This window comes from Aurantimonas litoralis, assembly GCF_026153195.1.
GTDB classification, from domain to species: Bacteria; Pseudomonadota; Alphaproteobacteria; order Rhizobiales; family Rhizobiaceae; genus Aurantimonas; species Aurantimonas coralicida.
This window is the reverse complement of the sequence record NZ_JAPFBM010000009.1, coordinates 1-57,074: the sequence shown is the minus strand read 5'-3', so window position 1 is coordinate 57,074 and position 57,074 is coordinate 1. Positions and strand designations below refer to the sequence as shown.

49 protein-coding genes (1 of these 49 running past the window's edge) are annotated in these 57,074 nt (G+C 67.5%); 31 read left to right on the top strand and 18 right to left on the bottom strand.

What is annotated here, in order from left to right; all coding sequences use genetic code 11:
• The 5 genes from mnmE to N7I30_RS17080 all read left to right on the top strand — a co-directional run.
• Nucleotides 1–1,162: the 3' portion of a tRNA uridine-5-carboxymethylaminomethyl(34) synthesis GTPase MnmE gene (mnmE, locus tag N7I30_RS17100; RefSeq protein WP_498640407.1), read on the top strand. The gene continues 260 nt to the left of window position 1, outside the view; the window shows 1,162 of its 1,422 coding nt (coding positions 261–1,422); its start codon lies beyond the left edge, outside the window; the stop codon is at nucleotides 1,160–1,162.
• 111 nt (nucleotides 1,163–1,273) lie between these two features.
• Nucleotides 1,274–3,142: a tRNA uridine-5-carboxymethylaminomethyl(34) synthesis enzyme MnmG gene (mnmG, locus tag N7I30_RS17095; protein ID WP_498640405.1), complete on the top strand. Its 1,869-nt coding sequence runs from the start codon at nucleotides 1,274–1,276 to the stop codon at nucleotides 3,140–3,142.
• The gene (rsmG, locus tag N7I30_RS17090; protein WP_498640403.1) at nucleotides 3,132–3,854 is read left to right on the top strand and encodes a 16S rRNA (guanine(527)-N(7))-methyltransferase RsmG; all 723 of its coding nucleotides are present in this window, start codon (nucleotides 3,132–3,134) and stop codon (nucleotides 3,852–3,854) included. The genes mnmG and rsmG overlap by 11 nt, the downstream gene beginning before the upstream one ends.
• A 107-nt stretch (nucleotides 3,855–3,961) precedes the next feature.
• Entirely contained in the window at nucleotides 3,962–4,747 is a 786-nt protein-coding gene (locus N7I30_RS17085; RefSeq protein WP_373279299.1) for a ParA family protein, read from the top strand.
• Between the two features lie 95 nt (nucleotides 4,748–4,842).
• The gene (locus tag N7I30_RS17080) at nucleotides 4,843–5,823 is read left to right on the top strand and encodes a ParB/RepB/Spo0J family partition protein (RefSeq protein WP_498640401.1); all 981 of its coding nucleotides are present in this window, start codon (nucleotides 4,843–4,845) and stop codon (nucleotides 5,821–5,823) included.
• Nucleotides 5,824–5,928: 105 nt separating this feature from the next.
• Here the strand turns inward: N7I30_RS17080 and holA are convergent, their stop codons facing one another.
• The 3 genes from holA to leuS form a co-directional block, all read right to left on the bottom strand.
• Nucleotides 5,929–6,969 carry a DNA polymerase III subunit delta gene (gene holA / locus N7I30_RS17075; protein ID WP_498640399.1) on the bottom strand — a complete coding sequence of 347 codons (1,041 nt, stop codon included), beginning with the start codon at nucleotides 6,967–6,969 and terminating at the stop codon, nucleotides 5,929–5,931.
• A gap of 75 nt (nucleotides 6,970–7,044) precedes the next feature.
• Nucleotides 7,045–7,593: a hypothetical protein gene (locus tag N7I30_RS17070; protein ID WP_024352208.1), complete on the bottom strand. Its 549-nt coding sequence runs from the start codon at nucleotides 7,591–7,593 to the stop codon at nucleotides 7,045–7,047.
• A complete protein-coding gene (gene leuS, locus N7I30_RS17065) occupies nucleotides 7,580–10,198 on the bottom strand; it encodes a leucine--tRNA ligase (protein ID WP_498640397.1) in 2,619 nt (872 codons plus the stop codon). The genes N7I30_RS17070 and leuS overlap by 14 nt, the downstream gene beginning before the upstream one ends.
• Before the next feature lie 172 nt (nucleotides 10,199–10,370).
• On the opposite strand from leuS, the gene N7I30_RS17060 reads away from it, so the two are divergent.
• From N7I30_RS17060 to N7I30_RS17045, 4 genes are all read left to right on the top strand, one after another.
• Entirely contained in the window at nucleotides 10,371–11,045 is a 675-nt protein-coding gene (locus tag N7I30_RS17060; protein WP_498640395.1) for a YggS family pyridoxal phosphate-dependent enzyme, read from the top strand.
• 139 nt (nucleotides 11,046–11,184) lie between these two features.
• Complete coding sequence (locus tag N7I30_RS17055; protein ID WP_370194497.1) at nucleotides 11,185–11,580, top strand: DUF1761 domain-containing protein; 396 nt, start codon at nucleotides 11,185–11,187, stop codon at nucleotides 11,578–11,580.
• Between the two features lie 126 nt (nucleotides 11,581–11,706).
• Complete coding sequence (gene acs / locus N7I30_RS17050; protein ID WP_498640392.1) at nucleotides 11,707–13,656, top strand: acetate--CoA ligase; 1,950 nt, start codon at nucleotides 11,707–11,709, stop codon at nucleotides 13,654–13,656.
• Between the two features lie 255 nt (nucleotides 13,657–13,911).
• Entirely contained in the window at nucleotides 13,912–15,465 is a 1,554-nt protein-coding gene (locus N7I30_RS17045) for a peroxidase family protein (RefSeq protein ID WP_498640390.1), read from the top strand.
• A gap of 428 nt (nucleotides 15,466–15,893) precedes the next feature.
• Here N7I30_RS17045 and N7I30_RS17040 read toward each other — a convergent pair whose 3' ends face one another.
• The 4 genes from N7I30_RS17040 to N7I30_RS17025 all read right to left on the bottom strand — a co-directional run bounded on the left by N7I30_RS17040 (nucleotide 15,894) and on the right by N7I30_RS17025 (nucleotide 19,672).
• Nucleotides 15,894–16,814: a PRC-barrel domain-containing protein gene (locus tag N7I30_RS17040; protein ID WP_498640388.1), complete on the bottom strand. Its 921-nt coding sequence runs from the start codon at nucleotides 16,812–16,814 to the stop codon at nucleotides 15,894–15,896.
• Nucleotides 16,815–17,271: 457 nt separating this feature from the next.
• Entirely contained in the window at nucleotides 17,272–18,552 is a 1,281-nt protein-coding gene (locus tag N7I30_RS17035) for a class I SAM-dependent methyltransferase (RefSeq protein WP_370194494.1), read from the bottom strand.
• A 140-nt stretch (nucleotides 18,553–18,692) separates the two neighbouring features.
• Nucleotides 18,693–19,169, bottom strand: a complete 477-nt coding sequence (locus tag N7I30_RS17030; RefSeq protein ID WP_498640386.1) for a thermonuclease family protein — start codon at nucleotides 19,167–19,169, stop codon at nucleotides 18,693–18,695.
• 269 nt (nucleotides 19,170–19,438) lie between these two features.
• Nucleotides 19,439–19,672: a DUF1674 domain-containing protein gene (locus N7I30_RS17025; RefSeq protein WP_498640384.1), complete on the bottom strand. Its 234-nt coding sequence runs from the start codon at nucleotides 19,670–19,672 to the stop codon at nucleotides 19,439–19,441.
• 223 nt (nucleotides 19,673–19,895) lie between these two features.
• Between N7I30_RS17025 and htpX the strand changes: the two genes are divergently transcribed.
• The 5 genes from htpX (at nucleotide 19,896) to purH (ending at nucleotide 26,243) form a co-directional block, all read left to right on the top strand.
• Complete coding sequence (gene htpX / locus N7I30_RS17020; RefSeq protein ID WP_491373598.1) at nucleotides 19,896–20,864, top strand: zinc metalloprotease HtpX; 969 nt, start codon at nucleotides 19,896–19,898, stop codon at nucleotides 20,862–20,864.
• A 77-nt stretch (nucleotides 20,865–20,941) separates the two neighbouring features.
• The gene (locus tag N7I30_RS17015; RefSeq protein ID WP_498640603.1) at nucleotides 20,942–22,360 is read left to right on the top strand and encodes an RsmB/NOP family class I SAM-dependent RNA methyltransferase; all 1,419 of its coding nucleotides are present in this window, start codon (nucleotides 20,942–20,944) and stop codon (nucleotides 22,358–22,360) included.
• A gap of 201 nt (nucleotides 22,361–22,561) precedes the next feature.
• Complete coding sequence (locus tag N7I30_RS17010) at nucleotides 22,562–24,235, top strand: heparinase II/III family protein (protein WP_498640382.1); 1,674 nt, start codon at nucleotides 22,562–22,564, stop codon at nucleotides 24,233–24,235.
• A gap of 116 nt (nucleotides 24,236–24,351) precedes the next feature.
• The gene (locus N7I30_RS17005; RefSeq protein WP_148233902.1) at nucleotides 24,352–24,537 is read left to right on the top strand and encodes a hypothetical protein; all 186 of its coding nucleotides are present in this window, start codon (nucleotides 24,352–24,354) and stop codon (nucleotides 24,535–24,537) included.
• 89 nt (nucleotides 24,538–24,626) lie between these two features.
• Nucleotides 24,627–26,243: a bifunctional phosphoribosylaminoimidazolecarboxamide formyltransferase/IMP cyclohydrolase gene (purH, locus tag N7I30_RS17000; RefSeq protein ID WP_498640379.1), complete on the top strand. Its 1,617-nt coding sequence runs from the start codon at nucleotides 24,627–24,629 to the stop codon at nucleotides 26,241–26,243.
• Between the two features lie 16 nt (nucleotides 26,244–26,259).
• Here the strand turns inward: purH and N7I30_RS16995 are convergent, their stop codons facing one another.
• Together N7I30_RS16995 and N7I30_RS16990 are read right to left on the bottom strand one after the other, a co-directional pair.
• Nucleotides 26,260–27,714 carry an MFS transporter gene (locus N7I30_RS16995; RefSeq protein WP_498640377.1) on the bottom strand — a complete coding sequence of 485 codons (1,455 nt, stop codon included), beginning with the start codon at nucleotides 27,712–27,714 and terminating at the stop codon, nucleotides 26,260–26,262.
• Nucleotides 27,711–28,592 carry an MOSC domain-containing protein gene (locus N7I30_RS16990; protein WP_498640375.1) on the bottom strand — a complete coding sequence of 294 codons (882 nt, stop codon included), beginning with the start codon at nucleotides 28,590–28,592 and terminating at the stop codon, nucleotides 27,711–27,713. The genes N7I30_RS16995 and N7I30_RS16990 overlap by 4 nt, the downstream gene beginning before the upstream one ends.
• A gap of 110 nt (nucleotides 28,593–28,702) precedes the next feature.
• On the opposite strand from N7I30_RS16990, the gene N7I30_RS16985 reads away from it, so the two are divergent.
• Complete coding sequence (locus tag N7I30_RS16985; RefSeq protein WP_277022717.1) at nucleotides 28,703–28,831, top strand: hypothetical protein; 129 nt, start codon at nucleotides 28,703–28,705, stop codon at nucleotides 28,829–28,831.
• Between the two features lie 80 nt (nucleotides 28,832–28,911).
• On the opposite strand, the gene N7I30_RS16980 is transcribed toward N7I30_RS16985, so the two are convergent.
• Complete coding sequence (locus tag N7I30_RS16980) at nucleotides 28,912–33,816, bottom strand: NAD-glutamate dehydrogenase (RefSeq protein WP_498640373.1); 4,905 nt, start codon at nucleotides 33,814–33,816, stop codon at nucleotides 28,912–28,914.
• A 113-nt stretch (nucleotides 33,817–33,929) separates the two neighbouring features.
• On the opposite strand from N7I30_RS16980, the gene N7I30_RS16975 reads away from it, so the two are divergent.
• A complete protein-coding gene (locus tag N7I30_RS16975; RefSeq protein WP_498640371.1) occupies nucleotides 33,930–34,508 on the top strand; it encodes a peroxidase-related enzyme in 579 nt (192 codons plus the stop codon).
• A 360-nt stretch (nucleotides 34,509–34,868) separates the two neighbouring features.
• Here the strand turns inward: N7I30_RS16975 and N7I30_RS16970 are convergent, their stop codons facing one another.
• The 3 genes from N7I30_RS16970 to N7I30_RS16960 form a co-directional block, all read right to left on the bottom strand.
• On the bottom strand, nucleotides 34,869–35,507 hold the full coding sequence (locus N7I30_RS16970) for a TPM domain-containing protein (protein ID WP_498640369.1): 639 nt from the start codon (nucleotides 35,505–35,507) through the stop codon (nucleotides 34,869–34,871).
• A 2-nt stretch (nucleotides 35,508–35,509) separates the two neighbouring features.
• Nucleotides 35,510–36,346 (bottom strand): TPM domain-containing protein, encoded by an 837-nt coding sequence (locus N7I30_RS16965; RefSeq protein WP_498640367.1) that lies wholly within the window; start codon nucleotides 36,344–36,346, stop codon nucleotides 35,510–35,512.
• A gap of 61 nt (nucleotides 36,347–36,407) precedes the next feature.
• A complete protein-coding gene (locus N7I30_RS16960) occupies nucleotides 36,408–37,037 on the bottom strand; it encodes a LemA family protein (RefSeq protein WP_498640365.1) in 630 nt (209 codons plus the stop codon).
• Between the two features lie 118 nt (nucleotides 37,038–37,155).
• Here N7I30_RS16960 and N7I30_RS16955 point away from each other — a divergent pair, with 118 nt between their 5' ends.
• From N7I30_RS16955 to lpdA, 14 genes are all read left to right on the top strand, one after another.
• The gene (locus N7I30_RS16955) at nucleotides 37,156–37,413 is read left to right on the top strand and encodes a hypothetical protein (protein WP_024352185.1); all 258 of its coding nucleotides are present in this window, start codon (nucleotides 37,156–37,158) and stop codon (nucleotides 37,411–37,413) included.
• A 9-nt stretch (nucleotides 37,414–37,422) separates the two neighbouring features.
• On the top strand, nucleotides 37,423–38,316 hold the full coding sequence (gene pdxY, locus N7I30_RS16950; RefSeq protein ID WP_187392743.1) for a pyridoxal kinase PdxY: 894 nt from the start codon (nucleotides 37,423–37,425) through the stop codon (nucleotides 38,314–38,316).
• A 145-nt stretch (nucleotides 38,317–38,461) separates the two neighbouring features.
• Nucleotides 38,462–39,112, top strand: a complete 651-nt coding sequence (locus tag N7I30_RS16945; protein WP_024352183.1) for a carbonic anhydrase — start codon at nucleotides 38,462–38,464, stop codon at nucleotides 39,110–39,112.
• Between the two features lie 182 nt (nucleotides 39,113–39,294).
• Nucleotides 39,295–39,855: an AprI/Inh family metalloprotease inhibitor gene (locus tag N7I30_RS16940; RefSeq protein ID WP_498640362.1), complete on the top strand. Its 561-nt coding sequence runs from the start codon at nucleotides 39,295–39,297 to the stop codon at nucleotides 39,853–39,855.
• A 93-nt stretch (nucleotides 39,856–39,948) separates the two neighbouring features.
• On the top strand, nucleotides 39,949–41,109 hold the full coding sequence (zapE, locus tag N7I30_RS16935) for a cell division protein ZapE (protein WP_498640360.1): 1,161 nt from the start codon (nucleotides 39,949–39,951) through the stop codon (nucleotides 41,107–41,109).
• Between the two features lie 502 nt (nucleotides 41,110–41,611).
• Complete coding sequence (mdh, locus tag N7I30_RS16930) at nucleotides 41,612–42,574, top strand: malate dehydrogenase (protein ID WP_024352180.1); 963 nt, start codon at nucleotides 41,612–41,614, stop codon at nucleotides 42,572–42,574.
• 16 nt (nucleotides 42,575–42,590) lie between these two features.
• Nucleotides 42,591–43,154 carry a hypothetical protein gene (locus N7I30_RS16925; protein ID WP_498640358.1) on the top strand — a complete coding sequence of 188 codons (564 nt, stop codon included), beginning with the start codon at nucleotides 42,591–42,593 and terminating at the stop codon, nucleotides 43,152–43,154.
• Nucleotides 43,155–43,215: 61 nt separating this feature from the next.
• Nucleotides 43,216–44,406: an ADP-forming succinate--CoA ligase subunit beta gene (gene sucC / locus N7I30_RS16920; protein WP_187392747.1), complete on the top strand. Its 1,191-nt coding sequence runs from the start codon at nucleotides 43,216–43,218 to the stop codon at nucleotides 44,404–44,406.
• A gap of 75 nt (nucleotides 44,407–44,481) precedes the next feature.
• A complete protein-coding gene (gene sucD / locus N7I30_RS16915; RefSeq protein WP_024352177.1) occupies nucleotides 44,482–45,393 on the top strand; it encodes a succinate--CoA ligase subunit alpha in 912 nt (303 codons plus the stop codon).
• 194 nt (nucleotides 45,394–45,587) lie between these two features.
• Nucleotides 45,588–48,572, top strand: coding sequence for a 2-oxoglutarate dehydrogenase E1 component (locus N7I30_RS16910; RefSeq protein ID WP_024352176.1), 2,985 nt, complete (start codon nucleotides 45,588–45,590; stop codon nucleotides 48,570–48,572).
• 68 nt (nucleotides 48,573–48,640) lie between these two features.
• Nucleotides 48,641–49,927: a 2-oxoglutarate dehydrogenase complex dihydrolipoyllysine-residue succinyltransferase gene (odhB, locus tag N7I30_RS16905; RefSeq protein WP_498640355.1), complete on the top strand. Its 1,287-nt coding sequence runs from the start codon at nucleotides 48,641–48,643 to the stop codon at nucleotides 49,925–49,927.
• A gap of 77 nt (nucleotides 49,928–50,004) precedes the next feature.
• On the top strand, nucleotides 50,005–50,763 hold the full coding sequence (locus N7I30_RS16900) for an SDR family oxidoreductase (protein WP_228241380.1): 759 nt from the start codon (nucleotides 50,005–50,007) through the stop codon (nucleotides 50,761–50,763).
• Between the two features lie 95 nt (nucleotides 50,764–50,858).
• A complete protein-coding gene (locus tag N7I30_RS16895; RefSeq protein ID WP_230786887.1) occupies nucleotides 50,859–51,284 on the top strand; it encodes an MAPEG family protein in 426 nt (141 codons plus the stop codon).
• A 69-nt stretch (nucleotides 51,285–51,353) separates the two neighbouring features.
• Nucleotides 51,354–52,763 carry a dihydrolipoyl dehydrogenase gene (lpdA, locus tag N7I30_RS16890; protein ID WP_498640352.1) on the top strand — a complete coding sequence of 470 codons (1,410 nt, stop codon included), beginning with the start codon at nucleotides 51,354–51,356 and terminating at the stop codon, nucleotides 52,761–52,763.
• A gap of 112 nt (nucleotides 52,764–52,875) precedes the next feature.
• On the opposite strand, the gene N7I30_RS16885 is transcribed toward lpdA, so the two are convergent.
• From N7I30_RS16885 to N7I30_RS16875, 3 genes are all read right to left on the bottom strand, one after another.
• Nucleotides 52,876–53,052, bottom strand: a complete 177-nt coding sequence (locus tag N7I30_RS16885; protein WP_277022753.1) for a hypothetical protein — start codon at nucleotides 53,050–53,052, stop codon at nucleotides 52,876–52,878.
• A 144-nt stretch (nucleotides 53,053–53,196) separates the two neighbouring features.
• Nucleotides 53,197–54,285 carry a TraB/GumN family protein gene (locus N7I30_RS16880; protein WP_498640350.1) on the bottom strand — a complete coding sequence of 363 codons (1,089 nt, stop codon included), beginning with the start codon at nucleotides 54,283–54,285 and terminating at the stop codon, nucleotides 53,197–53,199.
• Nucleotides 54,286–54,338: 53 nt separating this feature from the next.
• Nucleotides 54,339–55,298, bottom strand: a complete 960-nt coding sequence (locus N7I30_RS16875; RefSeq protein WP_498640348.1) for a tyrosine recombinase XerC — start codon at nucleotides 55,296–55,298, stop codon at nucleotides 54,339–54,341.
• A 196-nt stretch (nucleotides 55,299–55,494) separates the two neighbouring features.
• Here N7I30_RS16875 and N7I30_RS16870 point away from each other — a divergent pair, with 196 nt between their 5' ends.
• Nucleotides 55,495–55,929, top strand: a complete 435-nt coding sequence (locus N7I30_RS16870) for an OsmC family protein (protein WP_187392755.1) — start codon at nucleotides 55,495–55,497, stop codon at nucleotides 55,927–55,929.
• Nucleotides 55,930–56,027: 98 nt separating this feature from the next.
• On the opposite strand, the gene N7I30_RS16865 is transcribed toward N7I30_RS16870, so the two are convergent.
• Nucleotides 56,028–56,465, bottom strand: a complete 438-nt coding sequence (locus N7I30_RS16865; RefSeq protein ID WP_188075485.1) for a Fur family transcriptional regulator — start codon at nucleotides 56,463–56,465, stop codon at nucleotides 56,028–56,030.
• A gap of 364 nt (nucleotides 56,466–56,829) precedes the next feature.
• A partial coding sequence (locus tag N7I30_RS16860) for a hypothetical protein (protein WP_498640345.1) occupies nucleotides 56,830–57,074 on the bottom strand: 245 nt, incomplete at its 5' end.

The following is a 57,074-nucleotide window of genomic DNA, read 5'->3' as shown; positions in this document are numbered from 1 at the left end:
CGCCGTCGTGGCGGCCTTCCTGGATGCGGCGACAAGCATTCCCGGCGTGCGTCTGGCAGCGGCAGGCGAGTTCACCCGGCGCGGCTTCGAGAATGGTAAGATCGACCTGACCGAAGCCGAGGGCCTCGCCGACCTCCTGGCAGCCAGCACGGAGGCCCAGCGCCGCATGGCCGTCGCCCAGGCCGGCGGCGCCCTGCGCGCCCTCTACGAGGGCTGGATGCGCGATCTCACCAATGCCCGGGCGATGATCGAGGCGTCCTTCGACTTTGCCGATGAAGGCGATGTGGATGACGACGTTGCCAGCGGTGTGGAGCGGCAGGTGGCCGTGATCGCCGAGGCCATGCGGACGCATCTCGCCAAGGCCGACCGCGGCGAGATCCTGCGCGAAGGCTTCAAGGTGGCGATCGTCGGCGCGCCCAATGCCGGCAAGTCGAGCCTTCTGAATGCGCTCGCCGACCGGGAGGTCGCCATCGTCACGGAAATCCCCGGCACCACGCGAGACGTCATTGAGGCGACCCTCGATCTCGGCGGCATCCCCGTGCGCTTCTCGGACACCGCCGGCATCCGCGAAACCGCCGACCGGATCGAGGCGATGGGCATCGAGCGGGCGCGCGCGGCGATGGATGAGGCCGATCTCGTCCTGGCGCTGGTGGATCCGCATGCCGGCCCGACGACGCTGGAATGGCTGAGCGGGCTGATGACTCACGTGAAACACCCGCTGATGCTTGCCGGTCAGGAACCAGCACCGGACGAGACGCCCGAAGATCAGCCCGCATCCACCCGGCCGATCCTGACCATCCGCACCAAGATCGATCAGGACGAATTGACCGGCGGCGCTCCACTCCACGACCCCGGCTGCGATCTTGCGATCTCCACCCGCACCGGCGAAGGGCTCGCCGACCTGGTCGACCGGATCGCGAATATCGCCGCGGCGGCCGTGGGCGATCCCGACGATGTTGTTCCTGCCCGCACGCGCCACCGGGAACTGATCGGCGATGCATTGCGGCTTCTGACCGAATTCCAGGCCGCGGCCGACATGCCGGCGGAGGTGCGCGCCGAGATCCTGCGCCGGACCAGCCATCGGCTTGGCGCGCTCACCGGGCAGGTCGGGGTCGAGGATTTGCTGGAAGTCATCTTTTCCGAGTTCTGTATCGGCAAATGATTCACGTGGAACACCGGGCCAGTGCCCACAGGGCGCACTGAACCCGGTTTCGTTACGTCGCAACGTTGCCCGGATTGACAGATCCGCACGGCGCAGTCTTTACCCATCGCCATGGAACACTCTTTCGATGTCGTCGTCATCGGCGGCGGTCATGCGGGCTGCGAAGCGGCCAGCGCGGCCGCGCGCGCCGGTGCCCGCACTGCTCTCGTCACCCACCGCTTCGACACAATCGGGGCGATGAGCTGCAATCCCGCCATTGGCGGGATCGGCAAGGGCCACCTCGTCCGCGAGATCGATGCGCTCGGCGGATTGATGGGCCAGGTCGCCGATGCTGCCGGCATCCAGTTTCGCCTGCTCAACCGCCGCAAGGGACCCGCCGTGCGCGGCCCGCGCACCCAGGCCGATCGCCGCCTCTATCGCGAGGCGATGCAGGCCGCCATTCGTGCCCAGTCGGGCCTTGAGGTGATCGAGGGCGATGTTGCCGATCTGACCCTCGACGACGCGAACCGGGTCACCGGGATCGTTCTCGGTGACGGCCGGACGATGAGCTGCCGCGCCGTGGTCCTGACGACCGGGACATTTCTCTCCGGCCTGATCCATATCGGCGACCAGAAGATCCCCGCCGGTCGGATGGGCGAAGACCCCTCGACCGGCCTGTCAGGAACGCTCAGCCGCCTGGGACTGACGCTTGGCCGTTTGAAGACCGGCACGCCGGCGCGGCTCGACGGCCGCACCATCGACTGGGCCGGTCTCGACCGTCAGGCGCCGGACGACGTCACGGTGCCCTTCTCCTATCTGACGACGACCATCGCCAATCGCCAGATCGATTGCGGGATCACCCGGACGACGCCGGAGACCCACGCGATCATCCGCGACAATCTCGGACGTTCGGCGCTGTACTCCGGACAGATCGCCGGCAACGGTCCGCGCTACTGCCCGTCGATCGAGGACAAGATCGTCAAGTTCGGCGATCGCGACGGTCACCAGATCTTCCTGGAGCCGGAGGGCCTCGACGACGACACCATCTATCCGAATGGCCTGTCGACCTCGTTGCCGGAGGACGTTCAGACACTCTTCCTGCGGTCGATCCCCGGCCTTGAGCGGGTCGAACTGCGCAAGCCCGGCTATGCCATCGAATACGACCATGTCGATCCGCGTGAACTCGACCGTCGGCTGGCCGTGCGCCGCGCCGAAGGATTGTTCCTGGCCGGCCAGATCAATGGCACGACCGGCTATGAGGAAGCTGCCGCACAGGGGCTGATCGCCGGCCTGAACGCGGCCATGCTGGCCGCCGGCAGTGTGGCCGTCACCATCGGCCGGGCCGACGCCTATATCGGCGTGATGATCGACGATCTCACCCGGACTGGGGTCTCGGAGCCCTATCGCATGTTCACGTCGCGGGCCGAGTTCCGGTTGTCGCTGCGTGCCGACAATGCCGACCGGCGGCTGACCCCGCTTGGCCTGTCGCTGGGCATCATCGATGACGAGCGCCGCACGGTGTTCGAGACGAGCGAAGCCGCGCTGGAAGCAGCGCGCACGCGGTTGGAAGCATCGACCCTGACGCCGTCGGAAGCCCAGCGTCATGGCCTGCCGGTCAATCTCGACGGCCGTCGCCGGTCGGCCTGGCAGCTCCTGTCCCAGACCGATGTCGATCTGGATCGGCTCGCCATTGTCTGGCCGGAGCTTGCCGAATTTTCCGGTCAGATCCGGGAGCGGATCGAGATCGAAGCGGCTTACGACGTCTATCTCGACCGTCAGCGCAAGGACCAGGAGCGGCTGCGCCGGGACGAGAAGCGGGCCCTCCCCGCGGATCTCAACTATATGGCGATGGTCGGCCTTTCCAACGAACTGCGTCAGAAGCTGACGGACCGGCGCCCGGGGTCGATTGCTGAGGCCGAGGCCATCGACGGGATGACCCCCGCCGCCCTGGCGATCATTCTGGTCGCGTTGCGCCGGGTGGAGATCTCCCATGCGGCGTGACCGTGATTCGGAAAAGCCGGCGAGGCCTTACGTACGCCCGGTGAACAAGCCGCGGTCGGCCCCGAAGCCGCGTCCGGCCGATGTGGCAGCCGCGCAGGAGCGCGGACGGGCGGAGTTCCTGTCCACACATAATGTTTCACGTGAAACGCTCGAGCGACTTGACCGCTACGTTGCGTTGCTGACCGAATGGCAGACCCGCATGAACCTCGTCGCTCCAGCGACGATCGGTGATGTCTGGTCCCGCCACATCGCTGATTCGCTGGCCCTCGAGCGGCTTCTGCCCGAAGCCCGCTTCTGCGTGGATCTGGGCTCGGGGGCGGGCCTGCCCGGACTGGTGATCGCCGCCGTGCGTCCCGGCCTCAGCGCCGATCTCGTCGAGGCGAACAGCAAGAAGATCGCCTTCCTGCGGGCGGTTCAGCGCGATCTGGGCCTCACCGGAACGGCCCATGCGGCGCGGATCGAGGATTGCGGCGCCGTGCTCGCCAAGGCCGATATCGTGACCGCCAGGGCGCTGGCATCGTTGACGGAGCTTTTCGCCCTTGTGGCGCCGCATATCCGCGTCGATACGCGCTGCTTCTTCCAGAAGGGGCGCAACCATGAACAGGAAATTAATGCGGCGACTGCCCATTGGCGATTCAGCATGATAAAGCATGAATCGAGCCTCGATGACGGATCTGTCGTCCTCGAGATCGACGAGATCGCGCCGCGCTGAGCGGCGGCAGCCCAGGCGGAGACGGGACCGGTCCTCTCCGGTCGGCAGCCGACACCGCTCGATGGCGGAGCGGGAGCGGATCGATGGATGCGATGAGCGGACAGCCGATGCGGATCATCACGATTGCAAATCAGAAGGGCGGGGTCGGCAAGACGACCACCGCCATCAACCTTGCGACGGCGCTGGCCGCGATCGGCAAGCGTGCGCTGCTGATCGACCTCGATCCCCAGGGCAACGCCTCGACCGGGCTGGGCGTCGATCGCGACAATCGCGAAGTGTCGTCCTACGACGTCCTGACCGAGGCATCCTCGATCACCGAGGCCGCCATGCCGACGGCCGTGCCCAATCTCAGCCTGATCCCGTCGACGCTGGACCTTCTCGGCCTCGAGATGGAGATCGCCGGTGCGACTGGGCGCGCCTACCGGCTGCGCGACGCGCTGCATTTCCACCAGGTCGAGACGCCGCAATTCGACTTCGTGCTGATCGACTGCCCGCCGTCGCTGAACCTCCTGACCATCAACGCCATGGCCGCGGCCGATTCCATCCTCGTGCCGCTGCAGTGCGAGTTCTTCGCACTCGAAGGCCTCAGCCAGCTCCTGCAGACGGTCGAGCAGGTCCGGGATTCGCTGAACCCGACGCTCGACCTGCATGGCATTGTGCTGACCATGTATGACGGTCGCAACAATCTGGCCGCGCAGGTGGTGCGGGACGTGCGATCCTATATGGGCGACCATGTCTACGAGACGATCATCCCGCGCAATGTGCGGGTTTCCGAAGCGCCGTCCTTCGGCAAGCCGGCGATCCTCTACGACATGAAATGTCCGGGCAGCCAGGCCTATATCCGGCTGGCCTCGGAAATCATCCAGCGCGAACGCGGGCTGCAGGCAGCATGAACAACTTCCGATATGGCGATCACGGAAGGGCGGGCGGAAACCCCGATGCAACGGACGGGGATGGCGCGGGCGCGCCGAGGAACGGGGAGACCAAGATGAACGAAGACAAGTCGCGCCAGCGTCTCGGGCGTGGACTCGCCTCGCTGATCGGGGCCGGTGCATCCGCCCCTGCCCGTCCCGGCCAGGGTTTCGGTGCCCAGGCCGAGCAGCCGGCACCGCCGGCCATCCCGGCCGAGCGCCATATTCCGATCGACGCGATTTCGCCGAATCCGAACAATCCGCGGCGCACCTTCCATGAGGCCGATCTCGACGATCTGACGGCGTCTGTGCGCAATCACGGCGTCGTGCAGCCGCTGCTGGTGCGGCCGCGGCCCGGCGTGCCGGACGGTTTCGAGATCGTCGCCGGCGAGCGCCGCTGGCGGGCCGCGCGCGCCGCGGGGCTCACCGAAGTTCCGGTTGTCATGCGCGAGATCGGCGACCGCCAGTCGCTGGAAATCGCCATCATCGAGAACGTTCAGCGCGCTGACCTCAACGCGGTCGAGGAAGCGCTGGGCTACGAGATGCTGATCAACGAGCATGGCTATACCCAGGCCGATCTCGCCGATGTGCTGGGCAAGAGCCGCAGCCATGTGGCGAATACGCTGCGGCTTCTGAAGCTTCCCGAGGAAGTCCGCACAATGGTGGCCAGCGGGACGCTGTCGCCGGGCGCGGCGCGCACGGTCGTCACGGCCGAGGACCCGGTGTCCGTGGCCAAGCAGATCGTTTCGCGCGGCCTCAGCGTGCGCGAGGCCGAGGAGCTGGCGCGCCAGCCTGCGGCGGGTGAGACCGCGAAGCCCAAGAAGGCGTCCGGCGGCAAGAGCCCGCCGAAGCCCGCGCCCGAGAAGGATTCTGACGCACTGGCGCTGGAGCGGCTGCTGGCCGAGCTTCTGGGCATGCCGGTCGAGATCGACGTCAAGGGCGAAGGCGGGTCGATCCGGATCGAATATGCCGATCTGGAGCAGCTCGACGAAATTTGCGGTCTCCTCCAGACGCGGGTCCAGCGCGGCTCCGAGACGGCGCGTACGCGCGATCTGTAGCAAGGTGCGGACGCCACGTTTCACGTGAAACATCCCGCGTATGGCTGCTGCGTACGCGGGTAAGGTGCTGTCTTGGCTGGCTATTCCGCCGCGATGATCCGTGAATCAGTGGCGCGTGCGGAGACGGGCCGCTTCGACGGCGACGTCGAGCAGGGTCTGGCGGGTGATCGTCAGCGCCAGCCCGCCTTCCTTGCGGCTGGCCAGGATATCGGCGTCGATTCGCTGCAGGATGATTGTGATCGCGTCGAGCGGCCAGGCCGAAAGGGCGACCTCCATGGCGTGCTTGCGTCGGAAGTGGGGGCGGCGCCGCTCGACCACGCGGCCGACGGGCTCGCCGCCCTTCTCGACCATCTCCCGCATGGTCTGCAATTGCTGGAAATAGCGCAAGAGCTGCTGGTGAAGCTGGAAGGTGGCGGTGCCGGCCGAGACCAGCCGGTCGATCAAATGCGGCAACCGCCGCACCTCGCCGCTGGCCGCGGCATCAATGGTCTCTTCCAGCGTATCGGCCGAGACGTCACCGACAATGGCGCGCACGTCTTCCTCGGTCACCGATGACGTTCCCAGCGCGTAGAGGCAGAGCTTGCGGATCTCGCCCCGTGAGGCGATGCGGTTGGCGCCGAGGCGCGCGCGCAATTCGTCCCGCGCCTCGCGGCCGATGGTCAGACCGCTCTCGCGCATCTCCTCGTCGATCATCTTGTCGATCGCCCGCCCCTCGTCCTGGTAGCAGGGCAAGGCGATGGCGAACTTGCCGCGCTCGGCATTGGCCCGCAGGGCCGAGCTCTTCTTGAGATCGCCGGCTTCCAGAATGACGATGGCGCCGTCGAGCTTCTTTGCCGAGAGCTCCGCCACGGCTTCGGCCAGGGACTTGCCATTGCCCGCGCCGCGCACGCGGATGAGGCGGGTGCCGCCGAACATCGAGACGGTCTGCGCCTCGTCATAGAGGCGGCCGATGTCCTTCTCCAGCTCGTCGGCGGCCAGCGTTACGGCGGCGAAGGGATCGCTGCGGTCGACGCCGGAGAGCTCGGCGACCTTCTCGGAACGCTCGGAGACGAGGCCGGGATCGGGGCCGTAGAGGAGGATGACCGGATAGGAGAAGTCGGGCCGCGACAGGAACGCCTCGACCTCGCCGGGTTTCTTCTGCGCCATGAAAAGGTCCCTGTTGCGCCGGCAGGGGGCCGCCTTGGACCGCCTGCCCTGCCGGCGTTTCGCCTGGGGACGTGTCTACACGCCGGCCTTGGTCAGCGCACGGGCAATTTCCAGTTCGATCTGTCCGGCGACGGCCTTGCCGGCCCGGTCGCGCGCGTCGATCACCGCCCGCTGGCTCTGATAGAGCTGGCCGGTGCGGTCGAAGGGCACCGTCTCGGTGCGCGTGCCGGTGGCCAGTACGGTGCCGTCGGAGTTCCGGGTCAGGGTGTAGCTGGCGCTCATGTAGTAGAGCGACGCCGCCGCCTGCCCGCCCGGCTCGACCGCGATGCCGATCTCGCTGCCGCTGCCGCTGAGGGCGACGGTATAGAGCGGCTCACTCACCCGCGTGCCCTGGTTCAACCGGAACAACAGGGCGTTGCGGACGATCTGGATGGTGCGATTGCCGGCTTCGGAGACGGCGATCCGCCCGCGCAGGGAGACGAGCTGCCCGTCCGGCGCCATGACATCGGTGGTCAGGCCGCCGGCATAAAGCGGCCGCCCGGTGCAGCCCGACAGGGCAAGGCCACCGGCGAGGAGACAGAGCGCCGCGAGAGCGCGAGGCCGGCCCGCATCAAAGAACGACATTGACGATTCTCCCGGGGACGACCACGACGCGCTTCGGCGAATTGCCGGCCAGCGCTGCCTGCACGACGTCGAGCGCCAGCGCCGCCTGTTCGATATCAGGTTTGCCGGCCGAAGCCGGTACGGTCAAGTCGCCGCGCTTCTTGCCGTTGATCTGGACCGGCATGGTGATGCTGTCGTCCTTCAGGAGCGCCGGGTCGACGTCGGGCCAAGGGGCCGCTGCGGCGAGACCCATCATGCCCAGGGTCGTCCAGCATTCCTCGGCCAGATGCGGCATCATCGGGGCGATCAGGCGCACCAGGATGGTCAGCGCTTCGCGGGCCGCGGCCTTCAACGCCGGGTCGCTGTCGGCCGCGACACCGGAGACCGACGCGGCCAGCGTGTTGACCAGTTCGTAGATGCGGGCGACGGCCTTGTTGAAGCCGAGGCGCTCGATGTCGTCGGCGACGCCGGCCGCGGCGCGGTGGGCGGCGCGGCGGATGGTCAGCACCGCCTCGTCCTCGCTCTGCGGGCTGGCGTCGGCACCGGCAATACGCGGCGCGGTCTCGGAGACGAGGCGCCACAGGCGCTGGACGAAGCGGTGGGCGCCCTCGACGCCGGCCTCGGTCCAGATCACGTCGCGGTCCGGCGGCGAATCCGACAGCATGAACCAGCGGGCCGTGTCGGCGCCGTAAGAGGCAATAATGTCGTCCGGGTCGACGACGTTCTTCTTCGACTTCGACATCTTCTCGATGCCGCCGATCTCGATCGGGCTGCCGGTCGACAGGCGCGTCGCGGTGCGGGTCCCCTCGCCTTCGGCGATCGCCACGTCCACCGGAGCGACCCATTCGCGGCCGTCGCGATAGGTCTCGTGGACCACCATGCCCTGCGTGAACAGGCCCTTGAAGGGCTCGTCGAGAGCGACATGGCCGCATTCGCGCATCGCCCGCACGAAGAAACGCGAATAGAGCAAATGCAGGATCGCGTGCTCGATGCCGCCGATATACTGGTCGACCGGCAGCCAGGCATTGGCGGCCTGCGGATCGGTCGGCTCATGCGCCTGCGGCGCCGTGAAACGGGCGAAATACCACGAGGAATCGACGAAGGTGTCCATCGTGTCGGTCTCGCGCTTCGCCTTGCCGCCGCATTGCGGGCAGGTGGCGTCGCGCCAGGTCGGATGGCGGTCCAGCGGATTGCCGGGCTTTTCGAAATCGATGTCGTCCGGCAGCTTCACCGGCAGGTTCTCGCGGGCTTCCGGCACGACACCGCAGGCCTCGCAATGCAGGACCGGGATCGGGCAGCCCCAATAGCGCTGGCGCGAGATGCCCCAGTCGCGCAGGCGGAAATTGATTTGGCGCTCGGCCTGGGGCCGGCCGTTCAGCGTGGTGGCCTCCAGCCGCTCGGCGACGGCGTCGAAGGCGGCGTCCGGCGACAGGCCGTCGAGGAAGTCCGAGCGGCAGATCGTACCGTCGCCGACATAGGCCTCGGTGCCGACATCGAAGGTCTCGGCATCGGCGCCCTGGGGCAAGACGACGGCGCGTACCGGCAAATCGTATTTGCGGGCGAAGTCGAGATCGCGCTGGTCATGGGCCGGGCAGCCGAAGACCGCGCCGGTGCCGTAATCCATCAGCACGAAATTCGCGACATAGACCGGCAGCTTCCATTCCGGGTCGAAGGGATGGGTGACGGAAATCCCCGTCGGCATGCCCTTCTTCTCGGCCGTCTCCAGCGCCGCGGCGGAGGTGCCCTGACGCCGGCATTCGGCAATGAAGCCCTGCAGCTCGGGATTGGTCTCGGCGGCCCTGGCGGCCAGCGGATGGTCGGCGGCGACGGCCACGAAGGAGGCGCCGAACAGCGTGTCGGGCCGCGTCGTGAACACGGTGACGTCGTCGAAGCCCTCGGGCTTCGTTGCGGCGTCCAGCGCCCAGCGCACCAGCAGGCCCTCGGACTTGCCGATCCAGTTCTTCTGCATCAGCCGGACCTTCTCCGGCCAGCCCGGCAGATGGTCGAGGGCCGAGAGCAGGTCGTCGGCGAAATCGGTGATGCGGAAGAACCACTGGGTCAGTTCGCGCTGCTCGACATCGGCGCCCGAACGCCAGCCCTTGCCGTCGATCACCTGCTCGTTGGCGAGCACGGTCATGTCGACCGGATCCCAATTGACCTTGGACTTCTTGCGATAGGCCAGGCCCTTGGCCAGGAAGTCGAGGAACAGCATCTGCTGGCGATGGTAGTATTCTACGTCGCAGGTCGCGAATTCACGCGACCAGTCCAGCGACAGACCCATCGACTTCAACTGGCCGCGCATGGTCGCAATGTTCTGGTAGGTCCATTCGCGCGGATGCACCTTGTTCTGCATCGCGGCGTTCTCGGCCGGCATGCCGAAGGCGTCCCAGCCCATCGGATGCAGCACGTTGAAACCCTTGGCCCGGCGGTAGCGCGCGACCACGTCGCCCATGGCATAATTGCGCACATGGCCCATATGGATGCGGCCCGAGGGATAGGGAAACATCTCGAGGACGTAGTACTTTTCGCCCGGCGCGTCGGTCTGGGTCTCGAACAGCTTCGCCTCGTTCCAGGCGGTCTGCCAGCGAGGTTCGGATGCGCGGGGATTGTAGCGTTCTGTGGTCATGCGGCCGATCGGGATGCTGGTCCCGCCGGATCTCGACCGGCAGGCGAATGGGGGATGCGGCTTGACTTACTCTGTTGTCACGCCTGCGTTCAACATGACGGGGCGGAAATTCCGCCGATTGCGGCGATAGTGATGCAGGTGCGGCGCTGACGGCCCACCGGAAGGAGACGGCATGAACGAAGCGCTGCTGGAGCGGCTGGAGACGGTGCGACAGGCGATTGCGCGGGCCGCGCGGGAGGCAGGGCGCGCGGACGACGCGGTGGCCCTCGTGGCGGTGTCCAAGACCCATGACGCCGAGACGATCCTGCCGGTGCTGGAAGCCGGCCAGCGGATCTTCGGCGAGAACAAGGTGCAGGAGGCCAAGGCCAAATGGCCGGCGCTGCGCGAACGCTTCCCGGACATCGAATTGCGGCTGATCGGGCCGCTGCAGTCGAACAAGGCCGGCGAGGCGGTGGCGCTGTTCGACGTGATCGAGAGCGTTGACCGCGAGAAGATCGCAAAAGAACTCGCCAAGGAGATGGCCAAGCAGGACCGCCATCCCCGCCTCTATGTGCAGGTCAACACCGGCGAGGAAGACCAGAAGGCCGGCATCGCGCCGACGGAGGCCGTGACGTTCGTCGAGCGTTGCCGCAGCGAGCATGGCCTGACGATCGAGGGGCTGATGTGCATTCCGCCGGCCGACGAGAAGCCGGGGCCGCATTTCGCGCTGCTGGAGAAGATCGCCGCCGAGGCCGGGGTGGAGAAGCTGTCGATGGGCATGTCGGGCGACTACGAGATCGCCATCGGCTTCGGCGCCACCTCCGTGCGCGTCGGCTCGGCGATCTTTGGCGCCCGTGACTATGGCTGAGGTTCCAGGCTCCCCTGCCCTCACCGGCTGGGGTCCGCCAGGCAAACCGTCGAGCGGCGTTGTCTTCGCCACCGCATGAAACCGCCGGCGGCTTCGCTCGTTACGGGCAGGATTGCCAAGGCCAGCGAAGGATCACGCCATGGGATTTTCCAACTTCAGCCCGCTCGGCGTGCTGATCGCCGCCCTCCTCGCATTTGCCTTCGGTTTCGGCTGGCACCGCGCTCTCGAGAAATCCTGGATGACGGCGAGCGGCTATGAGGGCCGACCGGCGCTGAAACCCGGTCCGCTGGCGATCGTCTTCATCGCCGAACTGGTGATGGCCGGCGTCCTGGCGGGGCTGGTCGGTCATATCGGTCCGGTCACCGTCGGCAACGCGCTGATCACCGGTATTCTCGCCTGGGCTGGTTTCGTTCTCACCGCGATGGTCGTCGATCACTCCTACGAAGCCCGGCCGCGCCGGCTAACCTATCTGAATGCCGGGCACTGGCTCGGTGTCCTGGTCATCATGAGTGTGACCATCGGCCTGTTCGGCTAGGCGGTGCGCCGCGTGCCCTTGCCCCGCGAAAGTATGACAGCGGCGAACTGGACCCTTCCGGCGCTTTCACCCTAGATTGCCTCCAAATGCCGGACCTGTTCCGGCGATACTGCGGGAGGCGAAAGCATGAGCACGATCCACGTCAAGGACGAGTGGAAGGCGCGGGCGAAGCTGACGGACGATCAGTACCAGGACTGGTACCGTCGCAGCGTCGAGGACCCGGACGGCTTCTGGGGCGAGCACGGCAAGCGCCTCGACTGGATCAAGCCCTATGAGCGGGTGAAGAACACCTCCTTCGCACCCGGCAATATCGACATCCGCTGGTTCGAGGACGGCACGCTCAACGTCGCCGCCAATTGCATCGACCGGCATCTGGAAACCCGCGGCGACCAGACGGCCATCCTCTGGGAGGGGGACGACCCGGCCGATTCCAAGGTGATCACCTACCGGCAGCTCCACGAGGAGGTGTCGCGCATGGCCAATGTCCTGAAGGATCGCGGCGTCCGGAAAGGCGACCGGGTCACCATCTACATGCCGATGGTGCCCGAGGCGGCCTATGCCATGCTGGCCTGTGCCCGGATCGGGGCGATCCATTCGGTGGTGTTCGGCGGGTTCTCGCCGGACGCGCTGGGCGGCCGGATCGAGGGCGCGCAATCGGATGTGCTGATCACTGCCGACGAGGGTCTGCGCGGGGGCCGCAAGGTGCCGCTGAAGAAGAATGCCGACCGGGCCTGCGAGATCGCCGAGAAGGCCGGCCAGACGGTCAAGACCATGCTGGTGATCCAGCGCACCGGCGGCGAGGTGGCCTGGCAGGACGGGCGCGACGTGTGGTGGCACGAGGCGCGCGAGGCGGTCTCCGCCGATTGCCCGCCGGCCGAGATGCAGGCCGAGGACCCGCTGTTCATCCTCTACACGTCGGGCTCGACCGGCAAGCCGAAGGGCGTGCTGCACACCTCGGGCGGCTATCTCGTCTACGCCTCGATGACCCACGAATACGTCTTCGACTACCATGACGGCGACGTCTACTGGTGCACGGCGGATGTCGGCTGGGTGACCGGCCACAGCTACATCGTCTACGGGCCGCTCGCCAACGGCGCGACGACGCTGATGTTCGAGGGCGTGCCCAACTATCCGGACGCGTCGCGCTTCTGGCAGGTGATCGACAAGCACAAGGTCAACATCTTCTACACCGCGCCGACGGCGATCCGCTCGCTGATGGGGGCTGGCGACGAGATGGTGACCAAGACCTCGCGCGCCAGCCTGAAGGTGCTGGGCACGGTTGGCGAGCCGATCAATCCGGAGGTCTGGAGCTGGTACTACCGGGTCGTGGGCGACGAGCGCTCGCCGGTGGTCGATACCTGGTGGCAGACCGAGACCGGCGGCATCCTGATCACGCCTCTGCCCGGCGCCACGGACCTCAAGCCCGGCTCGGCGACACGGCCGTTCTTCGGCGTGCAGCCGCAGCTCGTCGACAATGTCGGCACGGTGTTGGACGGCGCCAATGACGGCAATCTGTGCATCACCGATTCCTGGCCGGGCCAGATGCGCACGGTCTATGGCGACCACGAGCGCTTCGAGCAGACCTATTTCTCGACCTATCCGAACAAGTACTTCACCGGCGACGGGGCACGGCGCGACGCCGACGGCTATTGGTGGATCACCGGCCGCGTCGACGACGTCATCAACGTCTCGGGCCATCGCATGGGCACCGCCGAGGTGGAATCGGCGCTGGTCTCCCATGCCAAGGTCTCGGAAGCGGCGGTCGTCGGCTATCCGCACGACATCAAGGGGCAGGGCATCTACTGCTATGTCACGCTGATGGAGGGCGAGGAGCCGTCCGAGGCGCTGCAGAAGGAACTCGTCGCCCATGTGCGCAACGAGATCGGCCCGATTGCCTCGCCGGACAAGATCCAGTTCGCGCCGGGCCTGCCGAAGACCCGCTCGGGCAAAATCATGCGCCGCATCCTGCGCAAGATCGCCGAGGACGATTTCGGCGCCCTCGGCGACACCTCGACCCTCGCCGATCCGGGCGTCGTCGACGACCTCGTCGAGCACCGCCAGAACCGCAAGGGGTGACTGCCAGGCCGGCCGGCAGCGATGCCGGCCGGCGCGACCTGCGCTGTTTTGACTTAGCGTAAGGTCGTGGTATGTTTCGTCAGGACAGAAGAACTGACTGCATCGATCGCGTATTCAATGAATTCATTCGTCGCGGGCGAACACTTATTCAGTGATTGTTTTGTCTGGCAGCCACAGATATCGGCATCATCGGCGTTCTGCGCAATCGATCCGTTGACCTTCTGATCCGAGGCCATTTGCTCGGAGACGACGGACATGACCCATATCATCAAGATGTTGCATGGTCGCGGAACGCGCGAGATGAGCGCCCGTTCGCTCCAAGCGCTGGACGGGCATGCCGATCCCGGCAAGTTCGGCCGGATGTTTCCCAAGCTCGAGCCGCTGATCATCGACGACGATCCGCTGTTCGATCTCGGAACGGCCATGAAGGACGCCGCGCCGACCGACACGGCCGGCGACAATCCTGACATTCCCGGCGGCTTCACCTATCTCGGGCAATTCGTCGATCACGACATCACCCTCGATCTGACACCGCTGGACCAGCAGACTGCGGACCCGCTGGCCACTCAGAATTTCCGCACGCCGGCGCTCGATCTCGATTCTCTCTATGGGCCGGGACCGGCGCTTGCGCCCTTCATGTATCAGCGCGACCTGCGCGGCCGGCAGACCCCGAAGCTGCTGATCGGCAAGGCAACCGAGTCCTTCGATCCCGATGGCGGCAACATAGGGGAACTGCCGAACGACCTGCCCCGCAACACGGTCGGTCGGGCGTTGATCGGCGACGAGCGCAACGACGAGAACCTGCTGGTCGCCCAGACCCATCTGGCCTTCCTGAAATTCCACAATGCGATCGTCGACTGGCTCGGGCAGACACGGCCGGGTCTCGATGGCGGCGAGACCTTCGAGGAGGCGCGGCGTCTGGCGCAATGGCACTACCAGTGGATCGTTCTCTACGATCTGGTGGAGCGCCTCACCGAGAAGGGACTGATCGACAAGATCCGCGAGAGGGGGCGGCGCTTCTACCGCTTCAAGACCCGGCCCTACATCCCGGCCGAGTTCGGAGCCGCCGCCTATCGTCTCGGGCACTCGATGGTGCGCGAGACCTACGACCACAATCGCGTCTTCCGCGACGGTGGCGTGGCGCCGGGAAGCCTCGGATTGCTGTTCACCTTCACCGGCAAATCCGGCGCGATCATCGGCGATCTCGCCGCCCAGGCCGATCCGGCCGATTTTCCCAACGCGCCGGGCGGTGCACAGGCCCATCTGCCGTCCAACTGGGTCATCGACTGGCGGCGGTTCTACGACTTCGGGACGGCGCCGGAGCCGAACTTCAAGGTCAACCAGACCCGCAGGCTCGACCCGTTCATCGTTCCGGCCCTGCATTCCCTGCCGGGGGAGCAAGGCCGGCATGCGCAACTGGCGTTCCGCAACCTCAAGCGCGGGGTGCAGGTGCTGCTGCCGAGCGGTCAGGACATTGCCCGCGCGATGGGGGCCGACCTGCTGTCTCCGTCCGACATCGCGAACAGCGGGGACGATGGTGCGGCCGCCGCCGCACACGGCATGCACAAGGCATCGCCGCTCTGGTACTACATCCTGAAGGAGGCAAGCGTCATGCATGACGGGCGTCGCCTCGGCCCCGTCGGCAGTACGATCATCGCCGAGACCTTCCTCGGCCTTGTCCATGGCGACCACGAATCCTTCATGTGGCTACGGTCGAACTGGAAGCCGGTACTGCCGTCCGCCAATCCGGGCGAGTTCACGATGGTGGATCTCCTGAACTTCGTGGGAGACGTGAACCCGGTCGGCTGAGCTCAGGCTTGCGCGAACCATGCCGGGGGGAGGCGGGGGCGAAAAACCCTCTTGCGCCCAAGGCGTTGGGTTCCCATACTTCTCATGTGTTCAACGAAGTGGAAGGAGGTGATCCAATGTCGAGTGATAATCTGAAGCCGGTTGGGTCTATGATTCTCGGTGGTTCGACGGAGCAGCCTCCTCGCTTCGCCTGAGAATTGCGGATGCCGTGATACGGTCTTCGACGACCGCCGGCTGACGTTCATCACGGGGCCGCTTCCGAAAGGGAGCGGCCTTTTGATTGTCTGCTGTCCGGTTGCGGCGAGTAGCGGCGACATCCGGCTTTGAAACCCGACGTCGCAACGCAAAAGGCCCGCACCAATCGGTACGGGCCTTCTGTCTATCTGCGGCTATGCCGGACGACCCGGCACAGCTTTATCCCTGGCGGATTACTGGGCCGCCGGAGCGTCGCCGGCCGGCGCCATCGTGCCATCGGCAGCTGCGCCGCCATCGGCTTCCGCCATGCCGTCATCGGCCTCTTCCGGCTCGTTGTAGGCCGGAGCCTGCTCGAGCTGCTCACGCGAGACATTGAGGACGATACGGTCCGGCAGATTGTCCTCGCCGACGACCGGGGTCACCGGTTCAGCCGACGCGTCGGTGCTGGCGGTCGACATGTTGGCGTCGCCCGTGCCCATGCCCGTGCCGCCGGCAGCCGGATCGGCCGCCATGCCGGTGCCACCCGTGGCCGGCGCCGCAGCGCTCGCCTGGGCATTGGCCTCTTCCTCGGTCGGCAGACCCTCGGTCTTGCCCGGGCCGAATTCCAGCGCGCTCATCGACACGGCGACATCCTTTTCGCCGATGCCAAGGAAGCCGCCGACGCCGACCAGAACGGCCATCACGTCGCCTTCCTCGGAGACCAGCACGTCGGTGATCGAGCCGATGCTCTCGCCGGCCGTATCATAGACGTCCTTGCCGTCGAGATCGGTGACGCGCCAGGCGCCGGACGGCGGGACGGTCACAAAGGGACCATCGGCACCCGCGCTGGCAGTGGCCATGTCGCCAGCGTCAGCCGGCTCTTCGGCGGCCATGTCGGCAGGCTCCTCGGTGGTGCCGGCCGGGCTTTCCGCAGTGTCGGTCGGTGCGTCGGTGGCCGACGGTGCGGTGTCGGTCTGGGCCGAGGCGCCGCCGGTCGGAGCAGCCGGGTCCATCGTGCTGCTCGGTGCCGCGGCGTCGGAGCTGTCCGACGGCATGGCGCTGTCGGTGGCGGCCGGCGGGGTGTCCGTCGGAGCCGCGGGCTGGGCGTCCTGCGCGAAAGCCGCGAAGGGCATGACGGCGCCGGCGAGAAGGGCGGTATAGAAGGACTTTTTCATCGTGCTTACTCCCGATTACAGATAGCCGCACAATGACCGGCTCCGACAGGTGGTTCCGCCAAAGACGCAAATAACCGCGCTTTTTAGACTTGCGGCTTTTCTGTGGCGAAAAGCTCACGGGCTGTTACAGGCGGTAACGGCAGGGAGTTTGCTGCACCGCATGCAAGTGGGCATGAGGCGTCTGCTTGCAGCTAACCCATTGATCCCTGAACCTTACGGACCATAAGGCCGCACCGGGGAGTAGCGTTGCGGGGTGACAGCGAAGGGGGGAGTGTGGCGGTGGCGAAGGGATTTGGCCGGTGTGTTTCTGCCCTGGTTCCAGACCGCCCATTAGACGGAACCCATGGGTCGTGCCGCGCAGTGGAGATCCGGCCGGAGCAATGGAAACCCCCGCGGAAGGCGCAACCTCTCGGCCGGAAGGCAGAGCTTTGCGGAAGCAAGCGCTGCGGGTGCCGGCCTAGTCGTAGAGATCGCGACGGGTGGGCGGCAGTTCGGCCGGACCCTTGGCCCGCCTGGAGGCCAGCGTCTGGTAGATCAGAAGACCGCCGCGCTGGAAGCCGAGGGATACGCCGGCGAGATACAAAAGCCACAGCCGGGCGCGGGGTTCGCCGGCGATGCGGCTGGCCTCCGGCATCGCGGCGAGCAGGCGATCGTGCCACAGGCGGCAGGTACGGCCATAGTGCTCGCGCCAGTTCTCCACGTCGTGGACCTCGAAGCGGTGCGCTTCCAGAAGCTGCGCCGAATGGCCGACATGGTCGAGTTCGGCGCCGGGGAAGATGTAGCGGATGATCGCCGCATATTCCCGCGTCCCCTTGCGAAACTTGGCATCGCTGGTCTTGGCCGGCCGGGTGATCGCATGGTGCAGATAGAGCCCGTTCGGGCGCAGCAGCTTGCGCACCGCGGTCAGGTAGGTCGCATGGTTGTCCCAGCCGACATGCTCGAACATGCCGATCGAGGCGATCTTGTCGAAGCGCCCGTCGAGCTCCTCGAAAGGCTTCAGTTCGATCGTCACGCGGTCTTCGAGCCCCTTGGCGGCGATCCGCTCGCGGGCGAGGTCGTATTGGGCCTGGCTCAGGGTCACGCCATGGCCGGTAACGCCATAATGCTCGGCGGCATGGATCAGCAAGGCGCCCCAGCCGCAGCCGATGTCGAGGAAGCGCTCGCCCTCCTTGAGGCGCAGCTTGCGGCAGATCATGTCCAGCTTGTCGTGCTGCGCCTTGTCGATGTCGTCGTGCCAGCCATCGAAATAGGCGCAGGAATACAGCATCCGCTCGTCGAGGAAGAGGCGGTAGAAATCGTTGGAGATGTCGTAGTGGAACTGGATCGCGGCCTTGGACGAGCCGCTGGCGCCGGCGCCCGTGCCGCTCTGGGGCGCCGACCGCGCCGCCTTCCGGCCGCGCCGCGCCAGCGTATAGAGGGCGGGCAGGGCGGTGGCGATCGCCAGCCGGTCGATCTTCTTCATCGCGTCCCGCGTCCGGATGTCGGAGCGCGCCGTCGCCACGTCGAAGATCGTGCCGTCCTCGACATCGATCGCCTTGGACATCCAGAGTTCGACCGCCGTCACGATCCGCGGGCTGAGGGCGAGGCGGGCGATCGCCGCCGGATCGTTCAGCGCCAGGACAGGACCGTCGGCGGGGCCGATGCGTTCACCCGTCCACAGCCGCACAGCGATCTTTGGCTGGAATGCGGCGATCGCCTGACGGACGATAGCCTCGAGTCGCGCTTCCCCGGCTGTCATGGAGCATCCTGTTTCACGTGAAACGGTATCGTCGGCTGTACGGCACGCTGCTGCCGGGTGTCTGGTTCAGGAGTATCGGACGCCAGGTCTGCGATGGGCAAGGGGCATTGGGAGATGCCGCAGTCGGCGTCTGCGCGCGGTCAGCCCTTACGCCGGCCGCCGGTGTCCACGGCGCTCAGATCGGCGGGGAGGGTGCCGTCGCACCAGTCGCGGCGCTTGCCGCCTTCGTAGCGGACCACGAGGCCCTCGCGCAGAAGGACGCGGCCGAGATCGGGCTGCCCGGGCACCGACAGCGTCGCCAGCACGCGCCCGAAATATTTGTCGCCGGAAATGCCGGTGAGGGTGACGTTGCCCGATCCGATCAGGGCGACCAGACGGTCTCTCGCGATTTCGGCGGCGGCCTTTTCGGCTTCGCAGCGTCCGCGTTTCTCCGGCGCGTCGATCCCCTTCAGTCGCACCGCGACCTGAACTGCCTGCATCGGCCAGACGAAGGCCTCGACCTCTATCGTGTCGCCGTCGCGGACCTTCAGGACGCGCGCCTCGACCGGGCCGGAGATTGCCTGCGGGTAGTCGTCGTCATCCGCGTGCGCGGCGCCGGCCGGGATGGCGAGCGACAACGCGAAGATACAACTGCAGATGGTTCGACGGGAATGCGTCACGACAACGGCCAACGAATCGGAGACGGTCTCCGGACAATATTCCTATGCAGGTAAGAGATCAAGCGGAGACCCGAAGGAGCCCGCCATATTGCGCATTCCTGACGTTGGGGAAGATTAAGCGCGGGCTCGCGGTGCGGGTGTCTAGGACGATGGGCCCACAATCATCGCGGGAAGCCGTTGCGCGCCGCAGGCCCGGGCAGAATGACGGGCTGCAACGGGAACCGGCTTCAGAAGTCCGAGATCAGGCCGTTCTTCTCCCAGTCGCCATAGCGGATCGGTTCGGGTCCCTTGGGTCCGTTGATCTCCTTGGCCTGGGATGCTGCGGCCTCCGCATCCGCCTGACGGCGGCGTTCCTCGGCTTCGGCGAGGGCACGGCGGGCGGCGGTCGGCAGCTCGCGCTCGGCCGGCGCGCCATCGCCCGGCGCTGCCGGTGCCGGATCCCTTGCCTCGCTATCGCTCATCGCTCGTCTGCCCTCTTGCTGCGGTCGGTGCCATGTTGCGGTTCGTCGCCATCAGATAAGGGCAGGGACGAAGGCTTGAAACCCTTGCCGGTGTCGCAGCCTGCCCGGGCCGCTGCGGTCGCGCTGGTTTCCCCGCAATATTGAAGCGGTACCCCGCAATCCCCATTTTCCCGGGCGATTGGCGCGGGTGGACCGCGCAGACTCCTTGGTGGTGGAACCTGCGATGAACATGATCAAGACGGCGATGCTCATCGCCTTCATGACTGCCCTCTTCATGGGGCTCGGCTTCATGATCGGCGGCCGCGCCGGCATGATGATCGCCTTCGTCTTCGCGGCCGGTATGAACCTGTTTTCCTACTGGAACTCCGACAAGATGGTGCTGAAGATGCACCATGCGCAGGAGGTCGATGCGCGCAGCGCGCCGGAATACTACCGCATCGTGGAAGGTCTGGCCGGACGGGCCGGCCTGCCGATGCCGAAGGTCTATGTCATCAACAACGCCCAGCCGAACGCCTTCGCCACCGGGCGCAATCCCGAGAACGCGGCGGTGGCTGCGACGACCGGGCTCCTGGAACGCCTGACACCGGAAGAGGTCGCCGCCGTCATGGCGCATGAGCTCGCCCATGTGCAGAACCGCGACACGCTGATCATGACGATCACCGCGACGCTGGCCGGTGCGATCTCGATGCTGGGCAATTTCGCCTTCTTCTTCGGCGGCAACCGCGACAACAACAATCCCCTCGGCTTCATCGGCGTGATCGCGGCGATCATCGTCGCGCCGCTGGCCGCGATGATCGTGCAGATGGCGATCAGCCGGACGCGGGAATATGCCGCCGACCGGCGGGGCGCGGAAATCTGTGGTAATCCGGGCTGGCTCGCCTCGGCGCTCGGCAAGATCGCCAGCGCAGCCGGGCGTACGGTGAACCAGGACGCCGAGCGCAATCCGGCGACGGCCCACATGTTCATCATCAATCCCCTGTCAGGCCAGCGCATGGACAATCTCTTCTCCACCCATCCGGACACCGCCAACCGGATCGCGGCACTGAAACAGATGGCGCTGGAAATGGGCGGTGGCGACGGCGGCTTCGTTGCAGCCGCACCGCAGGCCGGGATCGACCGGACCCGTTCGGGCCCATGGGGCAGGGGCGATGGCCCCTCCGGCGGTGGCCGCAAGCGGGGACCGTGGGGTTGAGCGCTGGATCGGACGGCCGCAAGACCCGCCGCGGCGGCAATTTCGATGCCTCCCGCTCGGCGCCGCGCAAGCGGCCTTTGCCGGGCAAGGCGCCCCGGCACAATGACGGCGTGGGCAACGGCCCGCGGATTTCGGACGGTGCCGACGGCTTCGTGCCCGATGGCTACTCGGCGAATGATCGCCCCGGCCTCGGCGCCCGGCTGGTGGCAACGAAGCTCCTGTCGGCGATCGTCGATGCCCGCACCTCGGCGGACGGTCTTCTCGACGCGGCCGGCGGACATCCCGGGTTCCGTGCGCTGGAAGGCCGCGACCAGGGACTGGTCAAGGCGATCATTCTCTCGGCACTCAGGTTCCGCGGCACCATCAGCCGCGCCCTCGATGCCTGTCTCGACCGGCCGCTGCCGCCGAATGCAGCGGCGCTGAAGCACATCCTGCATGTCGGCGCGACGCAGATCCTGTTCCTCGACGTGCCGGATTCGGCCGCCGTCGACCTTGCCGTCGCGGCGGCGAATGTGGATTCGCGCAGCCGTCGCTTCGCCGGCATGATCAACGCCGTGCTGCGCCGCCTGTCGCGGGAGAAGGACGCCTTGCGCGAGGTCGCCACGGCGACGGAGAACATGCCGGACTGGCTGGCCGCGCGCATGGTGGCGGCCTATGGGCCCGAGCGGACCGAGGCGATCGCGCGGGCGCATCTGACGCCGGCCCCGCTCGACCTCACCGTCAAGAGCGACCCTGCGGGCTGGGCCGGGAAGCTGGGCGGCGTCGCCCTGCCGAACGGGACCGTGCGGCTTGGCAGCTTCGACGGGCCGGTGACGGCGCTCGAGGGCTTTGCCGAGGGCGAATGGTGGGTGCAGGACGCCGCCGCGGCGCTGCCGGCGCAATTGTTCGGGGATCTGACGGGCAAGCGTGTTGCCGATCTCTGCGCCGCGCCGGGTGGCAAGACGGCGCAGCTGATCGCCGCCGGCGGCGCGGTGACCGCTCTCGACATCAACGCCAACCGGATGAAGCGGCTGAAGGCCAATCTGGCGCGCCTGTCGCTGGAGGCCGAAACCGTGGTGGGCGACATCGCCGCCTTCGAGCCGGCCGAACCCTTCGACGCCATTCTCCTCGACGCGCCGTGCTCGTCCACCGGCACGATCCGCCGGCATCCGGACGTGCCCTACACCAAGGACGCGGAGGAAATCGCCAAGCTGGCCGGCGTGCAGGCACGCCTGCTCGGCGAGGCGGTGCGGCTTCTGGCGCCGGGCGGCCTGCTGGTCTTCTCCAATTGCTCGCTGGACCCGGCCGAGGGCGAGGCGATCGTCGCGGCTCTCCTCGCCGACCGTTCGGACATCGTGCGCGATCCGGTGCAGCCGGACGAGCTGCCGGGCATGGAGTTCGCGCTCACCCCGGAGGGCGATCTGCGCACCACGCCGGACATGATGGGCGGTGGCGCGGACGCACCCGCGACCGGCGGGCTCGACGGCTTCTACGCCGCGCGGCTGAAGCGGATCTGAGCGGGCCGCGCCGGGCCAAAGGGCGCGGTCCCGCTTTCGCCGCAAGTCTTAGCGAAGTTTTTACCACATTCGGAGAAAGTGATGGCTGTTGCGCTGACCCGCTGATCCTGCCCCAATGGGGTCGGAGACGGGTTTCGCGAAGGATATCAACCAGTCGAACGGGCGCGTTGCCCGCAGTGGGGTCCGGGAGTGACGACGAGCTTGGCAGGTCAACCGCTCCTCGCTGTCCTGACGCTACGTGAAGTGTGGCGGCGGGCGAGACGGCGGCTGCGGACCGGTCCGCTGCACCGCTGGCGTTTCGCCGGTGGCCGCGCCGGCAAGCTTCTGGTCGTGCCGCCCTCGCTGCGCCATGGCGACCCGATGATCGCCGAGGCGATCTATGCCGGCCGTTTCTTCTTTGCCGGGCAATTGCTCGAACCGGGCCGCACCTCGATCTTCCAGGCGACGCTGCCGTCGGAAGCCTATGCGGCCGAACTCCACGGTTTCGACTGGCTGCGCCATCACGCCGAGGCCGGCGATGCCCTGGCCGTGCAGAACGCCCGCACCCTCGTCGACGACTGGATCCGCCAGAAGGGCGGCACGCTGGCCGATCCCGCCTTCGAGCCCGCGGTGGCCGCGCGCCGGATGATCGCCTGGCTGAGCCATGCCGACATGCTGCTGGCCGAGGCCGATGCCGGCTTCCACAAGCGCTTTCTGCGCAGCCTGTCGTCGCAGGCCCGCTATCTGCGCTCCGTCGCCCAAGAAGCGCCCGAGGGCACGCCCCGCCTGCAGGTGCGCACGGCGCTCGCCTTCGTCTCGCTCTGCCTGCCGGCCGCCAGCGGTCGCATCAAGATCGCGGCGCAGCATCTGGCCGAGGAACTCGACCGCCAGGTGTTTCCCGATGGCGGCCACATCTCGCGCGATCCGGCTGCGCCGGTGGCGATCCTCGCAGATCTGATCCCGCTGCGGCAGACCTATCTGCGCCAGGGCCAGGCGCTGCCGCGGGGGCTCTATTCGGCGATCGACCGGATGCTGCCGGCGGTGCGCTTCTTCCGCCATTCCGACGGCTCGCTGGCGCTGTTCAACGGTTCGGGCGCCTCCGACATCCATCTGATGACGGTACTCTTGCGCTACGACGAGACGCTGGGCGAGCCGATCACCCATGCACGGCAGTCCGGCTACCACCGGCTGGCCGCCGGCTCGAGCGTCATCGTCGCCGATACCGGCTGCCCGCCGCCGGCGCTGGTCTCGCGCAATGCCCATGCCGGCACGCTCGGCTTCGAGCTCTCCTGCGAGGCGAACCGCATCGTGGTCAATTGCGGCCGCCCGCTGACCGCCGACGCCGAATGGCGCCGCCTGTCCCGCTCGACCGCCGCCCATTCGACGGTGACGCTCGACGATCGCTCGTCGTCGCATTTCGCCCGGTCCGAAAGCCTCGACCGGTTTCTCGGCACGCCGCTGGTGCCGGGGCCGACGGAGGTCCTGTCGGGCGAACTCGGCGATCCGGTGCGCGGTTTCGAGGCGACCCACAACGGCTATGAGCGCCAGTCCGGCCTGCTGCATCGCCGTCAGGTGAGCCTGGCCGAGGATGGCTGGACGGTGGACGGCCACGACAGCTTCCAGCGCAGCGCCACGGTTCGCACCGGCAGCGACGCCGGCAAGGCGACGGCCCGCTTCCATCTGCATCCTTCGGTCAGCGTCGAGGTGATCGGCGACGGCGTCAGGCTGGCGGTGCGCGGGCAGCGCTGGCTGTTCCGGGCCGATGCCCGGGTCGAGATCGAGGATTCGATCTTCTTCGCCGATGCGGGCGGCGCGCGGCGTACGCTGCAACTGGCCGTGCCCTTCGACGCCTACGATCCGGCCGGCATTGCCTGGCGCTTCGAGCGCGAAGCCTGACCGGAACGGGCGCAGCCCATCTCCCACCGAGGATTGGATGAGGGGAATATCGGGCACGCCGTCACGCCGCGCATGACGGGGCTGGATTGCGCCGCTCCGCTCCCCATCTGCCGCTCATGACCCGGATCGCACTTCTCTCGCTCTGCCTTGCGCTTCTTGCCGGTTGTGGCGGCATGAACCGCGCCGTCGGCGTCCTGCCGAACACGCTGGACGATCTGGAGGCGCGCTCGGCCGCGGCGCGCGACGCCCCCGACGACATGGTCAATCCCGGCACCGCGGCGACGCCTGCGCCGCAGCGATAGCGGCCCGGAGCGCCGACCACCATTGTGGGAAGCGGCGCGGCTGACTATCAGGGGCGGACCCTCCCATCCGTGCCACGCAGGAAAAGCCGATGTCTCTCAAAGCCAATGCCACGCAGGCCCCCGATCGCGTGCGGGTTCGCCGCGCGCTGCTGTCGGTCTTCGACAAGACCGGCCTCGTCGATTTCGCCCGTGAACTGGCGGCGCTCGATGTCGAGCTGGTCTCCACCGGCGGCACCTACCGGGCGCTGAGCGAGGCGGGCCTTGCCGTGCGCGACGTCTCCGAGCTGACCGGCTTTCCCGAGATCATGGACGGCCGGGTGAAGACCCTGCATCCGGGCGTCCATGGCGGGCTCCTAGGCATTCGCGACGATGCCGAGCATGCCAAGGCCATGGAGACCCATGGGATTGCCGGCATCGATATGCTGGTCTCCAACCTCTATCCGTTCGAGGAGACGCTGGCCGGCGGCGCCGACACCGCGACGATCGTCGAGAATATCGACATCGGCGGACCGGCGATGATCCGCGCCGGGGCCAAGAACCATGGCTATGTCACCGTGGTGGTCGATCCGGCCGAATACGACACGGTGCTCCAGGCGCTGAAGTCCGCGAATGGCGAGACCGATTTTGCCCTGCGCCAGCGGCTGGCCGCGGCGGCCTATGCCCGCACCGCGGCCTATGACGCGGCGGTGTCGACATGGTTTGCCGGCGTAGTGAATGATGGAGTGCCCCAGCGCGTCAGCGTGTCGGGCACGTTGTCGGAGGCGCTGCGCTACGGCGAGAACCCGCATCAGAGTGCCGGCTTCTACCGGACCGGCGAGAGCCGCGCCGGCGTCGCCACGGCGCGCCAGCTGCAGGGCAAGGCGCTCTCCTACAACAACATCAACGACACCGACGCGGCCTTCGAGCTGGTTGGCGAGTTCGATCCGGCCCGCACCGCCGCGGTCGCCATCATCAAGCACGCCAACCCTTGCGGCGTAGCAGAGGGCTCCGACCTTCTCGACGCCTATCGGAAGGCGCTGGCCTGCGACCCGGTCTCGGCCTTCGGCGGCATCGTCGCGCTCAACCGCAAGCTCGACCGGGCGGCGGCGGAGGCGATCGTGCAGGTCTTCACCGAAGTGATCATCGCGCCGGAGGCCGACGAGGACGCCATCGCGATCGTCGCCTGCAAGAAGAACCTGCGCCTGCTCCTGACCGGCGGCCTGCCCGATCCGCGCGCCGCCGGGCGCACGGTCAACTCGGTCGCCGGCGGGTTGCTCGTCCAGTCGCGCGATGCGGGCGTCGTCGACGATCTCGACCTGAAGGTGGTCACCCGGCGTGCGCCGAGCGAGACCGAGCTGGCCGACCTGAAATTCGCCTTCCGGGTGGCCAAGCACGTCAAGTCCAACGCCATCGTCTATGCCCGTGACCTTGCCACGGTCGGCGTCGGCGCCGGCCAGATGAGCCGGGTGGATTCGGCCCGCATCGCGGCACGCAAGGCCGAGGATGCTGCGGCCGCTGCCGGCCATGCCGAGCCGCTGACGCGCGGCGCCGTCGTTGCGTCCGACGCCTTCTTCCCCTTCGCCGACGGGCTTTTGTCGGCCGTCGCGGCGGGCGCCACCGCGGTGATCCAGCCGGGCGGTTCGATGCGCGACGACGAGGTCATCAAGGCGGCCGACGACAACGACATCGCCATGGTGATGACCGGCATGCGCCACTTCCGACACTAGGCCAGTGCTGGCCGGCCTATGCGGCCGGCTGGCGCTCCCCGCCGGCATCGTGGCCCCTGCCAACCGCGCGGGGGCCCGGCGTTCCCGCAAGGATCGCCAGCCCCACGATGAAGAACAGGATCAGCGCCGACATGCCGATCCGCGACGCGGTCGCCGGGTCGGTCAGGCCCGCGGCGACGGCGGTGAAGGCCGCGACGGCCGCCGTGCCCAGAAAGGATGTCGCGCGGCCGGTGAGGGCGTAGAAGCCGAAATAGCGGCCGGCCTCGTCGGCGGTGACCGATTGCGCCAGCCACGAGCGCGACGAGGCCTGGACCGGGCCGAAGGCCAGCCCGATCAGCAGGCCGAAGACGATGTAGCTCTTCTCCGCCGGCGTGGCGAAGAGCCCCGTCGCCTCGGACGGCGCGAAGGTCAAAAGTCCGAACAGGGTCGAATCCGGCGCTGTGGAGATGATCCCGATCGTCGCCATCATCAGGCAGAGGATCGACGCGACGATGACCGCCTTGGAGCCCAGCCGCGCGTCGAGGATGCTGGCGCCGACGCAGCCGAGAATGGCGGTGACGTTGAGAATGACGCCGAACAGGCCGCTCTCGGTGATCGACCAGCCGAACATGCCGGCGGCGAAGGCGCCGCCGAGAACGAGCAGCGCATTGACGCCGTCCTGGTAGATCATCCGCGCGATCAGAAAGCGGAACAGCGTGCCGCGCACCCGGATCTCGCGATAGGTCGCCTTCAGGTCCTTCAGCCCGTCCCGTGCGGCGACGCGGATCGGCTCGGCCTTCTTGCGGTCGGGCGTCAGCAGGAACATCGGCAGGACGAAGACGAGATACCAGAGGGCCGAGAGCGGGCCGGTGGCCCGTGCGCCTTCGCCCTCGGCCGGGTCGAGGCCGAACCAGGGCTCGAGGCCGAGCAGGGTCAGGCCGGTCTGGGGCGATCCCGCCAGGAAGGCGAGGGTGACGAACAGGAAGACGATCCCGCCGACATAGCCGAGACCCCAGGCGAGGTTGGACACCCGCCCGATGGAATCGCGATGGACGAGGCGGGGGATCATGGCGTCGTTGAAGACGATGGAAAATTCCGCTGCCACCATGGCGAAGACGATGAGCGCGGCAGCGAAGATCAGCGGCGTGCCGGGCGCGGCGAACCACAGGAGCAGCAGCGCCGCGATCTTCACGACGGCGAAGCTGGCGATCCACGGCTTGCGGGGCCCGGCCCGGTCGGCGATCGAGCCGAGAAAGGGCGACAGGATCGCCACGCAGATGCCGACGAGGGTCACCGCGCCACTCCACCAGGCCTGGCCGGTGGCCGGATCGGAGGCGAGCTGGGAGACGAAATAGGGCCCGAAGACGAAGGTGATGACGACGGTGAAGAAGGGCTGGGCGGCGAAGTCGAAGGTCATCCAGCCCCAGACGGCGCGCTGGCGCAGCGGGACCCGGTAGGGCAGGCCGGCGACGGTCGGTGCGAGTTCGGTCATCGGTCGGCGCCGCGGGATGATCCGTCGCGCACGGCGGGTGCGCCGCCGCGCCGGGCGACGACCTCCACCGGGTCGCCGCGGCGGATCATGGCCGGGCCACGCGGCACCGCGTTCCAGCCGAACAGCACGCCGGGCACGCGCGGCGTCGCCGAGAACCGGATACGGCGCATGGCGTCCATCGGCTGGGTGCCGGCGATCATGCCGGTCGTCTGGTCCACGGTCGTGACGATGCAGCGGGCGCAGGGTTTGACCAGATCGATCACCGCCTCGCCGATGCGGATGGTGGCCCAGTCGTCCTCGGTCCACGCCTCGGCACCGTCGATAACCAGGTTCGGCCGGAAGCGGCTCATCGGCACGGCGTCCCCGTCCTGGCGGACGCTGTCGCCATTCAGCGCGCGCAGCGAGGCCGGATTGGCGATCAGCAGCGGGAAGCCATCGGCAAAGGCGACAGGCGGAACACCGTCGATGCTCTCTGGCGCCCAGGCCGGATCGATATGGCGGGCATCCGTCCGGTCGAGATGGACCAGCCGGACCGGCCGCTGCAGCCATTGCGACAGCGCCGCGTTGGTGGCCTCGTCGGCGAGGGCGGCATCGACCGCGTCGCCCCAGATGGTGACGGTCAGCCGGTCGTCGCCCTCCGGTACGGGAACGAAGCGCTCGCCGATTTCCTCGTAGGACAGGATCAGCCCGTCGACATCCGGCTGGGCGTCGAGCAGCGCCAGCGGCGGATGCTCGCGCTGGGAGAGGAACCGGCCCGTCTCGTCGACCAGCATCCAGCGGCGGTCGCCCTCGAGGCCCCACACCTCCAGTGCATTCTCGTCGCGTTCGATCGACCGCCCGGCTTTCACCGGATGGATATGGATGGATCCGAGTTCCATCACTCCCCCTTATTCGCTGGGCGTGACATCCGAAAGATGCCATCCCCCACGACGTCCCCCACGTGCTATTCTGTCAGCGGATCAATCAGGATTCCACAAAGGATACGATCATGGCCAAGGGTCAGATGCGCGGCAACAAGGAAGTCCGAAAGCCGAAGGCGGACAAGACGAAGGCAGCGGTGCCAGTGACGGTGCCCGGCAAGTTCGCCGCGGCCCGGCCCGACGCCAAGAAGGGCTGAGGCCGGCCTGGTCCCTCCTGCGCCGGCCAGCAATGCTGGCCGGCCACCGGCCGCCATCGCGCGGCATTCCCTCTGCCCCTCTAGCCGGCCAGATCCGACAACAGGCCTGCGGCGACCGTCAGCCGCGCCACCGACGTGCCGCCCGATCCGGCGAGGGCACCGATCTGCCCCCCGATCCTCTCCACAGCTGTCCGTCGGCTTTCCGCCCAGGCCGCGGCCGGGTCTTTCTCCGCGCCAAAGTTCCGCAGGGCCGTCGCCGTCAGCTTGCGCCGGGCACCGGCGATCTGGCTGCCGGCCCGCTCCAGGGCCAGCGTCTCGTAGTAATCGTCCGTCTGCAACGCGAAGAGCGCGGCTTCGAGCCGGCCGATCTCGAACTGCCGGGTGATGCCGAAATAGCAGCCGATGGTCGCTTCGAGCCCCGTCGATGTTTCACGTGAGACAGAGGCTATATCCGGCACCAGCGAGAGGAGCGGCAGCAGTGCGATCGCTTCGGCCATATCCTCCGGCACGCCCTTCTCGACGAAAGCCTCGGCGCGCGACTGGGCCTCGGCCCGGCCCGCCTCGGTGGCCAGCTCGACGAGCTGCGGCTTGAGCTTGTCCAGCGCGTCGCGACTGGCGACGACAGCGCCGGTCAGGCCGCCCTCGAAACTTTCGTTCTGGACATACCAGCGGGTCGTGCGGATCAGGAACCGGCCGATCTCCGCATAGAGCGCGTTCTGGGTCTCGCCATGCAATGTGCCGTCCAGCGCGTCCACCCGCTCGTAGAGCGAGCGCACGTCGAGGCCGTCGCGCGCGGCGATGAAGGCCTGCACGATCTGAGCCGGCGAGGCGCCGGAGGATTCACGCAGCACCGTGACGAAGGTCGGGCCGGTGCGATTGACCACCTCGTTGGCCAGCACCGTCGAGATGATCTCCCGGCCGAGGCGATGGCCCTCGATGTCCCGCGCGAAGTCCCGCTGCATCGGCACCGGGAAATAGTCGTTCAGCCGGTCTTCCAGATAGGGATCGTCCGGCAGGACGCTTGCGACGAGTTGGTCGAACAGGGTGATCTTGGCATAGGCGATCAGCACCGCGATTTCGGGCCGGGTGAGACCGCGGCCGGTGGCCCGCAGATCGGCGATGGCCGCTTCCGACGGCAGCGTCTCCACCGCCCGGTCGAGCTCGCCGGCATCTTCCAGAACGCTCATGAAACGGGCCTGCAGGGCAAGCGCCGAGGCTCCCGCCCGCTCTTCCAGCGACAGGGCGAGCGTCTGTTCGTAATTGTTGGCGAGGACGAGCTCGGCGACCTCGTCGGTCATGTCGGCCAAAAGCGCGTTGCGTTCCTCGCGGGTGAGGCGACCGGATTCCATCGCGCTCTTCAGGGCGATCTTGATGTTCACCTCGACGTCCGAGGTGTTCACGCCGGCCGAATTGTCGATGGCGTCGGAATTGATCCGTCCGCCGCCGGCCGCGAACTCGATGCGGCCGCGCTGGGTGACGCCGAGATTGGCGCCCTCGCCGACGACCCTGGCCCTGACTTCGGCGGCGGCAACGCGCACCGGATCGTTGGCGCGGTCGCCGACATCGGCGTTGGATTCGTTGCCGGCGCGCACATAGGTGCCGATGCCGCCGAACCACAGCAGGTCGGCCGGCGCCTTGAGGATCGCGCTGATGATCTCGGCCGGCGTGCCCGAGCGCTTGTCCCAGCCGATCGCGTCGGCGGCTTCCTGCGACAGATGCACCATCTTGTCGCGCCGCGAGAACACCCCGCCGCCCTGCGAGATCGCCGCGCGATCATAGTCGTTCCAGGACGAGCGCGGCGTCTCGAACAGCCGCTGGCGCTCGGCAAAGGAGGTCGCCGGGTCCGGATCGGGGTCGATGAAGATGTCGCGGTGGTCGAAGGCCGCGATCAGCCGCGTCGTCTTCGACAGGAGCATGCCGTTGCCGAAGACGTCGCCCGACATGTCGCCGCAACCGACGACGGTGAAGGGCTCCGACTGGATGTCGCGGTCCATCTCGCGGAAGTGGCGCTTGACCGCTTCCCAGGCGCCGCGCGCGGTGATGCCCATGGCCTTGTGGTCGTAGCCGGCCGAGCCGCCGCTGGCGAAGGCGTCGTCGAGCCAGAACTCGTTCGACTGAGCAATGGCGTTGGCGGTGTCGGAGAAGGTTGCCGTGCCCTTGTCGGCGGCGACGACGAAATAGGGATCGTCGCCGTCATAGCGGGTGACGCGGGGCGGCGTGACCACATCCTCGCCGACGATGTTGTCGGTGATCGACAGGAGCGAGGCGATGAAGACGACATAGGCCGAGCGGCCGGCGGCGAACCAGGCGTCGCGGTCGGACGGGTCGGGCAGGCGCTTGGGGTAGAAACCGCCCTTGGCGCCGACCGGCACGATTACCGCGTTCTTGACCTGCTGCGCCTTGACCAGACCCAGCACCTCGGTGCGGTAGTCCTGGGCGCGGTCCGACCAGCGCAGGCCGCCGCGGGCGACCGGGCCGAAGCGCAGATGGACGCCCTCGACGCGGGCGTCGAAGACGAAGATCTCGCGATAGGGGACCGGGGCCGGCAGGCCCTCGACGGCGGCGGATTCGAACTTGAAGGCGAGCGCCGGGGCGACCGCGCCGGGTTCGGAGAGCGGCTCGGCGGAGATGCCGTCGACGGCGTAGTAATTGGTCCGCAGCGTGGCGAGGATGGCGCCCATGAAGCGGCGCACGATGCGGTCGTCGTCGATGGAATCGACGTCTTCCAGGGCTTCGCAGATCGCCGCATGGATCTCGCCGGCGCCCCGCGCCTGGGCACGGCGGGCCTGCCGCGCATCCGGCTCGCTCTCGCCGTCTTCCGAGGTCGTGTCCGTTTCGGCCGGGGCCGGGCGCTCGGGATCGAAGCTCGCCGCGAAGAGATCCCACAGCAGGCGGGCGATCTGTGGCTGGCGCATCAGGGCGGCGCCGAGATAGTCGGGCGAATAGGCGAGGCCCGTCTGGCGCAGATAACGCGAATAGGCGCGCAGCACATTGGCCTGGCGCAGGTCCAGCCCGGCCTCCAGCACCAGCGCGTTGAAGCCGTCATTCTCGATGCGGCCGGCCCAGACATTGGCGAAGGTCGCTTCCAGCGCGGCGCCGTCGTCGCCGAGCGCGATGTCGCCGCCGCGGCTGCGCTTCAGGTCCATGTCGTGGATATGCACCGTCTCGCCGTCGGGCCGCACGATCCGGTAGGTGCGTTCGGATACGGCAGAGAAGCCCATGTTCTCGAGGATCGGCACGCGGGTCGAGAGCGCGAGGGCCGCGCCCAGATGATAGATCTTCAGCCGCAGGAGGTCGGGCGCATCGTTCTCGCGGCGATGGAAGGTGACGCGCACCTCGTCGCCTTCTGAGAGCGCCATGATGATCCCGGCGTCGTCCACGGCCTCGGTCGGTGAGACCACGTCGCGATAGCTCTCCGGCAGGCCCGGCGCGAGGCGACCGTATTCGCCGGCATGGCCGGCGGCCGACAGGGCGGCGGTGAACTCGTCCTCCCAGTTCTTGGCCATCTCGACGACACGCGCTTCCAGCTGCGCCGTGTCGACCTCGGGCGTGGTGCCGCCGGCGCGCCCGATGATGAAGTGGACGCGGGCGAGCGGCCCTTCGGGGAAGGCCGGGTAATAGGCCGAGACATGGCCGTCATAGGCCTCGGCGAGCATCAGGCCGATCCGTTCGCGCAGGCGGGAATCGTAGCGTTCGCGCGGCACGAAGACGAGGATCGAGACGAAGCGGTGGAAGCGGTCGACGCGCGACAGGATTTTTACCCGCGGGCGTTCGCCAAGCTCGACGATGGTCGAGGCGTAGCGCTCCAGCAGCGCCACGTCGATCTGGAAGACCTCGTCGCGGGAATAGGATTCCAGCGCGTTGAGCAGCGCCTTGGCCGAGTGCGAGCCGGGACGCAGGCCCGAACGGCTGATCACCGTTTCGGCCTTCAGCCGCAGATAGGGGATGGTCAGGATGGAGCGCGTGTAGGCGCTGGAGGTGAACAGGCCGACGATGCGCAGCTCGCCGACGAAATTGCCGTCGGCGTCGAACTGCTTGACCCCGACATAGTCCATATAGGCGCGGCGATGGACCAGCGAGCGGGCATTGGCCTTGGTGACGATCAGCGGGGTCGGCGCTTCCAGGAAGGCGCGGATTTCCGGCGTCGTCGTCATGCGGCGGCCGGGCCGGCCGAGAATGCGCACGTCGGGATCGGCCAGGATGCCGAGCCCGGCATCGTCGCGCCGTTCCAGCGCCTCGCCCTCGCTGCCGGGCAGATAGTCGTATTCGCGGCAGCCGAGGAAGATGAAATTGTCGTCGCGCAGCCATTCGAGCAGCCGGGCGGCTTCCTCGAAGGTGGTCTTCAGATCCGCGTCGTCGAGGCGCGAAGCCTGGCGGCGCAGCGCCTCGACGGATTCGCTGGCGCGGTTGCGCATGGCATCGAAATCGGCATTGGCGTTGGCGACCTGGCCGAGGATCGCCTCGAGCCGGGATTTGAGCGCCGTATTCGCGTCTCCGTCGCCCAGGGGATCGACGGCGAACTGGATCAGGCTGGTCCGGTCGGCTTCGCCCAGCACCATGTCGCGGGGATGGGAGGCCGAGAAGCTGGTGACCTCGCCGGCCGCACCGCGCAGCACATCGAGGATCGGATGGGAGATGTAGCGGATGCCGACGGCGGAATCGGCGATCTCGGCGGTCACCGAGTCGAACAGGAACGGCATGTCGTCGCTGACGACGGTGATCAGTTCCAGCTTGCGCCCGTCGCGCAGGACGAATCCGTCCGGCTGTTCGATGCGCACCAGATGCGCGCCCCGGCGGTGATCGCACAGCGCCTCGAAGCCGGCGCGGGCCGCCAGCGCCAGCGCCTCGGGCGTGAACTCGGCCAGATCCTCGGCCGGCGGGCGGGCAAAGAGCAGCGGGGCGAGGGTGGCTTCGGCGCCATCCTCCCCGATGGCCGCCTCGATCGCAGACAGGATCTCCGTCTTGGTCGTTGCGGGATGGTCCATGGGGTGCCCTCCGATGCGACTGCTTGTCGTGTCCGACACCCTATCATAGGAATCCCGCCACGACCTTCGAGGGCAAGTGGTGTCCCGGGCGTCGCTGGAACGTGGGAGGAAGCATGACGCAGCAACAGGACAGGCCCGTGACAGCACTCGGCCTGGCGATGGCCGAACCCCTGTCGGAGCGCACCCAGGCGTTCTTCGCCAAATGCCAGGAAAAGCTCGGCCTCGTGCCGAACGTCCTCCTCGCCTACGCCTTCGACGAGCGCAAGCTGGAGGCGTTCTCCACCTTCTACAACGATCTGATGCTGGGGGAGAGCGAGCTGTCGAAACTCGACCGCGAGATCATCGCCGTCGTCGTCTCCTCGATCAATCACTGCCACTATTGCCTGACGGCCCATGGCGCCGCCGTGCGCCAGCTCTCCGGCGATCCCGGCTTCGGCGAGGCGATCGCCCAGAACTGGCGCGCCGCCGGGCTCGACGACCAGCGCGCCGCGATGCTGGATTTCGTCGTCCAACTCACCGAGCGGCCGGACACCATCGTCGAAGCGGACCGGCAGGCGCTGCGCGACGCGGGCTATTCCAACCGGGGCATCTTCGACATCGCCGCGGTGGCGGCGTTTTTCGCCATGAGCAACCGCGTCGCCTCGGCCACCGACATGCGCCCCAACGACGACTATCACGCCATGGCGCGGTAGCGCGGGGGTGGTGTGGGCGCTGGCGTCCGTGACGTGCGATGGCGCCGGGGGTGACGCCTGCGCCGGGGCGGCGCGAGGTTCACGCAGAGGCAGCGGTTTGGCATGGGTCCTCGGGTCAAGCCCGAGGATGACGCGCGGTGATGGGGATTGATCATCCTGGGATGGCGCGGTGCTTCAGTCCGTCCCGGCCCGGTCCGGCTCAGCGTGTCGGTGACGGCGAGCCGCAACATTCAACCACGGCGTCATCCTCGGGCTTGACCCGAGGACCCATGCCTCGCCGGTTCGGCCATCCGCTCCGTTGGCGGCCATCTACCCCGCTGCCGGCCATCCACTCCGCTGCCGGATGCGCCCCGCGGCCCCTCAGATCTCCACGAGCCGGTCGGGGATCTCGTTGGGATTGCGGTGGTCGCCGGGGAAGTGCTCGGTGAGGATGGCGCCGGCGGCGTGGGCGGCGGCGACGTAGCCGTCGGCCAGGCGATCGTCGGCGGCGGCGGTGACGAGGTCGGCGACGATGGCGTCCCAGCTCTCCTGCGGGACTTTCGCGGCGATGGCGTCGTCGGCGATGATTTCGGCAAAGCGCTCGGCTTCGGAGACGAAGATCAGGATGCCGGTGCGCCCCGCCGTGGTGTGCAGATTATGGGCGAAGAACTGCTGCAGGGCCGACCGGTGCGCCCGGCGTTCGGCAATGGCGCGAGGCACGAAGGCCATGCGCAGGTTCCGGGAGAGGGCGAAGGCCGCCAGCATGGCGAGGACGATGACGAGCTGGCCGCCCAAGAGCGCTGCGGCTGACACGGTGACGCCGAAGAGCGGCGCCAGCAGGAGGGTGACGGCGGCCACCAGCAGCGCGATGGCGAGCGCAGCCGCGGCAGAGACGAAATGATAACCGTCGCTCGCCCGGGCGAAGACCGCGTAGATCTCGCCGGTGGTGGCGATCTCGGCCTCGCGGATCGCCGTGGCGATGCGGGCGTGATCGGCTTCGGTGAAGGTCAGTCTTGCCATGGTCACCAGCTCCCCGACGATCCGCCGCCGCCAAACGATCCACCGCCGCCGGAAAAGCCGCCGCCCCCCGAAAAGCCGCCACCGCCGCCAAAGCCGCCCCCGAAGCCGCTGCGCGATCCCGACATGCGGCTCGCCTGGCCGAGCGTCCAGACGATGCCGAGCCAGCGATAGCGGTTGCGCCCGACCTTCTTGCCGAAGCGGCGGGCAAGGCCGGTCATGGCAAAGGCGCCGAGAACGAGAATCCAGACCCCGGCGAACATCAGGGTAAAGGCGATGCCGGCAAAATCCTCGCCGCTCCAGTTCTGGTTGCGTTCGGCCCGGGCCTGAAGCTCGGCCGCGTCGCCGGAGAGCACCTGGATGATGCCGTCGACGCCGCGGCTGATGCCGCCGGGATAATCGCCGCCGCGAAACGCCGGCAGAATATCGTTCTGGATGATCAGCGAGGACAGGGCGTCGGTGAGGGTGCCTTCGAGCCCGTAGCCGACCTCGATGCGCACCTCGCGGTCGTCGCGGCTGACCAGGAGGACGACGCCGTTGTTTTCCTCCGCCTGGCCGATGCCCCATTCGCGGCCGAGCCGGTTGGCGTAATCGGCGATCTCGGCGCCCTGCAGGTCGGGAACGGTGACGACGACGACCTGGTCGCTGCCCTGTGCCTCGAAGGCGGCCAGCTTCTCGGTCAGTGCGGTCTCGGTCGCCCGATCGAGAAGATCCGCCGTGTCGACCACCCGGCCGGTGAGGGGCGGGAATTCCTGCGCCGCGGCAGGCGCGACCAGCGCAAGGACGGCCGCCAGCGCCAGAAGGCGGCCCAGCGCGGCGAGCGCACCGCGTCCACCTGCCATCGACATTTGCCGGATCCGATCCATGGGCTCGGGCCTTTCGGTCAGTTGGCTGCCAGCCGGCTCACTGGCCGAAATCCACCTTTGGCGGCGTCGCCGAGCCGGCGGTCGCGGTGAAGGGCTCCATCGGCTGCGCCTCCGGATAGAAGAACGAGGCGATCCAGCGGCCGGGGATCGTCCGCAGCTCGGTGTTATAGACCCGCACCGCCTCGATATAGTCGCGGCGGGCAACGGAAATCCGGTTCTCGGTGCCCTCGAGCTGGCTCTGCAGGGCAAGGAAGTTCTGGTTGGACTTGAGGTCCGGATAGGCTTCCACCGTCGCCAGCAGCCGCGACAGGGCGCCGCCGAGCTGGTCCTGTGCCGCCTGGAATTTCTGCACCATGGCCGGGTCGCTGAGCTGGTCGGCATCGACCGTGATCTGGGTCGCCTTCGCCCGTGCCTCGACCACCGCCGTCAGGACCTCGCGCTCCTGGGCGGCGAAGCCCTTCACGGTCTCGATCAGATTGGGGATCAGATCGGCCCGGCGCTGATACTGGTTCTCGACCTGTGCCCACGCCGCGCGCGCCTGCTCCTGATAGGTCGGAATGGCGTTGATCCCGCAGGCCGACAGCATCGGCGCCAGCAGCGCCACGACGAGGGCGGTTAGATACGGGCGGAGCCGGAGCGACGGAAGGATCTTGGCAGCGGACAGCATCGACGGTCTCCGGTCAAAGGGCTTGTCCGGCATGTCTAGCGCATCCGGCCGTAGCGCAGAAGACAATCGTTGCGTCCGGGCTGTTGCCCTCGCGGGGGTTTTGCGACAGAGCTTTCCCATGACCCGGCCTCACGACGACGACGCGCAGCAGCGCGAAGCCAAGGCGATCCTGGAACGCATCCGGCAGGAAACGGAGCCGCAGATCGGTGCCCATACCTTCTCGCTCCTGTTCCGCACCCGCGACCATTTCATGGCGACGGACGCCGACCCGAACGACCGCATCGAGGTTATCGGCACGCGGATCGGCCGGCTGGCGGGTATCGTCGGCTTCATCGTGTTCGGGCTCATGCTCGCCGATTTCCTCATGCGTTCCTGAACATTCGACATGTCGATAGCCGCGTCTTCCGCTCATCACGACCGCCCGGCGGTCATCTGCGTCTCCAGCCATGTGGCGCGCGGCACGGTGGGCAACCGGGCCGCCGTCTTCGCCCTGGAATCGCTGGGGTTCCCGGTATGGTCGGTGCCCACCGTGACGCTGCCCTGGCATCCGGGCCACGGGCCGGCCACGCGGATCGTGCCGCCGGCCGGCGATTTCGCCGCGCTGATGGACGATCTGGCCGGCTCGCCCTGGCTCGGCGAGGTCGGCGCCGTGCTGACCGGCTATTTCGGCGATGGCGACCAGGTCGAACCGACGGCGCGGCTGGTGGAGGCGGTCAAGCGCGCCAATCCCGGAGCCACCTATATCTGCGACCCGGTGCTCGGCGATCGCGGGCGCATGTACCAGTCGCAGGCGACGGTCGACGCGATCCGCGATCGGCTGATCCCGCTGGCCGACATCGCGACGCCGAACCGCTTCGAGCTGGAATTCCTCACCGGGCTGGAATTCACCGACAATTCCCATCTGATCGAGGCCGCGGCGACGCTCGGGCCCGAGGCCGTGGTGGTGACCTCGGCCTTCCCGATGCTGCGCGGCGGCATCGGCAATCTTCTGGTACGCGACTTCCAGGCCATTCTCGCCGAACACCGGGTGGTGGAGAATGCGCCGCACGGCCTCGGCGACCTGACGGCGGCAGTGTTCCTTGCCCGCACCCTGTCGGGCGCCAAGGGCGAGAAGGCGCTGCAGAGCGCCACCGCGACGGTGTTCGAGATCCTGGCGCGGACGACCAAGCGCGGGGCCGACGAACTGACGCTGGAGACGGATACGGACAGCCTCAAGCATCCGATGGCGATGGTGCAGATGCGCCGTCTGGCCTATCCGGGTGGCGGCCGGCGGGCCTGAACTGCGAGGCTGCGTGGATTTCACGTGAAACATCGCTTGCCGTCGGCCCCGCCTGTATCTAGTTCGAGGAACGCGTCCCCGCGACGACAGCGGGGCGAGCCCGGCCTGATTGATTGCGCCGGGGCAAGCCGGTAGTGATCTGACCATGACGAAGTATCTTCCCGACCATCTCCTCAACGGCTATCGCGCTTTTCTGGCGAACCGCCTGCCGCAGGAGCGCGACCGCCTGCGCGACCTGGCCGAGCAGGGCCAGCATCCCAAGACCATGGTGATCGCCTGCTGCGACTCCCGTGCCGCGCCGGAAACCCTGTTCGACGCCGCGCCGGGCGAGATCTTCGTGGTGCGCAACGTCGCCAATCTGGTGCCGCCCTACGAGCCGGACGGCGAGTATCACGCGACCTCGGCGGCGCTCGAATTCGCGCTGCATGCCCTGAAGGTCGAACATGTCGTGGTCCTCGGCCATGGCGGCTGCGGCGGCATCCATGCCGCATTGTCGCCGTCGGCCGAGCCGCTGTCGCCGGGCGATTTCATCGGCAAGTGGATGAGCCTGCTCGACCCCGTGTCGAAGGCCGTCGGCGCGAACGACCACATGACGGCACGCGAGCGCCAGGCCGCGCTGGAGCGCATCGCCATCCGCTATTCGATCGCCAATCTGCGCACCTTCCCGACGGTCGAGGCGCTGGTGAAGGAAGGCAAGCTGTCGCTGCACGGCGCCTGGGTCGACATCGCCTCGGGCGAGCTGTGGGCGATGGACCCGGACACCGGCGATTTCCAGCGGCCGCTGGCCGGCGAGTGATCGGGCCGTTTGCTGCGCCGCACCGGGCGATTTGCGTGTGACAATGGCCACAATCGCGTGCTTGCGTTACGTTTTGGCACAATGGCATCTTGCGAAATGATCGCAGGGTTCGATCTATGGATGCGACGGACCGGCCGGCAGGTCGGATTGGCGAGGGACAGACATGCCGGGGAAAGTCTTCAATGACGCATAAGATGAAAGCCGGAGCGGCCGTCGTGGCACTGCTCCTCGTGGCAGGCTGCTCGCGGTCGATGCGGGAGATGGGACGCGACACCGGACCGGCTCCGCTGCCGCCGGCACCTGCGGGCCGCGTGTCGGCCGACCAGCTGCCGCCGCCCCCGCCGCCGCCGCCGCCCGGCGCCAGCACCAACGCCTCGGCCGACTTCAACGCTTCGGCCGGGACCGACGGCGACGCCACCGCCGATGCCGGCGGGAACACCCAGGTCGCCTCGACCAGCTCCGAGCCGCTGTCGCGCACCAGCATGACCGGCTTCTACCAGGTCTCGGCCAGCGGCGGGAACTGCCGGGTCGGCCTGACGCTGACCCAGTATGACGAGAACTACAACGCCGCCTCGATGGGCTGCCCGGGCCGGCTGGCGGATGTGCGCCGCTGGTCCACCACCGGCAACCAGCTGCAGCTCAAGGATACGTCGGCGAACGTGATCGCGACCCTGACCTCGTCGGGCAAGAACCGCTTCACCGGCCAGACCACCACGGGCGTGCCGGTCGAGCTGTACCGCTAGAACGACCTAGAGACGATCGGCGCCGGCCCGAACGACGGGGCCGGCGTCGCCGTCTCGGCCGTTTTCCAGTCGTTGAGTCGTGAAGGCGTGTCAGTGGCCGTGAATGCCAGGGAAAAGTCGCGCGGGCCGGTCCGGTCGGCGCTGGAACGCCTGATCGTCTCGGGCGAGATCGAGGCGGATTCGATCCAGCGCAGGCTGGCCGACAAGCTCGACCATCTCGACCAGGTCCTGTCGGCCGACATGGTCGCCTCCAAGAAGAGCGCGCTCGGCTGGCTGTTCGGCAAGAAGCGCGAAGCCGATACCATTCGCGGGCTGTACATCTACGGCGATGTCGGCCGCGGCAAGACCATGATCATGGACATGTTCTTCCGCAGCGCCTCGGTCGCGGCCAAGCGCCGGGTGCATTTCCACGCCTTCATGGCCGACGTGCACGAACGGATCGGCGCGCATCGGGCGGCGGTCAAGGCGGGCAGCGCCAAGGGCGACGACCCGATCCCGCCGGTGGCGCGGCAGATCGCCGACGAAGCGCGGCTTCTGTGCTTCGACGAATTCACCGTCACCGACATCGCCGATGCGATGATCCTGTCGCGGCTGTTCAAGGCGCTGTTCGACAACGGCATCGTCCTCGTCGCCACCTCCAACGTCGCGCCGGACGACCTGTATCGCGACGGGCTGAACCGCGGCCTGTTCCTGCCTTTCGTCGATACGCTGAAAGAGCATGTCGAGATTTTCGAGCTCGACGGGGCCGACGACTATCGCCTGGCGGTGCTCGGACGGGACGATCTCTATGTGACGCCCCTTGGCGAGGCCGCCGACGCGCAGCTCGACACGATCTGGACCCGGCTCCTCGACGGCACGAAGGAGGCGTCGGCCTCGCTCTCGGTGAAGGGCCGGACCATCGCGGTGCCGCGGGCCGGCAACGGCGCGGCGCGTTTCGCCTTTGACGACCTCCTGACCCGCGCACTCGGCGCGCAGGACTTCCTCGCTTTGGCACGGCGGTACCACACGCTGGTTCTCGACCGGGTTCCGGTCATGGCCGAAGCCGAGCGGAACGAGGCCAAGCGGTTCATCACCCTGGTCGACGCGCTTTATGACGGCGGCCGCCGTCTGGTGATCTCGGCCGAGGCGCCGGCCGACAAGCTCTACCGCGCCCGGTCGGGCACCGAGAAGTTCGAGTTCGATCGCACCATCTCGCGGCTGCACGAAATGCGCAGCGCGGAATATCTCGAACGCAACGCGGTTCCGGGGGCCTAGCCCGGCCGGCGATTGCAGGGCTGCGGCCGGTTTGTGCATCCGGATGCGGCTGGACCGGTAGGGCGGGGCCCCGGCTTGACCGTCGCCCGTTTCAGCGGTTCGGTGGCCCATGAGGCCCTGCGAGGCCGGCAATCGGCCCTGCGGGCGAATGTTTCTGCGCCGACACGGACTTCTTGCGCTCTGGCGCTTCCGCCTTGATCGGGCTTGCCAATTGCTTTTACGCTTACGTAACCCCCGATGCATCTAACCGTTTGAATTCCTTGATGCCCGTTTTCGCCGGTTGCATAAGCTACCGGTGCGGTCTATTGCCATGCCGCAACGGGGGCACCGTTGCGATGTCTTTCGTCCACTCGCTCGCGCGCGCGGAAGAACTCGCTGCGGCTGTCCCGGACAAGGTCGGATTCGGCGAGACGGGCGACACTCTCCCTTTTGCTGTGTTCGAAGACCATCCAGGCGGTTGCCGGCGCCGTTGCGGCCCGGCCTGCAGCAGAAGGATCAGCCCGTGGCACGCAAGAAGATCGCACTCATCGGTTCCGGCATGATCGGCGGCACGCTGGCGCATCTCGCCAGCCTGAAGGACCTCGGCGACGTCGTCCTGTTCGACATCTCCGAGGGGACGCCGCAGGGCAAGGCCCTCGACATCGCCCAGTCCGGTCCGGTCGAGGGCTTCGACGGCCATCTGTCGGGCGCCAACGACTATGCGGCCATCGAGGGCGCCGATGTCTGCATCGTCACCGCCGGCGTGCCGCGCAAGCCGGGCATGAGCCGCGACGATCTTCTGGGCATCAACCTCAAGGTCATGGAGCAGGTCGGCGCCGGCATCGCGAAATACGCCCCCGACGCCTTCGTCATCTGCATCACCAACCCGCTCGACGCGATGGTCTGGGCGCTGCAGAAGTTCTCGGGCCTGCCGAAGTCCAAGGTGGTCGGCATGGCCGGCGTCCTGGATTCTTCGCGCTTCCGCACCTTCCTCGCCGACGAGTTCAAGGTTTCGGTCGAGGACGTCACCGCCTTTGTTCTCGGCGGCCATGGCGACACGATGGTGCCGCTGACCCGCTATTCCACGGTGGCCGGCATTCCGCTGCCGGATCTGGTCAAGATGGGCTGGTGCTCGGCCGAGCGGCTCGAGGAGATCGTCCAGCGCACCCGCGACGGTGGCGCCGAGATCGTCGGCCTGTTGAAGACCGGCTCGGCCTATTACGCGCCGGCCTCCTCGGCGATCCAGATGGCCGAGAGCTTCCTGAAGGACAAGAAGCGCGTCCTGCCCTGCGCCGCCGCCCTCAAGGGCGAGTACGGCCTGAAGGACATGTATGTGGGCGTGCCCTGCGTCATCGGCGCCGACGGCGTCGAGCGGGTGATCGAGATCGAGCTGGATTCCGACGAGAAGGGCCAGTTCGAAAAGTCGGTTGCCTCGGTGCAGGGGCTCATGGAAGCCTGCCAGGGCATCGCGCCCAATCTCAAGTAAGCCAGTGACCGGATCCGTGTCCTCCTCTCTCTCGCTGATGGGCGGCGTCCTCGCCGCCCTGACGGTGCCGGTTGCGGCACTGGCGGGCGAGAGCGTCTACACGGATCTGGATCTCGACGCCTGCGAGACCGTCGCCATCGCCACCGAGGATGGCGGCTCGGGCGAATGGATCTGTCCCGGCATCGAGGGCCGGGCGGTCTTCGTCTCAGAGGGCGATCTGCGCGTCTCGATCGGCTTCGGCGCGGTGCCGGAATTCCAGAGCTTCGCCCCGTTCAATTCGCTCGGATCGACGATCGAGTGGCGGGTGGACGAGCGCGGCGCGCCCTATGCGGCGATCGTGCGCTATCATCTCGACGGCGCCGAGGTGGGCGAGACGAGCGACGTGCTCCTCGTCTCGCGCGTCGGCAATGGCGAGACGCCCGGCTGTGCGGTGGCCGTGCTCGATGCTGGCAACGAACAGGCGAACGGCATGGCGCGCGGCGCCGCCGATCTCAGCACCATCTTCCAATGCGGACGCGACCGGCCGGTGCTCATCGGCACGGCCGGCGGTCCCGCCTCATCCTTCGGCGGTCTGCAATGACCGTTTCTCCCATCATGCCGGATCGTTCCCGCCGGCAGGCTTCTCAAAAGGAAGGCACTTCATGAACATCCACGAGTATCAAGCCAAGGAAGTCCTCAAGGGCTTCGGCGCGCCGGTCGCCAGCGGTGTGCCGATCACGCAGGTCTCCGAGGCCGAAGCCGCCGCCCGGCAGCTGCCCGGTCCCCTCTATGTCGTGAAGAGCCAGATCCACGCCGGCGGCCGCGGCAAGGGCAAGTTCAAGGAACTCGGCCCGGACGCCAAGGGCGGCGTGCGCCTCGCCAAGTCGGTCGAGGAAGTCGTCCAGCATGCCACCGAGATGCTCGGCAACACGCTGGTCACCGCCCAGACGGGCGATGCCGGCAAGCAGGTGAACCGCCTCTATATCGAGGACGGCGCCGATATCGACCGTGAGCTCTATCTCTCGATCCTCGTCGACCGCGCGGTCGGCCGGGTGGCCTTCGTCGCCTCCACCGAGGGCGGCATGGACATCGAGACCGTCGCCCACGAGACGCCGGAGAAGATCATCACCGTCGCCATCGACCCGCTCGAGGGCGTGACCGAGGCGGATGCCGGCAAGCTGTGCGATGCGCTTGAGCTCGACGGCCAGGCTCGCCAGGACGGCATGTCGCTGTTCCCGATCCTCTACAAGGCGTTCACCGAGAAGGACATGAGCCTTCTGGAGATCAACCCGCTGATCGTCATGACCGATGGCCGCCTGCGCGTCCTCGACGCCAAGGTCTCCTTCGACGGCAACGCGCTGTTCCGCCACGACGACATCAAGGCGCTGCGCGACGAGAGCGAGGAAGACGCCAAGGAGATCGAGGCGTCGAAATACGACCTCGCCTATGTCGCCCTCGACGGCGACATCGGCTGCATGGTCAACGGCGCCGGCCTCGCCATGGCGACGATGGACATCATCAAGCTCTACGGCAAGGAGCCGGCCAACTTCCTCGACGTGGGCGGCGGCGCCGACAAGGCGAAGGTGACGGCGGCGTTCAAGATCATCACCGCCGATCCGGCCGTGAAGGGAATCCTCGTCAACATCTTCGGCGGCATCATGAAATGCGACGTCATCGCCGAGGGCGTGGTCGCAGCCGTCAAGGAAGTCGGGCTGAAGGTGCCGCTGGTCGTGCGCCTGGAAGGCACCAATGTCGACAAGGGCAAGGCGATCCTCAACGACAGCGGCCTCGCCATCACCGCGGCCGACGATCTCGACGACGCAGCCAAGAAAATCGTTGCGGCGGTCGGCTGATGCGATCCGGCCGCCCGATCGGCGCGGCCGCCATCCCGACTGCTGACTGACCCTCTACGGAGTTCCCCAGAACCCATGTCCATTCTCGTCGACAAGAACACCAAGGTCATCGTCCAGGGCCTGACCGGCAAGACCGGTTCCTTCCACACCGAGCAGGCGCTGGCCTATTACGGCACGCAGATGGTCGGCGGCACCCATCCCAAGAAGGGCGGCGAGATGTGGGAGGGGCAGTCCGACGGACGCACCGTCCAGCTGCCGATCTTCTCCTCCGTCGTCGAAGCCCGCGACAAGACCGGCGCCACCGCTTCGGTCATCTACGTGCCGCCGGCCGGCGCCGCCGCCGCCATCGAGGAGGCGATCGACGCCGAGATCGGCCTGATCGTCTGCATCACCGAGGGCATTCCGGTGTCCGACATGGTCCGGGTGAAGGCCAAGCTCGACAAGTCGAAGTCGCGCCTGCTCGGCCCGAACTGCCCGGGCGTGCTGACGCCGGAGCAGTGCAAGATCGGCATCATGCCGGGCAACATCTTCAAGACCGGCAATGTCGGGATCGTCTCGCGCTCGGGCACGTTGACCTACGAGGCGGTCTTCCAGACCACCAATGAAGGGCTCGGCCAGACCACGGCCGTAGGCATCGGCGGCGACCCGGTCAAGGGCACCGAGTTCATCGACATGCTGGAGATGTTCCTGGCCGACGACGAAACCAAGTCGATGATCATGATCGGCGAGATCGGCGGTTCGGCCGAAGAGGAAGCCGCGCAGTTCCTCAAGGACGAGGCCAAGAAGGGCCGCTCCAAGCCGACGGTCGGCTTCATTGCCGGCCGCACGGCGCCCAAGGGCCGCACCATGGGCCATGCCGGCGCGGTCGTCTCCGGCGGCAAGGGCGGCGCCGAGGACAAGATCGCGGCGATGGAATCGGCCGGCATCCGCGTGTCGCCGTCGCCGGCACAGCTCGGCAAGACGCTGGTCGAGCTGCTCAAGGGCTGATCGTCCGGCTCACGTCGGAAAGGCGGGGCGTCCACGCGATGCCCCGCGACAGGAACGGGTTCCCGCGTCACGGCAATGCCTGAAACGCGGGGAAGAAGGATCGAAACACGGGTGCCGGCCGCGATTCGCGCGTCCGGCATCATCGATGAATCGCTGATAGGAGACGGCCCCCGAACGGTGGTCGCAACGATACGATGGCACGCAATCAGGCGAACGAAACCTTCGCGCTCACCTCGTTCCTGTACGGCGGCAACGCCGACTACATCGAGGATCTTCACGCCCGCTACGAGACCGATCCATCCTCGGTCCCGGCCGAATGGAGCGACTTCTTCAAGGAGCTGAAGGACGATCGCGACGACGTCATCAAGAGCGCGGAAGGTCCCTCCTGGGAGCGGGCCAACTGGCCGATCGCCGCCAATGGCGATCTGGTCTCGGCGCTCGACGGCGACTGGGGCCCGACGGCCCAGAAGATCGAGGCCAAGGTCAAGCAGAAGGCGCAGGAATCGGGCGTCGACCTGTCCAGCGCGGCCGTCCAGCAGGCTGCGCAGGATTCGGTCCGCGCGATCATGCTGATCCGGGCCTACCGCGTGCGCGGCCATCTGCACGCCAAGCTCGACCCGCTCGGCATCGCCAAGCCGGCGGACGACGACTACAACGAATTGTCGCCCCAGGCCTACGGCTTCACCGAGGCCGATTTCGACCGCAAGATCTTCATCGACAAGGTGCTCGGCCTCGAATTCGCGTCGATCCGCGAGATGGTCGACATCCTCGAGCGCACCTATTGCACGACGCTCGGCGTCGAGTTCACCCACATCTCCAATCCGGAGGAGAAGGGCTGGCTGCAGGAGCGGATCGAGGGCCCCGACAAGGGCATCGCCTTCACCGAGCAGGGCAAGAAGGCGATCCTCAACAAGCTGATCGAGGCCGAGGGCTTCGAGAAGTTTCTCGACGTCAAGTACAAGGGCACCAAGCGCTTCGGCCTCGACGGCGGCGAATCGCTGATCCCGGCGCTGGAGCAGATCATCAAGCGCGGCGGCCAGCTCGGCCTGAAGGAGATCGTCTTCGGCATGGCCCATCGCGGCCGCCTGAACGTTCTCAGCCAGGTCATGGCCAAGCCGCACCGGGCGATCTTCCACGAGTTCAAGGGCGGCTCCTACAAGCCCGAGGACGTCGAAGGCTCAGGCGACGTGAAGTACCATCTGGGTGCCTCGTCGGACCGCGAGTTCGACCAGAACAAGGTGCATCTGTCGCTGACCGCCAACCCGTCGCATCTGGAGATCGTCGATCCCGTCGTGATGGGCAAGGCGCGCGCCAAACAGGACGCCATTGCCGGGCGCACGCGCACCGAGCTCGTGCCGCTCGACACCCGCTCCAAGATCATGCCGCTCCTGATCCACGGTGACGCGGCCTTCGCCGGCCAGGGCGTCGTGGCCGAGTGCTTCGGCCTGTCCAGCCTGCGCGGCCACCGGGTCGCCGGCTCGCTACACTTCATCATCAACAACCAGATCGGCTTCACCACCAATCCGCGGCTGTCGCGCTCCTCGCCCTATCCGTCGGACGTGGCGAAGATGGTCGAGGCGCCGATCTTCCACGTCAATGGCGACGATCCGGAAGCCGTGGTCTACGCGGTGAAGGTGGCGACCGAATACCGGATGAAGTTCCACAAGCCGGTCGTCATCGACATGTTCTGCTACCGCCGCTACGGCCACAACGAGGGCGACGAGCCGGCGTTCACCCAGCCGATCATGTACAAGGCGATCCGCCAGCATCCCACGACGCTGGAGATCTACACCAAGAAGCTGATCGCCGAGGGCGTCGTCTCCGAGGCGGATGTCGAGGAGCGCAAGGCCGAGTGGCGCAAGACGCTGGAGGCCGAGTTCGAGGCCGGCCAGTCCTATCTGCCCAACAAGGCCGACTGGCTGGACGGCGCCTGGGCCGGCCTGCGCAAGGCCGAGGAAGTCGACGAGCCGCGGCGCGGCGTGACCGGCGTGCCGCTGAAGACGCTGAAGGAGATCGGTGCCAAGCTGTCGGCCGTGCCGAAGGGCTTCAACGTCCACCGCACCGTCAAGCGCTTCCTCGACAACCGCTCCAAGATGATCGAGAGCGGCGAGGGCATCGACTGGGCGACCGGCGAGGCCCTGGCCTTCGGCACGCTGGTGACGGAAGGCCATCCGGTCCGCCTGTCGGGCCAGGATTCGGAGCGCGGCACCTTCTCGCAGCGCCATTCGGTGCTCTACGACCAGGAGGACGAGACCCGCTACGTGCCGCTCGCCCATCTGGCCAAGGGGCAGGCGATCTACGAGGTCATCAACTCGATGCTCTCGGAAGAGGCGGTGCTGGGCTATGAATACGGCTATTCGCTCTCCGAGCCGAATGCGCTGACCCTCTGGGAAGCCCAGTTCGGCGATTTCGCCAATGGCGCGCAGGTGGTCTTCGACCAGTTCATCTCGTCGGGCGAGCGCAAATGGCTGCGCATGTCGGGCCTCGTCTGCCTGCTGCCGCATGGCTATGAGGGGCAGGGGCCGGAGCATTCGTCGGCCCGGCTGGAGCGCTTCCTGCAGATGTGCGCCGAGGACAACATGCAGGTCGCCAACGTCACGACGCCGGCAAACTATTTCCACATCCTGCGCCGGCAGCTGAAGCGCGACTTCCGCAAGCCGCTGATCCTGATGACGCCGAAGTCGCTGCTGCGCCACAAGCGGGCGGTCTCCGACCTGTCGGAGATGTCCGGCGACACCTCGTTCCATCGCCTGCTCTGGGACGATGCCGAGATGCGCAAGGATTCGCCGATCAAGCTGGTCAAGGACGACAAGATCCGGCGCGTCGTGATGTGCACCGGCAAGGTCTATTACGACCTTCTGGAAGAGCGCGAGAAGCGCGGCACCAACGACGTGTACCTGCTGCGTCTCGAGCAGCTCTATCCGTTCCCGGCCAAGGCGCTGATCCACGAGCTCGCCCGCTTCAAGCAGGCCGAGATGGTCTGGTGCCAGGAAGAGCCCAAGAACATGGGTGCCTGGTCCTTCGTCGACCCCTATCTGGAATGGGTGCTGGAACATATCGGTGCCGAGAAGCGTCGCGTCCGTTATACCGGTCGCAACCCCGCCGCCTCGCCGGCGGCCGGCACCATGTCGACGCATCAGGCGCAGCTGGCGGCCTTCCTCGAAGACGCCCTCGGCTGAGCCACCCAGACGCCGCGCTGAAACAAGGTCGTCCCGACCGAACCCGACCAGAAGAGATCTGAAGAGCGATGAGCACCGAAATCAAAGTCCCGACGCTGGGTGAATCCGTTACCGAGGCAACCATCGGCCAGTGGTTCAAGAAGCCCGGCGACCGGGTCGAGATGGACGAGACGCTGGCCGAGCTGGAAACCGACAAGGTGACGGTCGAGGTGCCGGCTCCCGCCGCCGGCGTGCTCCAGGACATCGCCGTGCCGGAAGGCGAGACCGTCGCGGTCGGCACGGTCATCGGATCGATCGGCGAGGGCTCGGGTTCGGATGCCGGCACCACGGCTCCGACGGAGAAGCCGAAGAGCCAGGAAGCCAAGGCGGATGCCGGCGGCGAGACCAAGGCCGATTACGGCGGCGGCGCCAAGGGCGATGCCGCATCGCCCGCGCAGGAGGCCGGCAAGGGTTCCGGCGAGATGCCGGCGGCGCCGTCGGCCCGCAAGATGATGGAAGAGAAGGGCCTGTCTGACGGCGACGTCGCCGGCTCTGGCAAGCGCGGCCAGGTGCTCAAGGGCGATGTCCTCGAGACCATCGCCCGCGGCGCGCCGTCTAGCCCGCAGGAAAAGCCGCAGGTTCCCGCTGCCCGTGCGCCGTCCGCCGGTGACGACGAGAGCCGCGAGGAGCGGGTCAGGATGACCCGCCTGCGCCAGACCATCGCCCGGCGCCTGAAGGACGCGCAGGACACGGCCGCCATGCTGACCACCTTCAACGAGGTGGACATGACCGCGGTCATGGAGATGCGCAAGAAGTACAAGGACCTGTTCGAGAAGAAGCACGGCGTGAAGCTCGGCTTCATGGGCTTCTTCACCAAGGCGGTCTGCCACGCGCTGAAGGAAGTCCCGGCGGTCAATGCCGAGATCGACGGCACCGACCTGATCTACAAGAACTACGCCCATATCGGCGTCGCCGTCGGCACAGCCAAGGGCCTCGTCGTGCCGGTGGTGCGCGATGCCGACCAGATGTCGATCGCCGAGGTCGAGAAGGAAATCGGCCGGCTGGGCCTGATGGCCCGTGACGGCAAGCTCGGCGTGTCCGACATGCAGGGCGGCACCTTCACCATCTCCAATGGCGGCGTCTACGGCTCGCTGATGTCGACGCCGATCCTGAATGCCCCGCAGTCGGGCATTCTCGGCATGCACAAGATCCAGGAACGGCCGATGGCCATCGGCGGCCAGGTGGTGATCCGGCCGATGATGTATCTGGCGCTCAGCTACGACCACCGGATCGTCGACGGCAAGGAGGCCGTAACCTTCCTCGTGCGGGTCAAGGAGAGCCTGGAAGATCCCGAGCGTCTGGTCCTCGACCTCTAGGCGTTCGGCGAAGGACACATGCGTCCGGCCGGGATGGACCCGGCCGGTCCCGAGTTTGAGCAAGGGAGTACGGCCTGATGGCTGACGGAGTGATGATCGTGACCGGCGGCTCGCGCGGGATCGGCGCGGCCACTGCAAAGGCCGGTGCCAAGGCCGGCTATGCGGTCGTGGTCAATTACGCGTCCAACGAAGCCGCGGCCAACGCCGTCGTCGCCGACATCGAGGCCGCCGGTGGCAAGGCCGTCGCGGTCAAGGGCGATGTCGGTGTCGAGGCCGACATCCTGGCGATCTTCGAGGCCGCCGACCGGCTCGGCCCGCTCACCGCACTGATCAACAATGCCGGCATCGTCGACGAGGCCGGCACGCTGGCCGACATGACGGTCGAGCGGCTGGAGCGCATGTTCCGCATCAACATCACCGGAAGCATCCTGTGCGCCCGCGAAGCGGCCAGGCGCATGGGCAAGAGCCATGGCGGCAAGGGCGGCGCGATCGTCAATCTGTCGTCGGTCGCGGCCAAGCTCGGCGGGCCGGGCCAGTATCTTGACTATGCCGCCTCCAAGGGCGCCATCGACACGTTGACCGTCGGTCTCGCCAAGGAACTGATCGACGACGGCATCCGCGTCTGCGCGGTGCGTCCGGGCATCATCGACACCGACATTCACGCTTCGGGCGGCCAGCCGGACCGGGTGGCCCAGCTCGGGCCCGGCCTGCCGATGAAGCGCGCGGGCACGGCGCAGGAAGTCGCCGGCGCCATCCTGTGGCTTGCCTCCGACGCGGCCAGCTATTCGACCGGCGCGATCCTCGACGTGTCCGGCGCACGCTCGATCTGGCCGTGATCCAACGATCCGCGCTGCAAGCCATCGCAGCGTAGCGGCTTCCATCAACGCATGGCCACGATCGCAGAAGACGGGCCGGCAGAAGGACGCGCAGCATGGAAACCGAGATCGCCGCGACGTTCGCCGCAACGCCGATGGAGCTGACGCTCCTCGGCTGGTCGGTGATCCTGGGGCTTGTCATGCTGGCCGTCCACATCGTGACGGCGATCCCCGCCATCGGCCCGAAGACCGCCGCCTCGTCGCGCGAGGGTGACCCGCGGCCGACCGGGGGACTGGCCGGCCGCGCCCGGCGCGCCTTTGCCAATTACATGGAAACCTACCCGTTCTTCGCCGCGGCGATCCTCGGCCTGATCGTGTCCGGCCAGACCGGCGGGCTCGGGCTGACCGGCGCCCAGCTCTGGTTCTGGGCCCGCGTCGCCTATGCGCCGATCTATTATGCCGGCATCCCTGTCATCCGCACCCTCGCTTTCGTGATCTCGATCATCGGGCTGATCCTGATGGTCTATGATCTTCTCGCCTGACGTTGGCTCCCGCCGACCTTATCTTCAAGACACCGGGCCACGGCCCACACCGCACGAACAGGACTGGACATGGCTGAACCCTTCGACCTCGTCGTCATCGGATCGGGACCCGGCGGATATGTCTGCGCCATCAAGGCGGCGCAGCTCGGCCTCAAGGTCGCCGTCGTCGAAAAGCGCAAGACCTACGGCGGCACCTGCCTGAATGTCGGCTGCATTCCGTCCAAGGCGCTGCTCTATGCGTCGGAAATGTTCGCCGAGGCCAATCACAGCTTCGGCGAGCTCGGCATCGCCGTCGAGCCGAAGCTCGACCTGTCGAAGATGCTGGCCCACAAGGACAAGACGGTGAAGTCGAATGTCGACGGCATCGCCTTCCTGTTCAAGAAGAACAAGATCACCGGCGTCATCGGCACGGGCCGCATCAAGTCGGCCTCCGAGGTGGAGGTGGCAAAGGAAGACGGCACCACCGAGACCCTGTCGGCGAAGAACATCTGCATCGCCACCGGCTCGGACGTCGCCGGCATTCCCGGCGTCGAGGTCGCCTTCGACACCGACACGATCGTCTCCTCGGACGATGCCATCGCCCTGCAGAAGGTCCCGGAGACGATGGTCGTCGTCGGCGGCGGCGTGATCGGGCTGGAGCTCGGCTCGGTCTGGGCCCGCCTCGGCGCCAGGGTCACCGTGGTCGAATACCTCGACAAGGTGCTCGGGCCGATGGACAGCGAGGTCTCCACCGCTTTCCAGAAGCTGATGGTCAAGCAGGGCCTCACCTTCAAGCTCGGCGCCAAGGTCACCGCGGTGACGAAGTCGGACAAGGGCGCCTCCGTGAGCTTCGAGCCGGCCAAGGGCGGCGAGGCGGAGACGCTGGACGCCGACGTCGTGCTCGTCGCGACGGGCCGCAAGCCGTTCACGGCAGGTCTCGGCCTCAAAGAGGCGGGCGTTGCGCTGGACGATCGCGGCCGGGTCGAGATCGACGCGCATTTCAAGACCAATGTCGACGGCATCTACGCCATCGGCGACGTGGTGAAGGGCGCGATGCTGGCCCACAAGGCCGAGGACGAGGGCGTCGCGCTGGCCGAGATCCTCGCCGGCCAGGCCGGCCACGTGAATTACGACGCGATCCCGTCGGTGGTCTACACCTCACCGGAAGTCGCATCGGTCGGCAAGACCGAGGAGGAGCTGAAGCAGGCGGGCGTCGCCTACCGGGTCGGCAAGTTCCCCTTCATGGCGAATGGCCGCGCCCGCGCCATGCTGCAGACCGACGGTTTCGTGAAGTTCCTGGTCGATGCCGAGACCGATCGGGTGCTGGGCTGCCACATCCTCGGCGCCGATGCCGGCGACCTTATCGCCGAGGCGGGACTGCTGATGGAGTTCGGCGGATCGTCCGAGGATCTCGCACGCACCTCGCATGCCCATCCGACCCTGTCGGAAGCCATGCGCGAGGCCGCCTTCGCGGCCTTCGCCAAGCCGATCCATATCTGACCGGAGCACCGGGCGGGATCGCCCGCCGGCGTTTCACGTGAATCATTTCGCGCCATGAAAAAGGCCCGGCCGCCAGAAGCAGCCGGGCCTTTCCTCGTTTGGGAGCGCGCGATCAGCTCTTCTTGTCGGGCGTCGCGATCGGTGCGGTGTCGGTGCCGCTCGTGTCGGCGGTGACGATCGGGGTCATCGGCGCGTCGGCCGTGACATGCGACGCGCAGGCGGCGACCGCTCCGGTGGAGGCGGCGGCCAGGAGGCCGGCGCCCAGCGTGACAGCGAGAAAGGATTTCATGCGGCATGTCTCCTTGGCTGTTGCGATCCGCAAAGCTTAAGGTCGCCACGCCCGCTCCGGCCAGCGCCGATATGCCAGGCGTATTCACGTTTCGGTGCAGTCGCGTCCGGGAATGCCGGCCTGCCCCCGGTTGTCCGCACAAGGTCAGTCGGCCCGGGTGACCGTCCAGCCGGCCTCGCGCAGCAGGGCGACGATGCCCTCTTCGCCCGGCAGATGCAGGGCGCCCACGGCGACGAAGGCGGCGCCCGCCGTCAGCATCGGCTGCATGCGCTCCGCCATGCGGCGGTTGCGATCGGTCACGATTCGCTCTTCGAACTCGGCATAGCCGTCGCCGGCGCCGACCAGCACCCCGCCATTGGGGATCGCCGCTTCGATCGTCGGCATGATCATGGCGATCCGCCCGTCGACATAGAGCGAGACCATGGTCTCCATGACGTCGGGCAGATGCTCTGCCAGATCGACCGTGGCGACGAGGCCTTCGAGCTGCAGCTCCATCGGCAGGGAGGCGAGGGCCGCCAGCTGCTCGGCCGACGTTTCGAGGCCCTCCACCGGCTTCCCCGCAGCCATGGCGCGCTGCGCGAGGGCCGCGTCGAGCACCGCCGCGCCGTCAGCGCGATGCGCCATCTCGCAGGCCGGCAGCATCAGGCTGATCGACAGGAACCAGGGCTGCAGGGTGCGCACGGCATGGAACGGCATGCCGCGGGCGTCGAGGGCCGCCCTGATTCGCGTCTCCTCCTCGTCGGAGAGAAGATCGGCGAGGGTCTGGCCTTTGGGCAGATTGATCAGATCGGGATGGGCGAGAAACGCGGCGGCGGCCTTTGCCGGCTCAAGGACGTCGGTGGTCTCGATCATCAGGCTTCGGGCATCGGTCAGCGCGGCCTCGGCAGCCTCGCCGAGCGCCAGCACACGCGCATCGGCCAGATGCATGGTGCCGAGAAGAAAGGACGGCGGCACACCCGGCTTCTCGATGCGGAACAGCTTGCCCTCGCCATTGACGGTCCGGGCCGCTTCCGCCTCGACCGCGGCAAGCCTGCCATCGGCTTCGAGCGACGCCAGGAGATCGGTCGCCTTGCAGGTCCCGGCGTCGGCCGCCTGCACCGCGGCGATGCCGGCAAACAGCAGGGCGAGCAGCGCAAGCGGCACCATGAGGAACAGGCGTTCGAGACGGCGCAGGGCCGTGTCGGACGGGGGCAGTCGATCGGACGCGGCGACGGCGGAAATCAGGTGCAGCATGGCGCGAGCCTAGGCGGCAATTGCGACCAAAGACCTAAGCATGGGGGAGCGAATCAGCTTGCGCGCCGGCGCCGGGCGCGGGGATGGGCGTCCTCGTAGATCGACATCAGCCGGGCCTGATCCACCGCCGTATAGTTCTGGGTGGTCGACAGGCTGGCATGGCCGAGCAGATCCTGGATGGTGCGCAGGTCGCCGCCACCGGCCAGGAGGTGCGTTGCGAAGGAATGGCGCAGCGCGTGGGGCGTCGCACTGTCGGGCAGGCCGAGAACGCCGCGCAGCCGCGCCATGGCGCGCTGAACGATCTGCGGCTGCAACGGTCCGCCGCGCGCGCCGCGAAACAGCGCGTTGTCGGCGTTGAGTGGATAGGGGCAGAGACGGCGATATTCGGCGACCGCCTCCAGCACGGCCGGGAGCAGCGGCACCAGCCGGGTCTTGCCGCCCTTGCCGGCGACCGGCATCGAACGGGCCGTCGCGTCGCTGAGCGCATCGCCGCGAAGCGACAGGGCTTCGGAAATGCGCAGGCCGCAGCCATAGAGCAGGGTGAGGATGGCGACGTCGCGGGTCGCGATCCAGGCCTCGGCGGCAAAGGCGCCGGCCTCTTCTGTCACCGCCATCGCATCGCCGACGGTCAGGGGGCGCGGCAGCGATTTCGGCTGTTTGGGGGCCCGCATCGCCTTGGCCCCGGCCGAGGAGGCAAGGCCCTTGCGCTCCAGATGCCGGATAAAGGACCTGACGCCGGCAAGACCCCGGCCCATGGTCTTGGCGCCCGCCCCGTCGCGGCGCCGGGCGGCGAGGAAGCCGCGCAGATCGGCCGTCTTCAGATCCGCGAGATCGGCGAGCTGCGCCGGGCGCGCATGATAGTCGGTGAGGAAGACCAGGAACTGGCGCAGATCGCGCTCATAGGCCTCGATCGTATGCGGGCTGCTGCGCCGCTCGTCGGCAAGGATCGTCAGCCAGGCCGCCTTCTCGTCGAGAAGCGGGCGGGTCGCGTGGATGAGCGTCGTCTGCGTCAACGCGGTGTCTCCTGCTGCCGCCGGTCCCGCGGCGTCCGCGGGGCACCCACCAGCCTATCGCCGCTTTGGTGAACGCATCGTGTTCGCCGGAACTGTTGCGGGCGCCGACGGTTGTTGCGGCAAGGCGGGCCGACCTCCCATTCGGCCGTTGCCACCATCGCAGCGGCCCGGTCGGCGCCAGATCAAGGAGATTCTCATGAAACGGCATGCAACGGCAATCTGGAAGGGCGCACTCGGGGATGGAACCGGCGCGATCACCACGCAGTCGGGCGCGCTGTCCGACCATGGCTATTCCTTCAAGGCGCGCTTCGAGGACGAGAGCGGCAAGTCCGGCACCAACCCGGAAGAATTGCTGGCCGCGGCCCATGCCGGCTGCTTCGCGATGCAGCTGTCGCATTTCCTCGCCGAGAACGGCACGCCGGCGCAGGAGCTGAAGGCCACCGCCACCGTGAATGTCGAGCAGGTCGAGGCCGGCTTCGAGATCAAGTCCAGCGCCATCGTCCTGGAAGCGACGGTCCCGGGGATCGAGCAGGGCAAGTTCGACGAACTCGCCAACACCGCCAAGGAAGGCTGCCCGGTGTCCAAGGCCCTCGGCGCGATCAGCGTGACGCTCGACGCCAAGCTGGTCTGAGCCGGCCCGCATCGCGGGCGCAAACACTGTAATGTTCGGCCCGTGCCCGAGAGGACGCGGGCCGATTCGCGTCAGGCGTGTCCCCGCGTGAGGGGCGGTCAGTCCTTCCGGCGCTTGCGGCCGTAGAGTTCGAGCCGGTGCGAGACGATCTCGTAGCCAAGCTCGCGGGCGATCTCTTCCTGCAGCTTCTCGATGCGGTCGGAGCGGAACTCGACGACCTCCCCCGATTCGATGTCGATGAGGTGGTCGTGGTGATCGCCGTCGGCGCGCTCGAATCGCGACGGGCCGCCCTCGAAGACATGGCGCTGGATCGCGCCCTTCTCCTCCAGGAGCTTCATGGTGCGGTAGACGGTGGAGAGCGAGATCGAGGGATCGATCGCCGCGGTGCGCCGGAAGATCTCCAGCGCGTCGGGATGGTCGCCGCCATCGGCGAGAATCGTCAGGATGATCCGCCGGGGCCGGGTGATGCGGACACCGGCGTCACGCAGGATGCGTTCGTAACGGCCCGGCGGGTTCGCCTCGGTCCTGTCGCCCATCTGCCTGTCCCCGTGCCATCCCCGTCGCGCCTCTGCAGGCCTGTCGTTCCGGCCTAATACCAAACGGCGCGAAAGGAAAATCCGGACGCCGGGCTGGGTGTCCGGCAGAAGCCGACAGCCGTGCGGCCGCGCCGCGTGTCGTCTACCCCCTGCGTCGGAGCTGACGACGGCACCAAGGGGAAGGCTCCCGCAGGCCCCGTGTGGCGATCCCCTTGCGCCGTGGGCTTCCGCAAGCCGGGGCCCTTTGTGAATCCGCGATGACGCCGGGGAAGCCTGTGGGGCAGGCGATCCGGCCTGTTTCGAAAAAAGTTCGCTTCCGTCGTTTTTTCCAAAAAGCTGTGTTGACTTCGAAAGCGGGGAGGGCCTATAAGCCACTCATCGACGGCGAGGGCGCCGCCGGCGAGCCCTTCGGTTCGCTCTGGTTTTGGCCCCGCCGCAGACATCCAGAAGAGTTCGCCGGAAACGGCTGGTCTTCGACAGGGTCCAGGGGATGGAAGTCCCGACCGGCCCGCCGCCATCGCTTGTTCGGTGTCGTGCTCTTTGAAAACTGAAGATTGAGAAGAAAGAGAAGCGTGGGCGGCGGATTGTTTGCCTGGAGCTTCGTGTCGG

What these genes read in the sequence shown, in the direction of transcription:
- mnmG (WP_498640405.1), top strand. Translation starts at nt 1,274, where the DNA reads ATGGAACACTCTTTCGATGTCGTCGTCATCGGCGGCGGTCATGCGGGC.
- rsmG (WP_498640403.1), top strand. Translation starts at nt 3,132, where the DNA reads ATGCGGCGTGACCGTGATTCGGAAAAGCCGGCGAGGCCTTACGTACGC.
- N7I30_RS17085 (WP_373279299.1), top strand. Translation starts at nt 3,962, where the DNA reads ATGCGGATCATCACGATTGCAAATCAGAAGGGCGGGGTCGGCAAGACG.
- N7I30_RS17080 (WP_498640401.1), top strand. Translation starts at nt 4,843, where the DNA reads ATGAACGAAGACAAGTCGCGCCAGCGTCTCGGGCGTGGACTCGCCTCG.
- holA (WP_498640399.1), bottom strand. Translation starts at nt 6,969, where the DNA reads ATGGCGCAGAAGAAACCCGGCGAGGTCGAGGCGTTCCTGTCGCGGCCC.
- N7I30_RS17070 (WP_024352208.1), bottom strand. Translation starts at nt 7,593, where the DNA reads ATGTCGTTCTTTGATGCGGGCCGGCCTCGCGCTCTCGCGGCGCTCTGT.
- leuS (WP_498640397.1), bottom strand. Translation starts at nt 10,198, where the DNA reads ATGACCACAGAACGCTACAATCCCCGCGCATCCGAACCTCGCTGGCAG.
- N7I30_RS17060 (WP_498640395.1), top strand. Translation starts at nt 10,371, where the DNA reads ATGAACGAAGCGCTGCTGGAGCGGCTGGAGACGGTGCGACAGGCGATT.
- N7I30_RS17055 (WP_370194497.1), top strand. Translation starts at nt 11,185, where the DNA reads ATGGGATTTTCCAACTTCAGCCCGCTCGGCGTGCTGATCGCCGCCCTC.
- acs (WP_498640392.1), top strand. Translation starts at nt 11,707, where the DNA reads ATGAGCACGATCCACGTCAAGGACGAGTGGAAGGCGCGGGCGAAGCTG.
- N7I30_RS17045 (WP_498640390.1), top strand. Translation starts at nt 13,912, where the DNA reads ATGACCCATATCATCAAGATGTTGCATGGTCGCGGAACGCGCGAGATG.
- N7I30_RS17040 (WP_498640388.1), bottom strand. Translation starts at nt 16,814, where the DNA reads ATGAAAAAGTCCTTCTATACCGCCCTTCTCGCCGGCGCCGTCATGCCC.
- N7I30_RS17035 (WP_370194494.1), bottom strand. Translation starts at nt 18,552, where the DNA reads ATGACAGCCGGGGAAGCGCGACTCGAGGCTATCGTCCGTCAGGCGATC.
- N7I30_RS17025 (WP_498640384.1), bottom strand. Translation starts at nt 19,672, where the DNA reads ATGAGCGATAGCGAGGCAAGGGATCCGGCACCGGCAGCGCCGGGCGAT.
- htpX (WP_491373598.1), top strand. Translation starts at nt 19,896, where the DNA reads ATGAACATGATCAAGACGGCGATGCTCATCGCCTTCATGACTGCCCTC.
- N7I30_RS17005 (WP_148233902.1), top strand. Translation starts at nt 24,352, where the DNA reads ATGACCCGGATCGCACTTCTCTCGCTCTGCCTTGCGCTTCTTGCCGGT.
- purH (WP_498640379.1), top strand. Translation starts at nt 24,627, where the DNA reads ATGTCTCTCAAAGCCAATGCCACGCAGGCCCCCGATCGCGTGCGGGTT.
- N7I30_RS16995 (WP_498640377.1), bottom strand. Translation starts at nt 27,714, where the DNA reads ATGACCGAACTCGCACCGACCGTCGCCGGCCTGCCCTACCGGGTCCCG.
- N7I30_RS16990 (WP_498640375.1), bottom strand. Translation starts at nt 28,592, where the DNA reads ATGGAACTCGGATCCATCCATATCCATCCGGTGAAAGCCGGGCGGTCG.
- N7I30_RS16985 (WP_277022717.1), top strand. Translation starts at nt 28,703, where the DNA reads ATGGCCAAGGGTCAGATGCGCGGCAACAAGGAAGTCCGAAAGCCGAAG.
- N7I30_RS16980 (WP_498640373.1), bottom strand. Translation starts at nt 33,816, where the DNA reads ATGGACCATCCCGCAACGACCAAGACGGAGATCCTGTCTGCGATCGAG.
- N7I30_RS16975 (WP_498640371.1), top strand. Translation starts at nt 33,930, where the DNA reads ATGACGCAGCAACAGGACAGGCCCGTGACAGCACTCGGCCTGGCGATG.
- N7I30_RS16970 (WP_498640369.1), bottom strand. Translation starts at nt 35,507, where the DNA reads ATGGCAAGACTGACCTTCACCGAAGCCGATCACGCCCGCATCGCCACG.
- N7I30_RS16965 (WP_498640367.1), bottom strand. Translation starts at nt 36,346, where the DNA reads ATGGCAGGTGGACGCGGTGCGCTCGCCGCGCTGGGCCGCCTTCTGGCG.
- N7I30_RS16960 (WP_498640365.1), bottom strand. Translation starts at nt 37,037, where the DNA reads ATGCTGTCCGCTGCCAAGATCCTTCCGTCGCTCCGGCTCCGCCCGTAT.
- N7I30_RS16955 (WP_024352185.1), top strand. Translation starts at nt 37,156, where the DNA reads ATGACCCGGCCTCACGACGACGACGCGCAGCAGCGCGAAGCCAAGGCG.
- pdxY (WP_187392743.1), top strand. Translation starts at nt 37,423, where the DNA reads ATGTCGATAGCCGCGTCTTCCGCTCATCACGACCGCCCGGCGGTCATC.
- N7I30_RS16945 (WP_024352183.1), top strand. Translation starts at nt 38,462, where the DNA reads ATGACGAAGTATCTTCCCGACCATCTCCTCAACGGCTATCGCGCTTTT.
- N7I30_RS16940 (WP_498640362.1), top strand. Translation starts at nt 39,295, where the DNA reads ATGACGCATAAGATGAAAGCCGGAGCGGCCGTCGTGGCACTGCTCCTC.
- sucC (WP_187392747.1), top strand. Translation starts at nt 43,216, where the DNA reads ATGAACATCCACGAGTATCAAGCCAAGGAAGTCCTCAAGGGCTTCGGC.
- sucD (WP_024352177.1), top strand. Translation starts at nt 44,482, where the DNA reads ATGTCCATTCTCGTCGACAAGAACACCAAGGTCATCGTCCAGGGCCTG.
- N7I30_RS16910 (WP_024352176.1), top strand. Translation starts at nt 45,588, where the DNA reads ATGGCACGCAATCAGGCGAACGAAACCTTCGCGCTCACCTCGTTCCTG.
- odhB (WP_498640355.1), top strand. Translation starts at nt 48,641, where the DNA reads ATGAGCACCGAAATCAAAGTCCCGACGCTGGGTGAATCCGTTACCGAG.
- N7I30_RS16900 (WP_228241380.1), top strand. Translation starts at nt 50,005, where the DNA reads ATGGCTGACGGAGTGATGATCGTGACCGGCGGCTCGCGCGGGATCGGC.
- N7I30_RS16895 (WP_230786887.1), top strand. Translation starts at nt 50,859, where the DNA reads ATGGAAACCGAGATCGCCGCGACGTTCGCCGCAACGCCGATGGAGCTG.
- lpdA (WP_498640352.1), top strand. Translation starts at nt 51,354, where the DNA reads ATGGCTGAACCCTTCGACCTCGTCGTCATCGGATCGGGACCCGGCGGA.
- N7I30_RS16885 (WP_277022753.1), bottom strand. Translation starts at nt 53,052, where the DNA reads ATGAAATCCTTTCTCGCTGTCACGCTGGGCGCCGGCCTCCTGGCCGCC.
- N7I30_RS16880 (WP_498640350.1), bottom strand. Translation starts at nt 54,285, where the DNA reads ATGCTGCACCTGATTTCCGCCGTCGCCGCGTCCGATCGACTGCCCCCG.
- N7I30_RS16870 (WP_187392755.1), top strand. Translation starts at nt 55,495, where the DNA reads ATGAAACGGCATGCAACGGCAATCTGGAAGGGCGCACTCGGGGATGGA.
- N7I30_RS16865 (WP_188075485.1), bottom strand. Translation starts at nt 56,465, where the DNA reads ATGGGCGACAGGACCGAGGCGAACCCGCCGGGCCGTTACGAACGCATC.